At 43.6% G+C, this 57,671-nt stretch carries 53 protein-coding genes and 2 tRNA genes (1 of these 55 running past the window's edge); 37 read left to right on the forward strand and 18 right to left on the reverse strand.

Annotated elements, in window-relative coordinates; translation table 11 throughout:
* From PY092_RS17820 to PY092_RS17850, 7 genes are all read left to right on the forward strand, one after another.
* Positions 1 to 662 (forward strand): Mu transposase domain-containing protein (locus tag PY092_RS17820; protein WP_417958404.1); only part of this gene is annotated, 662 nt, incomplete at its 5' end.
* Positions 663 to 684: 22 nt separating this feature from the next.
* Positions 685 to 1,422: an IS21-like element helper ATPase IstB gene (istB, locus tag PY092_RS17825; protein WP_220113713.1), complete on the forward strand. Its 738-nt coding sequence runs from the start codon at positions 685 to 687 to the stop codon at positions 1,420 to 1,422.
* A 37-nt stretch (positions 1,423 to 1,459) separates the two neighbouring features.
* Positions 1,460 to 1,963, forward strand: coding sequence for a restriction endonuclease subunit S (locus tag PY092_RS17830; RefSeq protein WP_275617153.1), 504 nt, complete (start codon positions 1,460 to 1,462; stop codon positions 1,961 to 1,963).
* Between the two features lie 4 nt (positions 1,964 to 1,967).
* Positions 1,968 to 3,014, forward strand: coding sequence for a type I restriction endonuclease subunit R, EcoR124 family (locus PY092_RS17835; RefSeq protein ID WP_275617154.1), 1,047 nt, complete (start codon positions 1,968 to 1,970; stop codon positions 3,012 to 3,014).
* The gene (locus PY092_RS17840; protein ID WP_275617155.1) at positions 3,011 to 5,860 is read left to right on the forward strand and encodes a type I restriction endonuclease subunit R; all 2,850 of its coding nucleotides are present in this window, start codon (positions 3,011 to 3,013) and stop codon (positions 5,858 to 5,860) included. Before PY092_RS17835 ends, PY092_RS17840 begins: the two co-directional genes overlap by 4 nt.
* 14 nt (positions 5,861 to 5,874) lie before the next feature.
* The gene (locus tag PY092_RS17845) at positions 5,875 to 9,003 is read left to right on the forward strand and encodes an SIR2 family protein (protein WP_275617156.1); all 3,129 of its coding nucleotides are present in this window, start codon (positions 5,875 to 5,877) and stop codon (positions 9,001 to 9,003) included.
* A 139-nt stretch (positions 9,004 to 9,142) separates the two neighbouring features.
* Entirely contained in the window at positions 9,143 to 9,361 is a 219-nt protein-coding gene (locus PY092_RS17850) for an AAA family ATPase (protein ID WP_275617157.1), read from the forward strand.
* A gap of 11 nt (positions 9,362 to 9,372) precedes the next feature.
* Here the strand turns inward: PY092_RS17850 and PY092_RS17855 are convergent, their stop codons facing one another.
* The 3 genes from PY092_RS17855 to PY092_RS17865 are packed head-to-tail and all read right to left on the reverse strand — an operon-like array spanning position 9,373 to position 12,593.
* A complete protein-coding gene (locus PY092_RS17855; protein ID WP_275617158.1) occupies positions 9,373 to 10,974 on the reverse strand; it encodes a type IV secretory system conjugative DNA transfer family protein in 1,602 nt (533 codons plus the stop codon).
* Between the two features lie 12 nt (positions 10,975 to 10,986).
* The gene (mobB, locus tag PY092_RS17860; protein ID WP_163627725.1) at positions 10,987 to 12,006 is read right to left on the reverse strand and encodes a MobB family relaxase; all 1,020 of its coding nucleotides are present in this window, start codon (positions 12,004 to 12,006) and stop codon (positions 10,987 to 10,989) included.
* A gap of 2 nt (positions 12,007 to 12,008) precedes the next feature.
* Positions 12,009 to 12,593: a BfmA/BtgA family mobilization protein gene (locus tag PY092_RS17865; protein ID WP_163627726.1), complete on the reverse strand. Its 585-nt coding sequence runs from the start codon at positions 12,591 to 12,593 to the stop codon at positions 12,009 to 12,011.
* Positions 12,594 to 12,714: 121 nt separating this feature from the next.
* Between PY092_RS17865 and PY092_RS17870 the strand changes: the two genes are divergently transcribed.
* Positions 12,715 to 12,957 (forward strand): hypothetical protein, encoded by a 243-nt coding sequence (locus tag PY092_RS17870; protein WP_275617159.1) that lies wholly within the window; start codon positions 12,715 to 12,717, stop codon positions 12,955 to 12,957.
* 46 nt (positions 12,958 to 13,003) lie between these two features.
* Here the strand turns inward: PY092_RS17870 and PY092_RS17875 are convergent, their stop codons facing one another.
* From PY092_RS17875 to PY092_RS17885, 3 genes are all read right to left on the reverse strand, one after another.
* Positions 13,004 to 13,201, reverse strand: a complete 198-nt coding sequence (locus tag PY092_RS17875; protein ID WP_163627727.1) for a hypothetical protein — start codon at positions 13,199 to 13,201, stop codon at positions 13,004 to 13,006.
* A gap of 141 nt (positions 13,202 to 13,342) precedes the next feature.
* Complete coding sequence (locus PY092_RS17880; RefSeq protein WP_163627729.1) at positions 13,343 to 13,792, reverse strand: JAB domain-containing protein; 450 nt, start codon at positions 13,790 to 13,792, stop codon at positions 13,343 to 13,345.
* A 62-nt stretch (positions 13,793 to 13,854) separates the two neighbouring features.
* On the reverse strand, positions 13,855 to 14,196 hold the full coding sequence (locus PY092_RS17885; RefSeq protein WP_163627731.1) for a single-stranded DNA-binding protein: 342 nt from the start codon (positions 14,194 to 14,196) through the stop codon (positions 13,855 to 13,857).
* A gap of 215 nt (positions 14,197 to 14,411) precedes the next feature.
* Here PY092_RS17885 and PY092_RS17890 point away from each other — a divergent pair, with 215 nt between their 5' ends.
* Positions 14,412 to 14,567: a hypothetical protein gene (locus PY092_RS17890; protein ID WP_163627733.1), complete on the forward strand. Its 156-nt coding sequence runs from the start codon at positions 14,412 to 14,414 to the stop codon at positions 14,565 to 14,567.
* Positions 14,568 to 14,829: 262 nt separating this feature from the next.
* Here the strand turns inward: PY092_RS17890 and PY092_RS17895 are convergent, their stop codons facing one another.
* The 3 genes from PY092_RS17895 to dinB all read right to left on the reverse strand — a co-directional run bounded on the left by PY092_RS17895 (position 14,830) and on the right by dinB (position 19,767).
* Complete coding sequence (locus PY092_RS17895) at positions 14,830 to 15,390, reverse strand: hypothetical protein (protein ID WP_163627735.1); 561 nt, start codon at positions 15,388 to 15,390, stop codon at positions 14,830 to 14,832.
* 181 nt (positions 15,391 to 15,571) lie between these two features.
* Positions 15,572 to 18,553 (reverse strand): DNA polymerase III subunit alpha, encoded by a 2,982-nt coding sequence (locus PY092_RS17900; RefSeq protein ID WP_163627737.1) that lies wholly within the window; start codon positions 18,551 to 18,553, stop codon positions 15,572 to 15,574.
* Complete coding sequence (gene dinB / locus PY092_RS17905) at positions 18,553 to 19,767, reverse strand: DNA polymerase IV (protein ID WP_163627739.1); 1,215 nt, start codon at positions 19,765 to 19,767, stop codon at positions 18,553 to 18,555. Before dinB ends, PY092_RS17900 begins: the two co-directional genes overlap by 1 nt.
* Positions 19,768 to 19,886: 119 nt before the next feature.
* Between dinB and PY092_RS17910 the strand changes: the two genes are divergently transcribed.
* A complete protein-coding gene (locus PY092_RS17910; RefSeq protein WP_163627740.1) occupies positions 19,887 to 20,642 on the forward strand; it encodes an SOS response-associated peptidase in 756 nt (251 codons plus the stop codon).
* Between the two features lie 73 nt (positions 20,643 to 20,715).
* Here the strand turns inward: PY092_RS17910 and PY092_RS17915 are convergent, their stop codons facing one another.
* Positions 20,716 to 22,479, reverse strand: coding sequence for a ParB/RepB/Spo0J family partition protein (locus tag PY092_RS17915; protein WP_275617160.1), 1,764 nt, complete (start codon positions 22,477 to 22,479; stop codon positions 20,716 to 20,718).
* A 309-nt stretch (positions 22,480 to 22,788) separates the two neighbouring features.
* The gene (locus PY092_RS17920) at positions 22,789 to 23,184 is read right to left on the reverse strand and encodes a MerR family transcriptional regulator (protein WP_275617161.1); all 396 of its coding nucleotides are present in this window, start codon (positions 23,182 to 23,184) and stop codon (positions 22,789 to 22,791) included.
* An 87-nt stretch (positions 23,185 to 23,271) separates the two neighbouring features.
* Here PY092_RS17920 and PY092_RS17925 point away from each other — a divergent pair, with 87 nt between their 5' ends.
* The 23 genes from PY092_RS17925 to PY092_RS18035 all read left to right on the forward strand — a co-directional run bounded on the left by PY092_RS17925 (position 23,272) and on the right by PY092_RS18035 (position 43,967).
* Complete coding sequence (locus PY092_RS17925) at positions 23,272 to 23,721, forward strand: hypothetical protein (protein ID WP_163627746.1); 450 nt, start codon at positions 23,272 to 23,274, stop codon at positions 23,719 to 23,721.
* On the forward strand, positions 23,721 to 24,050 hold the full coding sequence (locus tag PY092_RS17930) for a YnfA family protein (protein ID WP_163627748.1): 330 nt from the start codon (positions 23,721 to 23,723) through the stop codon (positions 24,048 to 24,050). Before PY092_RS17925 ends, PY092_RS17930 begins: the two co-directional genes overlap by 1 nt.
* Before the next feature lie 256 nt (positions 24,051 to 24,306).
* Positions 24,307 to 24,978, forward strand: coding sequence for a metal-dependent transcriptional regulator (locus tag PY092_RS17935; RefSeq protein ID WP_163627750.1), 672 nt, complete (start codon positions 24,307 to 24,309; stop codon positions 24,976 to 24,978).
* A gap of 203 nt (positions 24,979 to 25,181) precedes the next feature.
* Complete coding sequence (locus PY092_RS17940; RefSeq protein ID WP_163627752.1) at positions 25,182 to 26,381, forward strand: di-heme oxidoredictase family protein; 1,200 nt, start codon at positions 25,182 to 25,184, stop codon at positions 26,379 to 26,381.
* A 1-nt stretch (position 26,382) separates the two neighbouring features.
* Entirely contained in the window at positions 26,383 to 26,817 is a 435-nt protein-coding gene (locus PY092_RS17945; protein ID WP_163627754.1) for a QcrA and Rieske domain-containing protein, read from the forward strand.
* Positions 26,814 to 28,037, forward strand: coding sequence for a hypothetical protein (locus tag PY092_RS17950; RefSeq protein WP_163627756.1), 1,224 nt, complete (start codon positions 26,814 to 26,816; stop codon positions 28,035 to 28,037). The genes PY092_RS17945 and PY092_RS17950 overlap by 4 nt, the downstream gene beginning before the upstream one ends.
* A 98-nt stretch (positions 28,038 to 28,135) precedes the next feature.
* Positions 28,136 to 28,444, forward strand: a complete 309-nt coding sequence (locus PY092_RS17955) for a DUF6660 family protein (protein WP_163627758.1) — start codon at positions 28,136 to 28,138, stop codon at positions 28,442 to 28,444.
* A 114-nt stretch (positions 28,445 to 28,558) separates the two neighbouring features.
* Positions 28,559 to 32,962, forward strand: a complete 4,404-nt coding sequence (locus tag PY092_RS17960) for a CusA/CzcA family heavy metal efflux RND transporter (RefSeq protein ID WP_163627760.1) — start codon at positions 28,559 to 28,561, stop codon at positions 32,960 to 32,962.
* A gap of 18 nt (positions 32,963 to 32,980) precedes the next feature.
* On the forward strand, positions 32,981 to 34,219 hold the full coding sequence (locus PY092_RS17965; RefSeq protein WP_163627762.1) for an efflux RND transporter periplasmic adaptor subunit: 1,239 nt from the start codon (positions 32,981 to 32,983) through the stop codon (positions 34,217 to 34,219).
* Positions 34,220 to 34,314: 95 nt separating this feature from the next.
* A complete protein-coding gene (locus tag PY092_RS17970) occupies positions 34,315 to 34,653 on the forward strand; it encodes a P-II family nitrogen regulator (protein ID WP_163627764.1) in 339 nt (112 codons plus the stop codon).
* A gap of 14 nt (positions 34,654 to 34,667) precedes the next feature.
* A complete protein-coding gene (locus PY092_RS17975; RefSeq protein WP_163627766.1) occupies positions 34,668 to 35,090 on the forward strand; it encodes a Fur family transcriptional regulator in 423 nt (140 codons plus the stop codon).
* Between the two features lie 23 nt (positions 35,091 to 35,113).
* Positions 35,114 to 35,473 (forward strand): SpoIIAA family protein, encoded by a 360-nt coding sequence (locus tag PY092_RS17980; RefSeq protein WP_163627768.1) that lies wholly within the window; start codon positions 35,114 to 35,116, stop codon positions 35,471 to 35,473.
* A 220-nt stretch (positions 35,474 to 35,693) separates the two neighbouring features.
* Positions 35,694 to 35,918 carry a hypothetical protein gene (locus PY092_RS17985; RefSeq protein WP_163627770.1) on the forward strand — a complete coding sequence of 75 codons (225 nt, stop codon included), beginning with the start codon at positions 35,694 to 35,696 and terminating at the stop codon, positions 35,916 to 35,918.
* Positions 35,919 to 36,149: 231 nt separating this feature from the next.
* A complete protein-coding gene (locus PY092_RS17990; protein WP_163627772.1) occupies positions 36,150 to 36,509 on the forward strand; it encodes a SpoIIAA family protein in 360 nt (119 codons plus the stop codon).
* A gap of 4 nt (positions 36,510 to 36,513) precedes the next feature.
* Positions 36,514 to 39,078, forward strand: coding sequence for a heavy metal translocating P-type ATPase (locus PY092_RS17995; RefSeq protein WP_163627775.1), 2,565 nt, complete (start codon positions 36,514 to 36,516; stop codon positions 39,076 to 39,078).
* A gap of 35 nt (positions 39,079 to 39,113) precedes the next feature.
* Positions 39,114 to 39,587, forward strand: coding sequence for a Fur family transcriptional regulator (locus PY092_RS18000; RefSeq protein WP_163627777.1), 474 nt, complete (start codon positions 39,114 to 39,116; stop codon positions 39,585 to 39,587).
* Between the two features lie 210 nt (positions 39,588 to 39,797).
* A complete protein-coding gene (locus PY092_RS18005; protein WP_203532481.1) occupies positions 39,798 to 40,589 on the forward strand; it encodes a cation efflux transmembrane domain-containing protein in 792 nt (263 codons plus the stop codon).
* A 182-nt stretch (positions 40,590 to 40,771) separates the two neighbouring features.
* Positions 40,772 to 40,954 (forward strand): hypothetical protein, encoded by a 183-nt coding sequence (locus PY092_RS18010; RefSeq protein WP_163627781.1) that lies wholly within the window; start codon positions 40,772 to 40,774, stop codon positions 40,952 to 40,954.
* A gap of 15 nt (positions 40,955 to 40,969) precedes the next feature.
* Positions 40,970 to 41,815, forward strand: coding sequence for a universal stress protein (locus PY092_RS18015; protein ID WP_163627783.1), 846 nt, complete (start codon positions 40,970 to 40,972; stop codon positions 41,813 to 41,815).
* Between the two features lie 419 nt (positions 41,816 to 42,234).
* Entirely contained in the window at positions 42,235 to 42,387 is a 153-nt protein-coding gene (locus PY092_RS18020; RefSeq protein WP_163627785.1) for a hypothetical protein, read from the forward strand.
* Between the two features lie 395 nt (positions 42,388 to 42,782).
* Positions 42,783 to 43,154 (forward strand): ArsR/SmtB family transcription factor, encoded by a 372-nt coding sequence (locus PY092_RS18025; RefSeq protein WP_163627786.1) that lies wholly within the window; start codon positions 42,783 to 42,785, stop codon positions 43,152 to 43,154.
* A gap of 1 nt (position 43,155) precedes the next feature.
* Positions 43,156 to 43,758, forward strand: coding sequence for a mercuric transport protein MerTP (gene merTP / locus PY092_RS18030; RefSeq protein WP_163627788.1), 603 nt, complete (start codon positions 43,156 to 43,158; stop codon positions 43,756 to 43,758).
* Entirely contained in the window at positions 43,758 to 43,967 is a 210-nt protein-coding gene (locus PY092_RS18035) for a GDCCVxC domain-containing (seleno)protein (RefSeq protein ID WP_163627790.1), read from the forward strand. Before merTP ends, PY092_RS18035 begins: the two co-directional genes overlap by 1 nt.
* 200 nt (positions 43,968 to 44,167) lie before the next feature.
* Here the strand turns inward: PY092_RS18035 and PY092_RS18040 are convergent, their stop codons facing one another.
* The 4 genes from PY092_RS18040 to PY092_RS18055 form a co-directional block, all read right to left on the reverse strand.
* Positions 44,168 to 45,424: a site-specific integrase gene (locus tag PY092_RS18040; RefSeq protein ID WP_163627792.1), complete on the reverse strand. Its 1,257-nt coding sequence runs from the start codon at positions 45,422 to 45,424 to the stop codon at positions 44,168 to 44,170.
* A 228-nt stretch (positions 45,425 to 45,652) separates the two neighbouring features.
* Positions 45,653 to 45,727 (reverse strand) — tRNA-Pro (locus PY092_RS18045).
* Between the two features lie 17 nt (positions 45,728 to 45,744).
* Positions 45,745 to 45,828 (reverse strand) — tRNA-Ser (locus tag PY092_RS18050).
* A 113-nt stretch (positions 45,829 to 45,941) separates the two neighbouring features.
* The gene (locus PY092_RS18055; RefSeq protein ID WP_275617162.1) at positions 45,942 to 47,978 is read right to left on the reverse strand and encodes an HD family phosphohydrolase; all 2,037 of its coding nucleotides are present in this window, start codon (positions 47,976 to 47,978) and stop codon (positions 45,942 to 45,944) included.
* 114 nt (positions 47,979 to 48,092) lie between these two features.
* Between PY092_RS18055 and PY092_RS18060 the strand changes: the two genes are divergently transcribed.
* Complete coding sequence (locus PY092_RS18060) at positions 48,093 to 49,268, forward strand: acetyl-CoA C-acyltransferase (RefSeq protein WP_275617163.1); 1,176 nt, start codon at positions 48,093 to 48,095, stop codon at positions 49,266 to 49,268.
* A gap of 20 nt (positions 49,269 to 49,288) precedes the next feature.
* Positions 49,289 to 50,041 carry a C40 family peptidase gene (locus PY092_RS18065; RefSeq protein WP_275617164.1) on the forward strand — a complete coding sequence of 251 codons (753 nt, stop codon included), beginning with the start codon at positions 49,289 to 49,291 and terminating at the stop codon, positions 50,039 to 50,041.
* 47 nt (positions 50,042 to 50,088) lie between these two features.
* Here the strand turns inward: PY092_RS18065 and PY092_RS18070 are convergent, their stop codons facing one another.
* Both PY092_RS18070 and gyrA read right to left on the reverse strand, forming a co-directional pair.
* Positions 50,089 to 51,351, reverse strand: a complete 1,263-nt coding sequence (locus PY092_RS18070) for a tetratricopeptide repeat protein (protein WP_275617165.1) — start codon at positions 51,349 to 51,351, stop codon at positions 50,089 to 50,091.
* 50 nt (positions 51,352 to 51,401) lie between these two features.
* On the reverse strand, positions 51,402 to 53,930 hold the full coding sequence (gene gyrA, locus PY092_RS18075) for a DNA gyrase subunit A (RefSeq protein ID WP_275617166.1): 2,529 nt from the start codon (positions 53,928 to 53,930) through the stop codon (positions 51,402 to 51,404).
* A 261-nt stretch (positions 53,931 to 54,191) separates the two neighbouring features.
* Between gyrA and PY092_RS18080 the strand changes: the two genes are divergently transcribed.
* Complete coding sequence (locus tag PY092_RS18080; RefSeq protein ID WP_275617167.1) at positions 54,192 to 56,750, forward strand: ATP-dependent Clp protease ATP-binding subunit; 2,559 nt, start codon at positions 54,192 to 54,194, stop codon at positions 56,748 to 56,750.
* A gap of 156 nt (positions 56,751 to 56,906) precedes the next feature.
* Positions 56,907 to 57,326, forward strand: a complete 420-nt coding sequence (locus tag PY092_RS18085; protein WP_275617180.1) for an STAS/SEC14 domain-containing protein — start codon at positions 56,907 to 56,909, stop codon at positions 57,324 to 57,326.
* Here the strand turns inward: PY092_RS18085 and PY092_RS18090 are convergent.
* Positions 57,323 to 57,671, reverse strand: the final stretch of a protein-coding gene (locus tag PY092_RS18090; protein WP_275617168.1) for an NAD(P)H-hydrate dehydratase. 1,193 nt of this gene lie beyond the right edge of the window; the window shows 349 of its 1,542 coding nt (coding positions 1,194-1,542); the start codon falls outside the window, past its right edge; it ends in the stop codon at positions 57,323 to 57,325. The genes PY092_RS18085 and PY092_RS18090 overlap by 4 nt on opposite strands.

The raw sequence follows: 57,671 nt of genomic DNA on the forward strand, positions 1-57,671 counted from the left end.
ACAACGCAATGTCGTTCAGGGGAAGGGAATATTCCAGGTGTTCGCTTTTTATGGAGATCGAGAAGGGCGAACTGATGCCGTTACCGGCGAAACGCTATGAGGTAAAACGCTATGCCCAGGCCACCGTGCACAAGAACAGCCATATCTATTTTGGGAAGGACAAGCATTATTACAGCGTGCCCTATAGACATATAGGCAAACAGGTCAAGCTGGTCTATACCGATAACATCGTCGAGATCTACCATAAGCACGAAAGGTTCGCCGTACATACAAGGGACAGGAAAAAATACGGCTATACCACCTTGGCCGACCATATGCCCTCGCACCACAGGTTCGTAAGCGAATGGAGCAGTGAGAGGTTCATCGATTGGGCAGGCAATATCGGCGGACACTGTAAAGGGTACATCATTGCCATCCTGGAGAAGAAGCAACACCCCGAACAATCCTATAAATCCTGTCTGGGCGTACTCCACCTTGCCAAAAAGTACGGAAGGGAACGTCTTGAGAATGCGTGCAAACGTGCCTCGGAATATGGTGCGTACAATTACAATATGGTCGAGCGCATCCTGAAAAAGGGATGGGACCAGATCGATGAACGTATGGACGGGGATATGGAAATGCCCGAGCACAACAACATAAGGGGAGGAAAATACTACGAATAGAACAATATTAAAAACAGGACATATGAACGAAAAAACAATGCAATTGATGAAAGAAATGAGGCTCTATGGAATGCACAGGGCCTTCACCACAACAATGGAGACCGGCGGTCCGTCGACCGGTTACACCAACGATGAACTGATCGCCTATCTCGTCCAGAACGAATGGGACGACCGCCATAACCGTAGGATAGAGCGATTGACCAAGTCCGCAAGGTTCAGGTATACGGCCGTCATGGAGGCCATCGACTACCGACCGTCGCGCCAACTGGACAAGAACCTGGTCCGGCGGCTAGGTTCCTGCGGGTTCATCCAAAAAAGGGAGAACATACTTATTACCGGCAGTACCGGCGTGGGCAAAAGTTACCTGGCCTCGGCCATCGGCCACCAGGCCTGTTCCATGGGGTCAAAAACGATGTACTTCAATACCGCAAAGCTCTTTACCCTGCTCAAGACATCAAAGGCCGACGGTTCCTATCCAAAACAAATAAACAAACTTGAAAAACAGGACTTGCTCATCTTGGATGACTTCGGCCTTAAGCCATTGGACAACATCAATAGGCATGCACTTATGGAGATCATCGAGGACAGGCACGGCAAGAAATCCACTATAATAGCATCACAATTGCCCGTATCAAAGTGGCACGACATTATCGGGGAGAGAACACTGGCCGATGCCATCCTCGACCGTTTGGTGCACACGGCACACAGAATAGATATAAAAGGCGAATCAATGAGAAGAAAATTGAAAAATAAAAACTAAGTTTAACCCAAGGATAGATCAAATCTGGGCAGTCCATTTGCCATGGTCAGTTTCATCCGGCGAAGGTGGGTCAGTTTACCCGGCTTATCCACCTTACATACAATACAAACAAATTTTTGACAAGAGTTATATAGATACGTCAAAATGTGAATTTGTTGAAATCCTAGAAGATGAGAATCAAAACAGAGTACAATATGGCGATATTTTCTTTACAACTTCTTCTGAAACAATATTAGAAGTTGGGTTTGCATCTGTACTATTAGCTGAGGTTGGTGAAATGTATCTAAATAGCTTTTGTTTTGGATACCGTCTAAATTCATTTGATATACTAGACCCAAACTTTGCTCAATATCTTTTTCGTAATGATGAACTAAGAAGGAAAATTGTGCGACTAGGCCAAGGTAGTACTAGGTACAATATATCTAAAGTACAATTGATGAAAATTGATACACTTCTACCCTCTATTCCTGAGCAGAATCAAATATCTTCTTTCCTTAATTCCATTGATAGAAAGATTGAATTGATAAGCAATGAATTTTAGTAAAATGCAGAAAGTTCGAGATATAATATCTGCCAATTTATTAAAGCACTCACAATTTGAAGAGTATTTTAAGATAATTGAGATAATCGAAGAGCATACATTTCTTAACCCAGATATCTGTATTGAAAGCTGTAAAGCCCTTGTAGAAGGCATTTCAAAAACAATCTTAATTAATCTTGATAATACAAAGACTACCGAAAACATTGATAAAGATGACTTGCCTAAGCTTTTTAAAGACGCAATGCGCAAGTTATCAGATGAATGTGAGGATTTAGAAGGTGATTTTGCCGCTCGTTTTTCTGCTATAATTCAAGTGATTGCCGAAATAAGAAATAAGCGTAGTGATATCTCACATGGTAGAATGGCACCAAAATTTATTTTCAGTTCTTCTAAACTAGCTTCTACAGTTGTCAATATGACTGATAGTATGTTGGAGTATATCCTAGAGCATTATTTCAGCATCGACCATGATAAAGACGGTATTTTAGATTACAATTCGGAGCCAATGGAAGCTTATAATGATTGGTTGGATGAAAGCGTTGATTTTCCCATTAAAAAGGCTAGGTATAGTAAGCTTCTTTATGAAAATGATTATGACGAATATGAAAGTAGATACTCAGATGAATATTTGAAATCTAAAGAAGAAGATGAAATTGAACATAAAGAAGCCGTTGCAGTAATTGAGGAAAAAGAAACTATTGAAACAATCGACCCTGCAGGCCAAGAACAACCAGTAGCTATTCCTGTTGAAGAGCAAGAAGAAAAGCAGGTAGAGAAACTAGTTTCTGACTTTGATGAAGAAACCTTTTGGTCTGAGGTTAGAAATCAAGCACTTCAAGAATTTGCAGAGGCAGAAAATTTAAAAAGTGAAGAATTAAAAGAAGTGGTTAATGAATATCTATTCAGTGAAAAACCACCATTACGTGACGATGTTGCTAAAACAATGAACGAAAGACCGAAATTGTCAGAGTTCAAAACGATAGTTCCAAGTTTGACGGATAGAATTATGGCTTTTGCCAATGACTTAAAAAATCCAGAAGCAGAAGCATGACATCACAACCCGAACAAATATTAGAAAACAATTTAGTTACCCAACTTGAAAGGCTTGGCTATAAAAGGGTTGTAATACGTGATGAAAATGAACTTTTAGCCAATCTCAAAAATCAATTAGAGAAACATAACAAGGTTCAGTTAAGCGATAACGATTTCAAGCAAATACTCAACTATATCAACAAGGGCAATGTATTTGAACGAGCTAAAATATTGCGAGATCGAGTATCCTACACCAACGCACAAGGCGACACAAAAACAGTAGAACTCATCAATCAAATTCATTGGTGTCAAAATGAGTTTCAGGTTACGCAGCAAATTGCCATGGAAGGCACACATAAAAACCGCTATGATGTAACTATTCTCATAAATGGTTTGCCATTGGTTCAAATTGAATTAAAACGAAGGGGCTTAGAACTCAAAGAAGCATTCAACCAAACCAACCGCTACGAAAGACATTCCTATTGGGCAGGTCATGGTTTGTTTCAATTTGTACAGGTTTTTGTCATCAGCAACGGAGTAAATACCAAGTATTACGCAAACGCACCGTTGAAGGCTCGTTCATTCAAACAGACATTTTATTGGGCTGATGAAAAAAACCGTTTGATTACGCAGTTGGCAGCATTTTCAGAAGTGTTTTTAGAGCCTTGTCACATTTCTAAAATGATTACCAAGTACACCGTATTGAACGAATCTCAAAAGATTCTGATGGTGTTACGGCCTTATCAATTTTATGCCGTTGAAAATATAGTTGAGCGGGTAAAGACCACAACTAAATACGGCTACATTTGGCATACAACAGGTTCGGGCAAAACCTTAACTTCTTTTAAAGCTGCCCAAATTCTGACCAACCTACCACAAGTACACAAGGTGGTTTTTGTTGTGGATAGAAAAGATTTAGATTACCAAACCACCAAAGAGTTCAACGCATTCAGCAAAGGGAGTATTGACGGAACAAACAATACAAATACCCTAGTCAAGCAACTTTCAGGAGATAACAAACTCATCGTTACAACCATTCAAAAACTCAATACGGCCATCAGCAAAACCCGTTACTTGGGTAAAATGGAAGCGTTGAGAAATGAACGAATCGTTTTCATTTTTGATGAGTGCCATAGAAGTCAGTTTGGTAAAACTCATGAAGAAATCAATAAATTCTTTGAAAATTGCCAGATGTTTGGGTTTACGGGCACCCCGATTTTTGAACCCAATGCAGGTAAAAATGAATATGGTAAACGAACCACCAAAATGCTTTTTGGTGATTGCCTACACAAGTATGTGATTACAGATGCCATTAGAGACGAAAACGTTTTAAAGTTTTCAGTGGAGTACATCAGAACTTTCAAAAAGAAAGACCATATTCTCGACATCAATGTAGAAGCCATTGATGAAGCAGAAGTAATGGATGCACCAGTTCGCTTAGATAATATTACGGAATACATCATTGCTAATCACAATCGAAAAACCCATAGCCGAGAGTTTACAGCCATTTTCTGTGTTTCGAGTGTTCCCATTTTGATTGAGTACTATAAATTGTTTTTGCAGAAAAAAGAAGAGGGAAAACATAATCTGAGATTGGCGACCATTTTTTCTTATTCCGCTAATGAGGAAGACAAAGATGCAGTTGGTTTTGTAGATGATGAAGAGTTTTTAATGGCAGCAGAACCACAAGCGGAATATAACACCCAGCATACTAGGGACGAATTAGAAGATTTCATCAAGCACTATAACAAGCAATTTGGAACAAACTACACCAGCAAAGACAATCAATCATATTACAACTATTACAACGACATAGCCAAACGAGTAAAACACCGTCAAATTGATGTTTTGGTTGTGGTAAATATGTTCTTGACAGGTTTTGACAGTAAGCATTTGAACACGCTTTATGTAGATAAAAACCTGAAATATCATGGTTTGATACAAGCCTATTCCAGAACAAACAGAATCCTGAATGAAGTAAAATCACAGGGAAATATCGTTTGCTTTAGAAATTTGAAAGAGGTAACTGATGAAGCCATTACCCTATTTTCAAACAAGAATGCTATTGAAGAAATCATCATGCAGCCTTATGAGGAGTATGTTGCGAAATTCAACCAGGCATTTATTACTTTATTACAAATTGCCCCTACGGTAAACAGTGTTAACGATTTACCAAGCGAAGAAGAAGAATTGGCTTTTATTCAAGCCTTTCGTGAATTGATGCGTTTGAAGAATGTGCTTTCCACATTCACTGAATTCAAGTTTGACGACTTGTCCATGACAGAGCAGTCTTTTGAAGATTTTAAAAGCAAATACCTTGACTTGTACGACAAAGCAAAAGGTCACAACCAAAAAGAAAAGGTTAGCATTTTAGGAGATATTGATTTTGAATTGGAGTTGATACACCGTGATGAAATCAATGTAGCTTACATTTTGAAGTTACTCGCCAAATTGAAAGATGCAGCACCTGAGGAACAAGAGAAACAGAAGAAAGCGTTGATTGAAATTGTGGCAGGTGATGCACAATTGAGAAGCAAGCGAGAACTTATTGAGAAGTTTATCCAAGAAAATCTACCTCATATTTCCGATTCAGACGACATTCCAGAGGAATTTGAAAACTATTGGAATGAAGAACGGAAAGAAGCTTTAGCCAAACTAAGTGAAGAAGAAAATTTGGACAAAAACAAACTACAGGACGTGATTGGAAAATATCTTTTCACTGAGAAAAAACCGTTAAGAGATGATGTAATCGGCCTTTTAAATAAGCGACCAACTTTAAAGGAAAGAGCGACTATTGCCAAAAGGGTAACGGATAAGATTTTAAGATTTGTAGAAACATTTATTAACGGAATAACAGGGAGTTAACACTTTATTTACAGATGAGGAAAATAGACAGAGATACTTTTTTAAGGAGTTTCAAGGTGCTTTCAAACCAATCGTTCGATTTGTTTTTAGGTTCAGGTGCCTCTGTCAATTCCGGTATCCCGTCAGGAGGTGACTTAGTTTGGCATTTTAAGAGAGAAATACTTAGCAGTAAGAAAATAATAAATGGTAAGAAGTTTACTGACCTTAAAATTGAAGCCAACAAACAAATTATTCAAAATTATTTTGACCAAAGAGGCGACAGCAATATAGCAAACCCGTACTCTCACTATTTCAAGGAATGCTACCCCGACTCGCTTGTCAGAAAAGAGTTTTTGAGTGATTTGGTTCGTGATAAAAAACCGTCCATTGGCTTTCTCTGTTTATCAGCCCTTGTAGAGCGACAAAAATTCAATGTGGTTTGGACTACCAATTTTGATGACTTAATTGAAAAGGCAATTACAGCCCTGAATTATAAAAGTTGCCAAATTGTTTCTCCGGATAACGCCAGCTCTGTTAAACAATTCAACTCGGATATTCCGACAGTTGTAAAACTTCATGGGGATTTCCGTTACGACCCGCTCCAAAATACTGATGAAGAACTACAGGAGTTAGAAGCAAGTTTACATACAAAATTCTTAGACGCTTCAACCCAAAAAGGGCTACTGGTTGTCGGGTATTCGGGAAGTGATAAATCTGTAATGACCACATTGGAAAAAGCATTAGAGAACCCCAATGCTTTTCCGAAAGGTTTAATCTGGTGTATACCAAACGGACTGCAACCGACAAACGAGTTGGAAGCATTGATAGAAAAAGCTCATCAACAAAACAATCGTTCAGGGTTTTTAGAGATTGATAGCTTCGACTATTTTCTACATGAGATTTATAAAACCTTTGAATTATCAAATACACAGATTGATGCCATTGCCTCTGAACGATTTGAACAAAGACAGGCATTTAGGTTAAGTCAAAATCCCTCTGCTACCTTACCAATTCTTTTAAATGCAATAAAGGCAAAGAGTTTTCCGAAAACCGCTTTTACTACAAAAACCACTTTAACTGGGGTAGGAAAATGGAAAAGATTGCGGGAAGCAATTGGCAGTTCCAACATAATTGCGTCATTTACCAAAAATGATACTCTGATGATTTTTGGTGTTGAGCAGGAAATTAAGGAAACACTAAAAAACCACATAACTGATGACTTAAAAATTGCTGACATACCAGAGCATATCTATTATCATTCTGATTCCTTTTATTTAGGGATGCTGTATGAGTTGGTTGAAAAAGCTTTGGTCAATGATTTTGGATTATCCGTTTATGCAAAAGGTAGGAATATCAGGAAATTCTATTCTTCCGAAACCCCATTAAGTGATAGTGAAATCACGGAAATTAAGAATCGAAACCGCAATTTCAACATTCATCAAAACATAGCTGTTTTTGAAGCATTTGAGTTTAAAATTGAATTCGTTAACAAAGAACTACAGCTACTACTTTGTCCTACTGTTCATATACAGACAACAGCAGGCGGTGAACCTCCCAGAAATGTTGTTCAATATCTTTCAAACACCATTATTTCAAATCGCTACAATAACAAGTATGGGCAAAAGATGCATTGGTGGTTTAATGAATTGAAGAAGAAAAATGAAGGCTTAAATTTTAAACTCGGTGATTTTGAAATAAAGCTTTCTGAATATTACTCAACAGCAGCCAAAAAAGTAAACGATAAGTTTTACTGCTTTAATGGCTTTACAAAGCTTAATGAGCCGTCAATTTATTTTCATTATCAGGATGAGGCAAAGCAATCAATTCATCCAATTAATGGCTTAAAAATTTTAGGCCCGTTAGAAGAAAGCTTTGGCCAAAGTAACAATGGCTCTGCAAATGTCAACTTAGCTATTATTTCCCCTGACTTTGGATTTGAAAAAATTAAAGCCCATTTAGATTCACTACTGAATTCAGTCAGTCCAATATGGGAAAAGGAGTATTTGAAGGATTTCCCGGGATTTGACAATGTTTTTAAAAAGCATCTCATCATTCCCAACACTGTTCAAAGTGAATTTGTAATTACAATACTCAATAATGACGTAAGCAGTTTTTCTGCCATTCAATTTTATGATTATCTGAAAAGCAAAATTGATAAGTTGGCATTGAAGAGCACTGACATAGATTGCGTTGTGATTTACATCCCCGACCAATGGAAGAAATTCAGGGAACTAAAGAATGAAAACACGTATTATGACTTGCACGATTCATTGAAATTGTACTGTGTAAAGAAGGGCTTGAGAATCCAGTTCATAGAAGACAAATCCATTAACTACAAAGACCAAGCAAAAATTCGGTGGTGGCTATCGTTAGGTTTATATGTTAAATCAAACGGAACTCCATGGAAGGTTAAGACAGACAATACGGAAACTGCCTTTGTTGGATTAGGTTATGCCCTAAGGCAAAATGCCCGTGATAAAGTTGTTCTTGGGAGTAGTCAAATATTTGATGGTCACGGAAACGGACTTAAATTCTTACTGCAGCCAATAGATAAGCCAGTATTTTATAACAAGAATCCTTTCATGAGTAAGGAAGATGCTTTTCGTTTAGTAAGCAACATTCGCAATACTTATCATAAAATTGACCCGGTTATTGGATTGAAAAAATTGGTGTTGCATAAAACCACACATTTTACCGGAGCGGAAATGGAAGGCATAAGCAACGCATTAGAAGGAATTGATAATATCGAACTCTTGCAGATTAAGCAATTCAGTAGTTGGAGAGCCATAAAACTTATAAAGAACAGCAAGGGCAAACACGAATTTAATGGCTACCCGATGGAAAGAGGTACAATAATTCAATTGGATGACTTCACTTTTTTATTGTGGACGCATGGTTTAATTGAAAGTCAGGAATTGAACGGAAAGTATTTCCAAGGGAAAAGAGGGATACCATCACCTTTGCTTATCAAGAGATTCAGAGGGACAGACCCAATAGAAACTATTGCTAATGATATTCTCAAACTGACAAAAATGAATTGGAACGGAGCGGAACTTTATAAAACGTTACCGGTAACCATTGATTTCTCCAAACGACTAACTGTAATGGGTAAACAATTAGAAGAATTAGGTACAAAAGCACATGATTTTAGATTCTTCATATAGCTAACCCATTTGGCGTAGTTAGCTTAATAAAATATGGTTGTTGACAAGTTGCTTGGAATTAAAAAAACAGAATGGACTTGCAACAAATCATCAATAATGAATTGAATTAATTACGGAATCGCAAGCCAAAAGGCTATTTATGAAAGCAAAGGTAGAAACAATTCCTGAAAAAACATCAAGTCCGAATAGTTGGTATCAGACCGATGCACAGCGGAAACAGGGTTGGAACGAGGCGGTGTTCACCTACAACAAAATGATTCAGACCTATCGTTGTTACCAATATAATCTTATTGAAGTCCCCAAGGCATCTGTGGAGGAAAGGGCGGATTTCATTCTTGACCATATCAAAAGGAAATGACCGATTAAGGTTTACTTTTCTCCTTGGTTATCAAATATCGACCTGACTTCCCTGTGCACCTTCAAATAATGGCGCTCCAAATCCCCTTCCTTGATTTCAAGGGGCTTGGGCAATCCCTTTGGTATCTCAGGCTTGGGAAACCGCACCTTTCGGTCCTTCCCGTCCGCAAAGACCACAAACTCCCCTTGTTTTAACCGAAAGAACACCTCTGCCCTGCGCTTGGACACCTCCTTTTCCCCTTCCGTGATGCGTCGTTCCAGACTCAGCCCCGAGCTTTTGCTCACACTCCGGGTGGGCATTTTGACCAGTTCAAAGAAGCGCTCATAATACCTTGCCGTATCCGGGTCGTTCACCTTCCCAAAGAACTGATAGGACAGATTGGATAAAATAGCCTTGCTGGCCTTCTCCCCGTACATCATATCATTTTGCACCTTATCCTGCAACACATAAACGCTCACAATATCATAGCTCCGAAGTGTGGCCGGAATCCGGTGCATGTTCAACAACCGTAAGGTAGAGGCCTCTTCCAACAGCATGAAGGAAGGTTTGCGGTTTCTTCTTGACATCTGTTTGGAAATGGTATGCATAATGGTGGCGATCACCGGGGACAGGGAAGCATCTTTTTGCGGATTGTTCACCAGGGCAATGACCGAGGGATTCTCGGCATTATTGATGTCCAATGGAATCTCATCGGCGGACAGGACCATAAAAATCTTTCGGGTACTGATCTTTTTGATGGCATTCGCCAAGGTACTCATCACACCAGCGGTCTGCCGCTCCGACCCCACCCCACTGATAAAGGCATCGGCCATGGCACGTGAGGTAAGGTTCTCCCTTAAAAACCTGATCAGGCTTTTGGTGCCCAATTGTTGGTAGAGGGCCATCACATGGGGCAGCGTACAAAAATCGGGGTATTCGGTCTTGAGCCGCCAGATCAGTCCACTTATCAGTCCTTCCGCTGCATCCTTAAAAAAACGGGAGGTACTGTTTTCATCGGAGTCCCGGTGTTCCATCAAATTCTCCAAAAGTACCCGGGACACCTCATGGACACTCTCCTCATCGGGCAGGTAACGGGGTGCGATGGGATTCACCCGATGGTAGATCGGCCCAAAGGACACGATGTGAAAGGGTACCTTTTGATCTTTCCAGAGGGGGCAGGCCATTTCCGTGATCTCAAAATCCTTGTAATCGTGGATGACCCCAGAGAAACCCTCTCTTTTAAAATGCTCCAAAAAGCCATAGATGACGCTTTCGGTCTTCCCGCTCCCTGCGGAGGCCATCACGGACACGCCCCTGCGGATATTGCCCAGCACCAAAGGCCTTCCGCGGACTTTTAATTTGACCTCGAACACTTTGGAAGGTTTGTCCAAATTCTTATAATAATCCACCAGCCCATAAATGACGGTATGCACAAAAAACAAGGGGAGCCATAAGGTCATCGACTGCTCCAAAAGTACATCCCAACCCTTCATCCATCCTATGGACAAAACGAGTACCATAAGACCCGTTATAAAGTAAATAAATCCGTTTTTGAGATACCGAATAGCCGCGTAGGATAATCCTCCCCCAAACAACAAACAAAAAACAATTTCAATCCATCCTAAATTTTCCATAGCAATACTGTTTTAAATTCCGATCGACCCCGATTCCAAGGCCTTTCCAATCCCTTTTTTGAGCTGCATCATCGCCTTATAGGCCAATTGCGCCTTATTGGCGGGAATAGTGGGAACGTTGATGCCCGCCTTGAACAACAATTGTTTGGCCGCTTGCCGTTCATTCGTTGGCAGTCCCAATAATGCGGAAAAGAAGCGTTTGGGATCCTTGTCCAAGAGGTTGCGGGCATGATAGGTCTCCACAAAATTTCTTTTGTACCCGAACTGTTTGTCAAAAGTCTTTTCCGCTGCCCGATAGAACTTATCCCGATCAAAGCCCTGTTTGACGTTCTGTCCATGAAGGGTGGTCTCGGAAGTTCGGAACTTGGACCCTGGGGAAAGGCTATGGGTATTGGTCCTGTCCATTCGGCTCACGATGATATGGATATGGCTTTGGTGGCCCTCCTTGGCCATCCCCGGAACGATGCGCTTCCCGTTGAGTTGGTGTGGGGCCTCTCTTTCAAGGGCATTGATCTGTTCCCGGAGCTTGGTAATTTCCCCTTGCTCCTGTCCTTCTTGGATGGCCCTGACCCGGTGTTGCAGTTCCAAGATCTTGCTGGCATGGGCCTGGTTCTCCTTGACCTCGCGGTCCTTTTCGGAATAGGTGCGTTCCCGTTCCAATTTAGCAAAATAGAGGATTTCCTTGACGGTCACTTCGCGGTCCCGGTAAAAGGAGGCCGCATAGGCCTGCATGACCTGCCGAGCATATTGCCTCAGTTTCTCGGGGTCGTTTCCGATATGCTGGAGTTCCCTTTGGGAGGGACTCACCACCAGGGAATAGAACTTGGGCTCCCGTTTCTTGAGCTTTGCCGTATTGGCGTCGATCTCGGCAATGACCCGCTCCGCATCGATGTTGTTCTCTTCCTGGTTAAAATACCCCTCCTGCTGTTCCGGTTCCTTTCCTTCGTTCTCCTTTCCGAGATAATTGACAAAATCCCGGGCACTGCCCTTAAAATTGTCCCCCAGTTGTTGGCGTGTGATGGCGATGTACATACTTATTGCTTTTTAAGTTTTATGCGGTATTTTTCGATGGCCTCGGGGTTCAAGTCCAATTTGAGGTGGTCCTTGCCAAAGCGGTTATGGAACACGCTCACATGGTCTAGCACGTATTTAAAATCCTCCTTGAGCTCCTCCATTTGTTCCTCCAGTCGGTCATAACGGATCTTGGGCACGGTGACCTCTCCATCAAAAGCTTCAGTCTCCTTGGGTGGCTTGGCCTCGGTCAATTGCTGTTCGATAAAATCAAAATCGCTGTCCCATTCCTCATCCTCGGATGCCAGCTCCTGCTCAAAGAGCGCCTGCATCATCCCAACGGTGGGCAGGGTCTGTTCCTTTTCGATGCTGCGCATGATGGCGATCATGGCATTGAAGCGCCGACTTATGTAGTGCTTCATACTGGCCATGGTCTCCCCCAGGTGTTGGTCCGGGGAGATTCCATGTCGTTCAAAAAAGTCCATCATGGCCAAAAGGGTTAGGGATTGGGATTTTCCAAAAAGCTTGGAAAACCGTCTAAATTTTACCACTACTGAGTTTTTAATGCCCAGAGTTGTAAACCCTTCCTTTTCGTATCCTTTATCCATTTTTTTGTAAAAAACGACCTGATTTTATTGGGCCAGAGGCCTTTTTTAGTAAAAAACTGCCGAACGCTTATTTTTCTTGATTCCGAAAACCCCCAAAAACAGGGGGCCTTGCGCAGCAACTATGATCGGTAGGACGCGCGAGCGTGCTACCCTCTTGCTTCTCCGATTTGTCCCTGCGGGACAAAATCGTATCGCACAACATGACCCAAGGGTCAGTTGCCTGTTCGTTGAAAGTCAAATCGATGGGTACGGACATAAGGAAAGTCAAACCATTCCGCCAAGGCAGATCAAAATACGTTCCGTACTTAAAATGCTGTTGAAAACCAACCCTTTAAAGATAGAAAAACCAACCATGAACCCATAAAAAAAGCCCATCATAATGGATGGGCTTCGATGGTGTGTTTTGTGGTTTACATATTGAATACAAAATCATAATTGTATAGATTTCGCATAGCTTCCTCTTCCAATAGGACATCATAGTCCTTGTCATGGGTTTTGGCAAATTGGAGCAATTCGGTCCCGGAACGACTTTCCACATCTTCTTTGGATACGGAAAGCAAGCGTTCCTGGGTTTCGCTATCGAGGTTTGTAAAATTCAAATAGACCATAATTCAATGTTAAAGAAATTTATTGCTCACAAATCATAAAGGATAGGGTCAAAACCATCGGGATAATCCCCAAGGTCATGTTTCAGTTCCGACCCTATTTCAAGATCGGTCATATCTGTATTCGCTTCCATGGTATTATTTCTATAAGATCCCATTATCCGCAAAACTGTAGTATCGTCCATCAGGGGCAAGGATGATATGATCCAAAATCTTGACATCAAAAAGCTGTGCCGCCGCTTTGATCTTTTGGGTCAATTGTTTGTCCTGATAACTGGCCTTGAGTTGTCCCGAGGGATGGTTATGGGCGAGTATAATCCCAACGGAAAGAGTCTTTAGCGTAATGGCAAAAAGGATGCGCACATCCACCAAGGTTCCCGTGATGCCCCCATGGGAAAGCGGATAGATGCCCTTGACCTTGTTGGACTGGTTGAGCAGCACGATTTTAAAGGTCTCGTTCAGGCCTATGGTCTGATTGTCCCAATTTTGGAACAACAGTTCCGCTACCTCATTGGAGTTGGTCACGGAAAGGGATTTCAGGGTACTGAGCTTTTCCCGATAACTGATCTGTATTTCATTGACACGGTGTTCCATTTCATGTGTTTTTAAGGATGGATAAAAAAGGGGTGCCCAAGAATTTGGACTCCCCTATTCCATCAATCATTGTTACCGCCCAACAATAGAATCTCACTGGCCACTACTTCGGTGACATACTTTTTATTGCCCTCTTTGTCCTCATAGGATCGGGTGGTCAATTTCCCTTCGATGGCAATTTCCTTGCCCTTGGTCACAAATCCTTCGATGATGTCGGCGAGTTTCCCCCATCCGATCACGGTGTGCCATTCGGTATTGGTCACCCGTTCCCCTTCGGAGTTCTTGTAATGTTCATTGGTGGCCATGGTGAACCTTGCCACACGTTTCCCTTTGTCAAGGTCTGTGATGGTGGGATCTTGTCCCACATTTCCGATCAACTGCACTTTGTTTCTCAATGTACTCATGATAAAAAGTTTTAAAGGTCTGCCGTCTTCCTTTATTGGATAGATCAGCAAACAGGGTTAATAAATCCCCTCTATTTTTTTGGATTTTGTTTCCCAAATTTTAAGGGGCGTTTGTTTGCTTCTTACGTGCGCAGCACCATAAAAGAAGGGGGTTCTGTCAAGGCTTTTGGGCGGAAATCGGGAGGCTCCGAGACGTAGCAAAACCCTGACCGCCGATGGCGGGCAAGGTTTTCAAGGAAGTGGAAACCCTATTTGTGGACAAAACAGGGCCTGGCCTTGACAGGTTCGATAAGGGCCCTTGGGAATTCCTTCAGACCCATTGGCAAGGGAGTGTACGGGAAGTTGAGCGAGTGCAGGCGATGGTGTCCTGATTGGAAGTCCCTGGGCCCTGCCCTGTTTTTCGACGACCCGAAAAACAACCAGGGCTTCTTTTATTATGGGACCCTTAAAATTTGATGGGTGGACAGACGGATTTGTGGCCTTGCACAGCAAAACCCCAAGAAGGGTTTGCAAAGGAAGGACACACCGAAAATCCGTATGGACGACTTCCATATTGGCCAAATGATAATACATCAACTATTGCGATAGTACTAAGTCAAAAATACTTGTACAATCCTATAACTTGGTTTCCTTTTAGTCTTTCTGGAACAGCTCCCTCTGATCGTTCGGGGAAGGTTTGGCATCTGGAAGCTTTGAAGTTTTCATTTTGTCCCTTAGGGCCTGTCGTCGTTTCTCATAGATCCAGAGCCTCAATTGTTTCAAAAGACCCATCTCATATTCGGACAGTTGTTGGGGAGCTACTTCTTCCATGGCCTCGATCTGTCCCGTTTTGTTGAAGGTCTTGGCATACTGGAGCCCACACCAGGTATAGATGTTCGCCCATTCATTGGGCATGGGTGCCTCATAGGTCCTGGGCATCATGTAGGCCACAACCTCTGTCAAGGAAGCCATGTGTTCACCTTGCATCTGGGTCAATAGACGGGCCATGGTAATGTTCCCCAAAAGATCTTTGGGAACGGTATCCTCCCATTGTGAAGAATATACAATGATGGGACTTTGCAGTAGGTCCATAAAGTCCATGACAAAATCGGATTTAGCCTTTTTAAGGGACTTGCGACAAGTGTTTTGAGTTGGTGTTTTTGTTGGCTCCAGTTCAAAGCGAAAATCCAGTTGCACTACGTTTTGTTTTTCCATGATCTGTGTTTTAAATTGAACAATAGTGGCAGACCAGCAAACGCAAGGGAACATTTTGGAGTGGGAAGGAAACGGAATAAAAAGTGACATCGGCAACGGCTTTATGCCGTCCCTTGTCCAAGAAATATTTTCCCGGGTTTATCTTTGGGCAGTATTGGTCGGAATACGTTCCAACATGCTTTTATTTGGCCATCAGTGCACCAGTTCCTACCTGCCTCGGGTCGGGTTTCAAGGGTTGCTTGATGGTGGCAACTACCTCCAGGCTATAATGCCCGAACTCTTCGGTAACCGTTCCGTGGCAGAGATAGATGCCCTTTCCATGAATGGGCGTGGATACCATCGTTTGGGGAAAGTGCACACAATCAAAAAAGTGACCTTCCAGATCGAGCATGGTGGTAAAGCGCATGGTATCCCCTTTGGATGTGGTATTCAATCGGGTATGGACCATGGACCCATAGATCCATATCTTTTGGTTGACATGGGCCTCAAAATCACCGGCGGTCAACCTACTCTTCACCTTGCCCTCCATGAGTTCATAATACCCACATAACGGAAAACCCAGAAGTTCCATTTGGTCATAGGCATCCTCAACAGGATGGGAAGGTAGATGCGGCAATGTAAAATGCCTGTGGTTGGGTTTGAACAGAAGTTTCTGGACCGTATCCTTTCGATGGGCCTTGGTCTTGAACACGGCCTGCCAAAGTATTTGTTTCTTGGGCACCCCAAAGACACGAAAGGCATCGATACGCACCAAGATGGTCAACTGTTCGATGGCAATGGGAACCCTATCAATAAAATCATCAAAATCCCTGAACTTCCCATAGAGCTGCCTTTCGTTCAAAATGCGTTGGATGACCAAACGTTCCAAACTCCGGAGCTGTCCCAGTCCCAAATAGATGTGCTTGCCATAGATTGCATTGACATGGTCACTACGGTTGATACAGGGCGGATGGATAATGCCTCCCCACATCTTGGTCTCGTGCACATAGAGTTCCGTATCATAGAACCCTCCCCCATTGTTGAGCACGGCCACCATAAACTCCAAGGGGAAATAACATTTCAGGTAAAGGCTCTGGTAGCTTTCCACGGCATAGGAAGCCGAATGCCCCTTGGCAAAGGCATAGCCCGCAAAACTCTCGATCTGTTCCCAGACCATTTGGGTCAGGGCGGCATCATGCCCCCTCTGCTTACAGTTTTCAAAAAACTTCAATTTCACTGCCTGGAATTCCTCCCGGGAGCGGAATTTTCCGCTCATCCCCCTTCGCAGGACATCGGCCTCCCCTAGGTCCAGTCCTGCAAAGAAGTGGGCCACTTTCAGCACATCCTCTTGGTAGACCATGATCCCATGGGTCTCTGGCATAATCTCCAACAGAATGGGATTGGCCTCCTTGCGGCGTTCCGGTTCCCTTTCCCTACGGATGTATTCATCCTTCATCCCTGAGGAGGACACCCCGGGACGGATCACGGAACTGGCCGCCACCAGTCCCAAATAGTCGTGGGTCCGCAGTTTCTTCATCAGCCCCCGCATGGCAGGGGATTCCACATAGTAGGCCCCTATCGCCCTCCCTTGGCTCAACAGCCCGTTGATGTTGGCATCCCGTTTCATCGCCTCCACGCTTTTGATGTCCCAAAGCACGGCATCGGGTTGGTTGCCCTTGATGACCTCCACCGCCTCCTTGATCTTGGCCAATCCCCGTTGTCCCAAAATATCGAACTTGAACAGGCCCACATCCTCGGCAATGATCATGTCGAACTGCACCGTAGGGAAGCCTTTCGGTGGCAAGGTCGTGGCCGAATAACAATGTTCGGAACGGTCCAGGATCAGTATCCCCGAGGAATGCACACTGATATAATTGGGCATCCCATGGATATAGGTAGCGTATTTCAGCACCAATCGGGACAGTTCATCCAAGGTTCCCTGTTCGTACCGTCCTGCACTGAGCTTATCGATCTCCTCGGTGGGCAGGCCGAACACCTTGCACAGCTCCCGAACGGCGGCCCGGTACTTAAAGGTGTTGTAGGTGCCCAAAAGGGCGACATGCTCGAAGCGTTCAAAAATATAGGCCGTGACATCGTCCCGGTCCCAGGTGGAAAAATCAATGTCAAAATCCGGGGGCGAGGCCCGAAAGGGGTTGATGAACCGTTCGAAATACAGGTCCAGTTCAATGGGATCCACATCGGTGATCCCGATCAGGTAGGCCACCAGACTGTTGGCCCCACTTCCCCTCCCCACGTATGGGTATCCCTTGGACCTCGCATAGGAGATGATATCGTGGTTGATCAAAAAGTAGGACACAAAATCCAGCTCCTCGATGGTCTTCAGTTCCCTGAACATACGTTCCCTGACCTTTTCCGTGGGATGGACATACCGTTTGGACAACCCTTCCATGGCCAGTTCCCGCAACCGCAGCACATCATCCTCCTTGGAGTCCAGATAACGGGACTGGTTCTGGGAGACCCGCTCACTTCCAAACCCAAAGGCAATGGAACAGGAATCCATCAACCGCTGGGTGTTTTCCCAGATATGGGGCACATCAACCAAAGCTTTTTTCAGTTCGTCCATGGGCCGCAGGGTATCGGTGGCCTTGCCCTCCTCGGATTGGGACAACTTGCTCAGCAGCGTGTTCAAGCCTATGGCCCGAAGCAATCGATGCGTATTGAAATCCTTTTTGCTGCGAAAGCTCACGGGCTGCAATAGCACCAATCTGTCGGTATAATCCCGATACCGGGAGAACCGTAGTTTCCGGAGCTCTTCAATCGAGACCCCAATATATTCATAGGCCTTAAAATCCGTCCGTTCCTCTTCCTGTACCTTCTCGAAGGGGTAGATGACATGGACATTCCCAAATACTGGGGCCACGGAGGGAATCGGCGTTCCCTTATGAAGATGCTCGGAAAGAAAGGCGTTGATCTCGCGAAACCCCTCATTGTTCTGGGCCAGGCCCACGAACTCCTGCACGTTCCCGTTCCGAAAATCGATCCCCAGAATGGGACGTATGCCCTGTTCCTTGGCCAAGCGCACAAAGTTCATCCCGGCCGAGCTGTTGTTGATATCGGTCAGGGCCAGCACTTCCACCCCATGGGAACGGGCCAGGTCCAAAAGCTCCGTTTCGGAGAGCACCCCGTAATTCAGGGAATAGTATGTATGGCAGTTCAGGTACATTATTGCTGTCTATGGGCCAATAAAATGGGTGGTTGTCCGTCAAAGGGATTGCCTCCCCTTCCTATGCTATGGGCACCCATGGCCGAGGCCCGCATCAAACTGGATTCCCCAAAGCGGTTCCGTACCCGGTCCATGGCCTGGTAGAGGTTGAGCAGTTTTTCATCATCGGCGAACAGGTCGATCTGATAATGCCCACCAACGATATGGCTGTAGTTGACCCCCACGAGTCGGATGAGCATCCTCCGGTCATAGAGGGAAGTAAATAGTTCCTTTACCAAGGGCACTAAAATGTGGTCCGCAGACGTATAGGGAATCCGTTTCTGCTTGGTATAGGTCTTGAAATCACTGTACCGGATCTTGACGCCCACACAGCCCGTCATCTTGTTGGCCCGGCGCAGTTGATAGGCCAGGTTCTCCGCCATGGCGAACAAAGTGGTCTCCAATTTGACCATATCGGTGGTATCCTTCCCATAGGTCCGTTCCGTGGATATGGACTTTCGTTCATGAAATGGGACCAAGGGGGAATTGTCCAGCCCCTGTGCCCGCATCCAGATGGTCCGCCCGTGCAACCCAAAAGCACTTTCCAATAGTTCCAAGGGCAGTTCCTGTACCGTCCGGATGGTGGTCACCCCCATATTGGACAGCAGCCCGTAGGTCTTCTCCCCCACCGAAGGCAGTTTACGGATGTGCAAAGGGGCCAGAAATTCCCTTTCCAGTCCAAGGTCGATTTTCATCTGGTTGTTGGGCTTGGCCTCCCCAGTGGCCACTTTGGAGACCACCTTGTTCCGGGACAGTCCAAAGGAAATGGGCAATCCGGTCTCTTTCAAGATCCGTTGCCGCATTTCCGAGGCGTACTTATAGCAGCCAAAAAAGCGGTCCATCCCCGATAGGTCGGCATAAAACTCATCCACACTGGCCTTTTCAAAGACCGGGACACTCTCCTTGATGACATCGGTCACAGTATCGGAAAACTTCATATAGGTCCCCGCATTGCCCTTGATGACCGTGGCCTCCGGACACAATCTTCGGGCTACCTTCATGGACATCCCCGAGTGCACCCCAAAGCGCCGGGTCTCATAACTACAGGCCGCGACCACCCCACGGTCCCCCAACCCACCGACCAAGAGGGGCCGCTTCATCAGACGGCTGTCCAGCAGCCGCTCACAAGAGACAAAAAAAGTGTCAAGATCGAGATGGAGAATGGTGGGCTTCATAATTACATTATGGATTTATTCCAATTTATGGGAAAAAATCCAAATGTATAAAAAGGGATGGTCCATTTCAAAACTTTAACAATTATGACTATCTTAATACGGCATAATTCAACCTCAAGATGTGCTACTCTACCAGACAGACCCGGGAACGGAAAGAACTGGAGAAATTGCTCTCCGTCAAGGCCATGTACGGTGACATTGACACCGACCTTGAACTCATTTATTTCCATGCCAACGGCTGGAGCCATCCCGTGATGTGGACCTTGGGCCAAGAAGAGCCCAACAACCTGCTCCCTGCGATGTGGGGTATCATGCCCTCAAAAGAAAAGCAGGAAAATTATACAGAGTATTTCAAGAACCCGAAGACCTTTGGTGGGCTTAATGCAAAATCCGAAAAGCTCTTTGACCATTTTGTATACCGGTACTGTTGGGAGAACCAACGCTGCATCATTCCCGTGGACGGGTTCTTTGAGCCCCACAACACCAAGGTGAAGGTCAAGGGCAAGGATTTTAAGGTCCCTTTCTATTTCAGACGTAAAAATGGTGATCCCATATATCTTGCCGGCATCTACACCAACACCGCCGATGGGCGAAGGACCTTTTCCGTCCTCACCAAGGACGCCACCCCTATGTTCGAGGAAATCCACAATGAAAAAAAAAGGCGACCCGTCATCATGGATGACGAAAACTTGGATGCTTGGTTACATAATGGCAACAATGAATCGGACGTTCAAGATCTCATTGATGATGATCTCTGGGAAGGGGAACTGGAGGCCCATCCGGTGACCAAGGACCTATACAGTAGGACTATCGATTCCAATTATCCCGAAATCATAAATAAGGTGGACTACCCTGAGGTATCCATTGACTATTGAATCCCGTTGGACAGCGATAAAAAAAGAAGGGTTCGGTTTCCCGAACCCTTTCATTATCCTATATCTTGGTCATCTAATCCTTGGTGGCCTCGACCTGTTGTTCCAAGGCCTTGACCCGTTCCTTTAACCGTTTCTCACGTTTTTTGCGTGCCATGTCATAGGATTTTTCTATTTGGACAATGTCGTCCTTATGGTATGTCTGCATGGCAATGTAAAAAGAACAGTTGGTCAGGTTGTTCACATGGTTACTTTCTCCAAGATGTACCTGTTGGGTCAACAGGAACCGTACCAGTTTGTTGAGGGTCTCCTTTTTGAAGGTCTTCCTGAACTGGGCAACGATATCTTCACGGGTCTTGTCGGGCGTATCCCCGAAGAATCCCGGAAAATGGTCCAACTGGTTGTAATAGCCCACATTGTTCTCATACAGGGAGATGGAAAAGGCCACCATTTCGTCCACGGACAGTTCCTCCTTGGTGTTGATGTAATCCGTACCGCGTACCATCTCCACCACTTCCTTGAACTGCCGGTTGTGTTCTATCTGTTTTTTGCGCTCTTCACGGGCATTGATCTTGATGATCTGTTCCTCGGGGGAACATTCAGACATCTTTCGTTTTTCCAAGGGTGTACTCCGCACATCGTCTTCCGACATATTGGTTTCCCTGACCTTTACGAAAATCTCTTCAGACCTGTAAGAGTCCGTATGGAACAATACGCCCTTTTGAAACCCATTATCAACCGCTCCATCGTATAGTTTCCTGTCTTCCTCGTAGGATTTTAGGGCTTCATCCAATTCTTCCTTGAGTTCTTCATCGCTATAATCGCAATGGCCGAACTCTTCCTTAATGGATTCCAATGTGGGTTTGATGGGCTTCTCGATGATATGCAGTTCGTCCGGCAATTGCACCTTAAGTCCCTGCTTTTCCATCTGGGCCATAATCAACTGGTTTCGCTCCTCGTCCATCCAGTAACGGGATATCTTGGGCACCAATAGCATCCCGGTCTTTTTACAGTTTTTGATAAGGTTCATCAGGGTCTTGGCCTTTTTGTTCACAAAACAGGCCGTTTTCGTACAGACCATCTTGCCGTTACCAAAAAGGTTACCCTGGTTCGCGGCATTGAACGGACAGACGGTACAGGCCCCTGCCTTGGGGAGCAATGTCCTGTCCGATAGGTCGAACGGGGCTTTGGTAAGGTCAAAGGTATGCCCGTCCACCATCCGTTTTACCCTGTGGGCACTGAATTCACCCTCCAGACTTTCCAATAGCATCTGCTGCTCTTCGGGTTCAAAAAGCGCCACGGCCGTTCCCAGACCGATGGTCATCTCCCCGCTCCTAACGTATGCCTTGAAGCCTTCGATCAATCCTGCCAATTTCAACCGTTGCCTTACGAAGTTCTCGGTGCGTCCCAGACGTTTTGCTATATCCTCTGGGCTGTACCTGTCCGTTAGATAGGCAATGGCCTCAGCCTCTTCCGTGGGTTCCACATCCCTTCGCTGTAGGTTCTCGATGATCTGTACCTCCAGCACATCGTTATTTACAAAGTCCCGAACGATGGCGGGAATGGTCTTTTGTTCCGCCAGTTTACTGGCACGGTACCGTCTTTCGCCCATGACGATGATGTAACCCTTGTTGGAGGTTCTGACCGTGATGGGCTGCAATACCCCGTGTTCGGCAATGCTATCGGCCAGTTGTTTCAAACTGCTATCGTCAAAGGTCTTTCGGGGCTGTAAGGGGTCGGGAATGATCGAATTGATGTCCAGGTACTGCACCTGTAGGACGGTTTCCTGTTTGGTTGCGGTGGCTTTCTTGGTCTGCTTTTGTTTTGTTTTTGTTTCCATGATCATTGGATTTATGTTAAACAATATTTGAGCATGGCACCAAGCGCAAGACAAATTTTTGGCGCGGCAAGGAAACGGAATAAAAAGTGACCGTGGGGAACGGCTTTATGCCGTCCCTTGTCCGGCAAACAGTTTGCGGGCTTACCTTTCGAAGAAGATTGATAGTGTTAAATAATTTTTAATGCAGGGCATCTTTAATCGGATTGATGGGCTAGAGGATCATTAAAACGTGTACCACCAAATGGAGAATATCAACCGAACAGGGTTCCGTTAGAAGTTATATGCAAGCTTGAAAAATTGAGCGTTCAACTAAAAATTCACTGAGACCAAGGGACAGCTTGTCGATTTGCTTTCTTCTGGCGCACAGGAATCCAGACTTCCAATGATCAGGCTCTTCATTTCATTCAGCTCTTTCATTTTTTTATCGATCAACCTGACTTTTTCAAGCATTTTTTGTGATACATTTTCACACGAAGCTGTATTGAATTCCATTAGCCCCAAAAAGTCGGAAATCTCATTTAAGGTAAACCCAAAGCCTTTCATTTTCTTGATGATGAGAAGTTTTTCCAAGGTTTCATGGGAATAATTCTTATAACTGTTGAATTCATTTTGTTTAAGGGCTGTCGGTATCAAGCCCTTCTTTTCATAAAAGCGTATGGTATCACGGGAAAGCCCTGTTTTCTTGGATAATTGGCCAATTTGCATAATTTTTAAAAATAAAATCCACATTTCCCTTGACCGTTGACTATACTCCACGGTCTATATTTGTAAAGATACCTTAAAAAAATAGGAATGAAACCAATACCCATGCTACTGCTTTCAGCAGCCCTGACTTTGACAGGTTGCAACAATCCAGAAAAAAAATCGTCCCCAAAACCACCGGCAATGGCCGACGGGGGAAATAAATCAATTGACATGAAAAAAATCAAAGCAAGGAACAGAACGAAAGAACTTTCCTGTAAACTGACCACACCCGAACTACTACAACGAAAGGAAACCGTACTGAAGGACTTGAAAGAACAAGTGCTCATGAAAAAAGAATTGGAAGATGGCTACGCTTACCAGTTTCCAGGAACCGACAAGGTACTTGACCAACTCTCCGAGTTCATTAAGACGGAAAGGGCGTGCTGTTCTTTTTTCATTTTTGGCCTTTCCATCAGTGGGGACAAAAGCGAAGCTTGGCTGGAACTGACGGGACCGGAAGGTGCGAAAGACTATGTTCATTCAGAACTCGGACTGTAATGGAAGTGGTAAGATCGATCCCTGTTTTCATTCTTGCAGGGCTTTGCGAAATAGGGGGCGGTTATCTCATTTGGCTATGGTTGCGGGAGGATAGACCTTGGTGGTTCGGCCTTTTGGGCGGACTTGCACTTGCTTTTTATGGTGTTGTGGCAACTTGGCAGACCTCCAATTTTGCACGGGTCTATGCAACTTACGGCGGAATATTCATTGTGATGTCGATCCTATGGTCAATGAAGTTTGACAATTACACCCCTGACAAGTATGATATTGTCGGTGCCTTGATCGCTTTATTGGGTGTTTGCATAATTTACTATGCGCCGAGAAATTGAAAGGAAATTAGGGACATGCATATAACACCCACCTGTTGTATAGCAAAATGGACTTGGTACAATGGCCCTATAGCATCCTTTACCCGTCGAACAGTTTGTATACTTGGCTTTCAAGAATGATTTGTTTGAGCAAAAATTGTTTGCAATATTACGGCAAAGGTTTTTACCTCATACCATTTTCAATATCCTCCCATCTCTGCTCCAGACACATTTAAAACTTTTGTTATGGGCATATATTGATTGTTATATTTGCCCTATGGACTCCTTGGTAAAAGAAAATTATCTGAAAGCACTGTTCTCCCTGTCAAATGATAAGGGAGAGGTCAATGTCAACGAACTTTCCAAACGGTTGGGCGTAAAAATGCCCTCAGCTACCAATATGATCAAGAAGCTAGCTGAAAAAAAATTGGTCCATTATGAAAAATATAAACCCGTTAGATTGACCGAAAAGGGGAGAAATGAAGCTATGCACATTATCCGTAAACATCGCCTCACGGAAATGTTTTTAGTGGAAATAATGGGGTTTGGCTGGGAGGAAGTCCATGACATTGCCGAACAAATAGAGCATGTAAAATCGCCCATATTCTTCAAAAAGATGGACGAAATTCTGAGGTATCCCTCCTTTGACCCCCATGGATCCCCTATTCCTGACATCAATGGGAATATACAAGGAAAACAGTATTATAAACTTAGTGAATGTGTAAAGGGACAGAAGGTGATATTTAAAGCTGTGGAGAGTTCTTCAGAGGAATTTTTAAAGTTCCTGAACAATAAGAGTCTGTCCTTGGAAACTAAAATCGAGGTCATTTCCGTCGAACCTTTCGATGGTAGCTTATCCATTTCCTATGGTCAAGGACAAAGAGAGACCCTGACCAAAATGGTCGGGGATAAAATATTGGTCACGGACAAGGACTTGTCCAGTAAGTGAAACCATTCCTTATAAACGTTTTTATCGACCTAAACGACACAACCCCTTACCATCGTCCTTGCAGCCATCAACGGTAAGAGAGTTCCTTGGAACTAGCTTAAATTAAGTCTTCCCTATTTCATATTTTATACATCTAAAAATAATTTGTTAGTCATAACTAACTTTATTACATTTACCCCTCTAAGTTTTTAATTGGACAAGGAATGTTACTTGAACTTAAATTATTTCCCAAAATCTTGGTCCTTGGACTGTTGTTGGGATCCTGTGATAAATATGAACCCGTTGCCCCTCTTGAAGAAGAACTTCTCGATGGCCCATTGGGGGGACTGACCTCCGCACAAAATGCACAATTTTTAGCGGGGGACATTGCGTTCAACGACGATGTATTCACTTCCCGATCGGGATTGGGACCTCTTTTTGTGGCCACAAACTGTGCCAGTTGCCATGCCGGGGACGGAAAGGGCACCCCGTTTACAACCCTTACACGTTTTGGACAGACGGATGCCACCGGAAACCAGTTTTTGCACTTGGGAGGCCCGCAGATACAGAACAGGGCGTTGCCGGGATATGAGCCGGAGACGGTTCCCAATGGGGCCACTTTTTCAAAGTTCACACCTCCGGCCGTTACCGGACTTGGCTTTTTGCAGTACGTGACCGATGCCGACATCATGGCCATGTCGGATCCCAATGACGATGACGGCGATGGGATATCCGGCGTTCCCAATTGGGGAACATTGAAAGAATATCTGGATCCTTTGGACAATGCGATAGCCCAGGACGGAAAGTATATCCACCGCTTCGGAAAAAAAGCGGCGGCATATGACCTGTTGCAACAGACCGTGGATGCCTATAACCAGGATATCGGTATTGCCTCTTCCTTCGACCCAAAGGATGTGTATTCCGGTCTGACGATTGACCCTGAGGTGTCGGATAAGACCATCCGGGACGTGGTCGCGTACTTGAACACCCTAAAGGCTCCCATACCCAGAAACCAGGAAGCATCACAGGTTCAGAACGGAAAGTCGCTTTTCTCCCGGATAAACTGTGCCTCATGCCATAGACCGGAACTGGTAACCGGGTATTCCCCCATCGAGGCGCTCTCCCGTAAGACATTCCAACCCTACACGGATCTTTTGTTGCATGATATGGGGCTTGGGTTGGATGATGGTTATACCGAGGGCAGTGCCCTAACCTCTGAATGGCGTACACCTCCGTTATGGGGGCTTGGGCTATCGCCCACAACCCAGGGCGGGCAATATTTCCTGTTGCATGATGGCAGGGCACATAGCATTGAAGAGGCCATCCTAATGCATGGTGGTGAGGCTGAAAATAGCAAAAACCAATACCAGAGCCTGACCCAATCCGAGAAAAACGACCTTATTAAATTTTTGGAATCCCTATAGAATGGATAGAAAAGAATTCATAAAGACCTGTGGATGTGCCTGTCTTGGGGTCTCTTCCATGGCGATACTGCTCCAAGGCTGTGTTACTACAAAAAGCATTACCGCCCCTATTGTCAGGGACCATCTTGTAATTCAAAGGACGGATTTCATGAAAGGCGAAAAAGCCGTTGAATACCTGATTGTGGACAACGGGCAATTGCAGTTTCCCATTTATATATTCCGGTTTTCGGAAACGGAGTATACGGCACTCTATCTGCGGTGCACCCATCAGGGGAACGAACTGAACGCCTATGGCGATAAATTGGTCTGCTCCGCACACGGCAGCGAATTTGATAACAAAGGAAATGTGATCCAAGGACCTGCCAAGGAAGCCTTGAGGTCCTTTCCGGTGCAGATAACCGACCAAAACATCCTTATCTCATTAAAAAAAGCATGAAACACCTCATTACCAAATTGTTATTGTTATTTGCAACAGCGTTACAGGCCCAGATAGACTCCACCCTTATCAAGAGAGCCCAGTTAGATACAACAAAACAAGGCCTCAATATGGATGCAGTCTACGACCGTCCTTTTTTGAGCTTTGGAAAGGTCCCTGTTTCCGTGGGCGGCTATGTGGAAGCAAATTGGCAGCACCTGGGAACGGACGGGGTTTCCGAGGGGCATCAGTTCCAAATGCGCAGGATGACCCTGTTCGTATCCTCGTCCATTGGCAAAAAACTCAAGTTCCTGAGCGAGTTGGAGTTTGAGGAAGGCGGTAAGGAAATAGCCATAGAGTTTGCCTCCTTGGATGTGGAGTTCCACCCTTTGCTGAACCTTCGGGGGGGGATCATCATGAATCCCATAGGGGCCTTTAACCAAAACCATGACGGCCCCAAATGGGAGTTTACCGACAGGCCCATCCCTGCCACACAGATGCTTCCCGCTACATGGAGCAATGCCGGGTTCGGCCTGTTTGGGAAGACCTATCGCAAGGACTGGATGTTCGGCTATGAACTGTATCTTTCGGGAGGGTTCGATAACTCGATCATTGACAATTCGGAAAACAAGACCTTTCTGCCCGCCGCCAAGGAAAACGGGGAACGGTTTGAGGAATCGGCAAGTGGCACACCGTTGACCACGGCCAAAATAGCGATAAGACATAATACCTTCGGTGAGATCGGGCTGTCCTATATGGGAGGCATCTACAACACTTTTGAAGATGATGGTATTGAACTGGACAAAAAAAGAAGGGTCAATGTCTATGCCATTGATTACAACAACACGCTGCCAAAGCTGAACACCTATCTTACAGGTGAATGGGCCTGGGTACAGGTGGATATCCCCAACACTTATACACAACAATACGGGAGCAAACAGCACGGCGGGTTTTTGGACATTGTCCAACCTGTCCTGGACCGGAAAATGTTGGGCTGGGACAACGCCACCCTGAACCTGGCGTGCCGGTTTGAATACGTCGATTGGAACGTGGGAACCTTTAACGAGACGGGGGACGAAATCGGCGATGAGATCTGGAGCATCATGCCGGCCATCAGTTTCAGGCCATCCCCACAGACGGTATTCCGCCTCAACTATCGCATCCAAAGACAAAAGGATATTTTGAACAATGAACCTGCAAGGACAGGAGGTTTTATTTTTGGGATTTCATCGTATTTTTAAAAGTCGCCGATAGACCACTTGGCTGTTTATCACCTAAGTTGACCCTCCCTTTATAACTTTGCACAAGCGTTGCATTAGTAATTTCATATATTTGCAATGTGAAAGTTTTAACCGTCATATTGTCCTTTTACTTCTTGGCACTCAATATAGTGCCCTGTGGCGACTCGGTGCAGGCCAATGGCGATTCCCAAGTCGTTTCAGTGGTGGATTTTGATGGTGATCACAGTCAGGATGGTGAGCTTTGTTCACCCTTTTGCCAGTGTCATTGCTGCCATGTGCATACCATTGATTTTGGCATTCTTGAATTTGAACCGATTCAAGTAGATATTTCAAATGAAAGCTTTGTACATTTTGATAAACATGGCAAAGATTTCACCCCTTCGCTTTACCAACCCCCAAAAGTTTAATTCAGTTTAAGGATAACCCTATCCTTTTTGAACCCCTACCAAAGGTTTCCATCACTTCGATGTACGCCATGGGTTTGGCATATATCAAAAGTTTAACTGAATTAATATATTTCCATGATTAACAAAATCATTTCATTTTCCATTAATAACAAGTTTATTATTGGCTTGTTTATAGTGGCACTGGTCGGTACGGGCATATGGTCCATGGCCACTATAAACTTGGGTTCCGTACCCGATATTACAAACAATCAAGTGCAGGTGATAACCACCGCGCCAAACCTCGGCACAGAGGATATCGAGCAATTTGTCACCTATCCCGTAGAACTGGCCATGGCCAATCTTCCTGATGTTGTTGAACTCCGTTCCGTCTCCAGGTTCGGCCTATCCGTGGTCACCATTGTCTTTAAGGACGAGGCAGGGACCTACCTGCCACGACAACTCGTACAGGAAAAGCTCGCAGAGGTCAGTGAGGAAATCCCTGAAGGGTTTGGGACCCCATTTATGGCTCCCATTACAACTGGTCTGGGAGAAATATTCCAATATACCCTAAAGGTGGAAGAGGGTTACGAAGAGCAATATGATGCAATGGAACTGCGTACCATCCAGGACTGGTTGGTAAAACGTCAGATGGCATTGGTTCCCGGTGTTGTTGAAGTCAATGCCTTTGGAGGTTATGTAAAACAATATGAAGTGGCACTCAATCCCGATAAACTTAAAAGTTTTGGGATTACAATGGGTCAAGTTTTTGAGGCCCTGAAAGTGAACAACGCCAATACAGGTGGTGCTTATATTGAAAAAAACCATCAAGCGAACTTTATACGCGGGGAAGGATTGGCCCGTAGTATCGAGGATTTGAAAAACACAGTTGTCGTTTCTCAAAATGGCACACCCGTATTGGTAAGGGATGTTGCGGAGCGGGTTGGCTACGGAAGCCAAGTAAGATATGGTGCATTCACCCAAGATGGGCACGAATCCGTAGGAGGGCAAATTTTAATGCTCAAAGGGGAAAGCCCCAGTAATGTCATTAAAAATGTAGAAAAGCGCATAACGGAAATTCAAAAATCGCTGCCAGATGGGGTTTATATCGAACCATTTTTAAGCAGGAGCGAACTTATTGCGAGGACCACGAGCACGGTCGAAAAAAATCTTATTGAAGGATCATTGATTGTAATATTCGTACTTGTTCTTTTATTGGGAAGCCTAAGGGGTGGATTGATTACCGCATCAGTTATACCCTTATCGTTGTTGTTCGCCTTTATTTTAATGAAACAATTTGGGGTATGGGCAAACCTAATGTCCCTCGGGGCCATAGACTTTGGTATCATCGTTGATGGCGCGGTGATCATTGTAGAAGGGATGGTGTTCCATATTCATCAACGGATGAAAAAGTCGACCAAGATCATTGAGCAACCGGAAATGGATGAAATCGCATATGAGTCTGCCAGCACTATGATGAACTCTGCATTTTTTGGACAATTGATCATCCTTATTGTATTTACACCGATTCTCTTTTTGACAGGGGTTGAGGGCAAAATGTTCCGTCCCATGGCATTTACTTTTGGTTTTGCGGTTTTAGGTGCAATTATTCTGTGCCTTACCTATGTCCCAATGATTTCATCCATGTTTCTAAAGCCGGCAAAGAACAAAAATAGTTGGTTTGCAAAATTCGAGAACCGTATAGACCGATTCAGTGATAAAATTATGTCCGGTCTCAATAAAGCATACAAACCCTTATTATCCTTTGCACTTCGTTTCAAAGCCGGCGTTGTTATGGGCGCGGTCGCATTGTTGTTGATCACCGGATTTATCTTTAGTAATATGGGTGGCGAATTTATCCCTAAACTTGACGAGGGCGATATAGCCATGCAGGCATTGATAAAACCCGGCAGTAGCCTTACCGAATCCATTGAAGCTTCCAAAAAACTACAAAATATCATTGGTCAATTCCCAGAGGTTAAAACAATGATATCGCGTATTGGGGTCGCAGAAATACCTACCGATCCCATGCCCATGGATATTGCCGATAGCTATATCATTCTTGAAAAGGATAAAAGCAAATGGACGAGTGCCGAAAGCAAAGAGGAACTTATCGAAAAAATCAAGGAAAAAATAGCCGTGATCCCAGGTGTGAACTTTGTGTTTACCCAACCCGTGGAACTGCGTTTTAATGAACTTTTGACCGGGGTCCGGGAAGACGTTGCCATTAAACTATATGGAGAAGACCTTGGTGTGCTGGCCGATAAGATACAGGAAATTGCAGCAGTGATAAGGACTGTTCCCGGTGCTGCTGACATAAATGTTGAAGCAACCAGCGGCTTGCCTCAAATGACCGTGGAATATAATCGTCCTAAAATGGCACAGTACGGAGTGACCATCGATAAAATGAACGATTATGTCAGTGCCGCTTTTGCCGGAGAAAAGGCGAGCGTAATTTTTGAAGGTGAAAAGCGATTTGACGTGGTCATTCGATTGGCCAAAGAATATAGACAGGATATCAACAATTTGAAAAATCTCTATATCGATTTGCCAAACGGCAATCAAGTACCCCTTAAAGAGGTTGCGAACATCAGCTATAAGCCCGGACCTATGCAAATTTCAAGGGACAATACCTATCGCCGTATATCTGTGGGGGTCAACGTCAGGGGGCGTGATGTTAAATCCATGGTTGAGGAAATTCAACAAAAATTGGATGCCGAGGTCAAGCTTCCACCTGGCTATTATGTGACCTATGGCGGTTCTTTTGAAAACCTGCAACGGGCGTCAGACCGTTTAATGATAGTAGTGCCGATTGCCCTTGCGCTCATCTTCATACTGCTCTATTTTGCGTTGAACTCGTTTTCACAATCGATAATGATATACATGGCGGTGCCATTGGCGGCCATTGGTGGAGTCTTTGCATTATTGGTACGAGGCATGCCTTTTAGTATCTCCGCAGGGGTCGGTTTTATCGTGCTCTTTGGGGTTGCAGTATTAAATGGGCTTGTCCTTATCAATAAATTCAATGAATTAAAAGAAAGCGGAATGACAAATTTAAAAGATAGAATATATGAGGCCACCCACGAGCGGTTACGTCCCATACTCCTAACGGCAACTGCCGCCATTATGGGTTTTATACCAATGGCCATATCCACCTCGGGTGGTGCCGAAGTGCAACGGCCTTTGGCAACGGTGGTTATTGGTGGCTTGATTTCGGCAACGTTCTTGACATTGGTGGTGATCCCGGTACTTTACAGTTGGCTGGAGGTGCGCAAAGAACGTAAAAACAATGGAGGCGACACAAGTTACATCAAGAAAAGTACAACGATTCTTCTGGTGTTATTCAGTTTGGGAGGTTTCATGACCCCAAATTCGGTAAGTGCCCAGGACGGCCGGATGAGCCAAGTCGTCACTTTGGAAGAAGCCATCGCCATGGCAAAGGAAAATTATCCTTCCCTTAAGGAAAGCCAAGCCTTTATTGCGCGTGAGCAGGCGCTGAAAGGTACTAGCTTCGATTTGGGAAATACACAGGTGTTTACCGGAAAGGAAGAGTTCGGCAATGACCTACCCGGTGTACAGACCACTATTGGCGTACAACAAGGGAATATAGATCTGCTTTCAGGTTTTTCAAAATCGAGGTTCTATAGGGAACGTGTCAAGTTGGGCGAAACATTCTATGCGGTCAATGAGCAGCAGTTGATCCGAAATGTAATGCAGGCCTATGACCGTATCAATTTCAACAAGGCACAATTGCGGTTTGCGGAACAGCTGGACAGTGTTTATGCCAACTTTAGGACGGCGGCACAATTGCGCTATGATACCGGGGAGACCGGCAAACTTGAATTTATTTCTGCTTCTTCGGAATATCAACAAATACAGGTATTGCGACAACAGGCCTACGACGATATTGAAATTGCGAAAAGGGCACTGAAGCAGTATCTGGGCATTGACCAGGAAATAGAAACCGTGGAAATGCCCTATGAACCCATGGATTTTATAGGCCGCTTGGATTCAACTTCCGTAACCAACAATCCCATGCTTCAATATACCATGCAAAATGCTGAAGTTAGCAAAGCAAACATCGGTGTGGAAAAAGCGCAGTTCCTGCCCAAGTTCAACTTAACGTATGGAAGGCAGGTTGTGGATGATGTATCAGGTTTTAACACCTATCAGGCCGGGATCAGTATACCACTTTGGTTCTTTCCGCAAAAATCAAGGGTAAAGGCGGCCAAAGCCGAAGCCATGATGGCAGAAAATCAATATTTGGAACAAAAAGCAGTGACCGAAAGTAGAGTCTCACAGCTCATAAAATCCTTGGAAAAAACGCAAAAAACACTTGATTACTATCAGGAAGGCGCATTGCTCTTGGCCGAGGAACAAATTACCACGGCAGAACTGGCCTCTATGGAAGGTGAGATTGATTATGTAAACTATATCACGATTCTCAACAGTGCCATCAGGATAAAACAAAATCATTTACAGTTTATATATCAGTACAACCAGCAGTTCATTGAACTACAATACCAATTGGGCAACCTATAATCCACAAAAGAAAAAGAAATGAAAAATATAGCGATAACAAGTATCATATTTATGGGCCTTTTGACAATGGGCTGCAACGACAAGCCCAATTCAGAATTGGGACATAATGAAGAAAGCACTGCCGCCGAAAATATGAAGGGTGAGGAAGGTGCACACAGTGAAGGCGGTGAAAATCATGAGGAAGAGGAAGGCGTGGTAGTGCTGACCAATGACCAAATCGAAACTATCGGACTTGAGACCAAAATATTGGAAAAACGTAATCTCGGCAATAATATCAAGGTTACCGGAAGGCTCGAACTTTTCCCCCAGGACAAGGCCAATATCAGTCCGTTCATGGGCGGTAACGTGAGGTCAATCAAGGTAATAGAAGGAGATAAAGTACGTAAGGGCGAGGTACTTGCCTATCTTGAACATCCGGATATTATAAGTATGCAGCAGGAATATCAGGAAAAAAATGACGAACTCGTGTTCCTGAAGCAGGATTTTGAGCGGAAAAAGACATTGTTCGACAAGGGTGTTTCCTCGGGAAAGGAATTCCAGATGGCTCAATCAAAATTTCGTTCCACCTCCTCTAGTGTTAACGGCTTAAAGGCAAAACTGCGATTATTGGGAATTAACACGTCCAAGGTAGAAGAAGGTGAAATCTACTCTGCCATCCCAATAACAACACCTATCTCGGGCTATGTGGATGAGGTAATGGTAAGCCTTGGCGATTATGTTGCGCCCCAGTCCAAGATGTTCGCTGTAAGCGATAATTCAAAAATCCATTTGGACCTTAAAGTTTATGAAAAAGATATTCCGAAGGTAAAGGTGGGACAAAAAATAATTTTTACAGTGGCCTCTAAACCTGATGAACTATTGACCGCAGAGGTCCATTCCGTCGGTAAGACTTTCGAGGAAGACCCTAAGGCATTGCACGTTCACGCCGATATAGACAATAAAAATGGCGACCTTCTTCCGGGAATGTATGTTGAGGGCAGGATTACTGAAGGGGAAAAATCTGGATATGCCGTTACAGAGGAAGCTATCGTTAAGGAAGCCGAACAGTCATACATTTTTATTTTAGAAGAGGATGGAGAAACTGAGGGGAATAGGACGAAATTTAAAAGAATTCCTGTAAGCACGGGCATAAATGACCTTGGTTTTGTTGAAATCAATATTCCTACAGAAATGGCCAAAAACATTAAGGTTGTCACCGTTGGGGCCTATACCCTTTCTTCTGAAATGGTCAAGGGCGAACTCGAACACGGACATTAATTCAATAACCATCAAAGGTTTTGATTCCGGGTCTGTTTTCCCCTTAGTTAGTTAAAAATAAACAGTCCCGGGTCAAAATCATAAAAGATAAAAAGATGAAAGAAATAAAAGCATTTATAAAACCGAACAGGATACAACGGGTCATTGAAGCCCTCAGCGATAATGGGTTTAAGAGCATGACCCTATCACAGGCCGAAGGGACCGGGGCATTCAAGGCAAAAGGTGCCAAACCCTCACTTGATTTTCATGTGACGGACAGTCCCGTGGTAAAAGTGGAACTGGTCTGCCAGAACGAGGAGGCCCAAACGGCAATAGACATCATTCTTAAAAATGGCAGGACGCCCGATCCTGGTGATGGTATAATCTATCTGTCCAACATTGAAGATGCTTTCCAGATAAAGACCGGGGAATCCTTAAAACGTTACGACCATTAAACTGTTTACAACCAATGGAAAAAATAGTGAAAAAGTTGGAGAGCAGGGGCATTCGCCCGACGGCAATGCGCCTGATAACCTATAAACGGTTGGCGCAGTTGAACGTTGCCGTTAGCTTGGGCGAACTTGAAAAACATTTTGAACGTTCGGAGCGGAGCACGCTTTTTCGTACCATGAAGACCTTTGAAGAAAATGCCATCGTGCATCAAATCGAAGATGGAACAGGCGTCATTAAATATGCACTATGCGAGGAAGATTGTGAATGTGAGGTCGGTAACGACCTCCATTTACACTTTCATTGCAATAGCTGTGGGGAAACGGTGTGCCTGACGGATCATAAAATCCCACAGATCAACCTGCCCGAAGGCTATGTGGCAGAAGATATCAATCTTGTGGCAAAGGGAGTCTGTGGGAAATGCAATGATGGCCTGGAGTAACATTTTAATTAAAAATTGGAACAATGGTGACGATCTATAAAAAGGAATGTAAAGTTTATATGGTAGCTCGAAATGGACTTGATGCTACGGATCATGAAAATTTGATCCTTCAACTAAAAGACCATATACAGGCACACAACAAAGTGTACTGGTATATTGAGATGGAAAATTTTAAGGCATGGACTGCAAGCTCATATTGGAATGATATTGTTCTTAAACTTCCGAATGAGGAACGTCTAAAACGGGTCGCATTGGTAGGAAATGAAAAATGGCACGAACAGTTTACGGAGGTTTTGACACCCTTTACAAGGGCTCACATGAAATTCTTCGGACCCAGTGAAAAAGATTTGGCCAAAGAATGGATAGAGAAAAAAAACAATTAAAAACAGTTCAATTAATTTTAATGTAAAAACTATAATATACAATCAGATTACCCATAAATACATAGGATATGTCGGGGGGTATCTGGATGTTTATCGTCCCAGGGAGAAACAAAAAAAATTACACAATAAAAATCCGGGGGTTGGCGTGAATCGAATTAAGAGAAAAAGAGTTTGAACAGCAAAAAAAAGTTGTTTTGGGAAAATTAAAAAATAATCGATAATGAAACTGCTTAGTGACAAAAGTGATTTCAAAAACGAAGTACTGGACAACCAAGGACTTCCCATTGCTATTGCGCTTGGATTTATAGCGGGCATATTTATGGCACAACCATTGGGCATTTCCCTGTTGCATTATGGCCTGGGTGGCGATGCGGCAACTGGTGGCATTTGTCCTAAGAAGGATTTCGACAAATCATGGGGTTTGGGGCTATGGACCAAACCTTGAAAAATGTCCTGTTCGGCACAAGGGGAAGCAGTATCGCACTGATGTTTTAAACAAAAAAGGAAATCTCTTGTGTTAGGTGCCTAAATCAGTAAAACCGTGTGTTCAAATCCGGGTGGCCGCCCATATTTTTTGACCAGCACTGGGAACGGTTCCCGGGAATAGGATTATCTGAAGCTCTGGATTATATGGAAATGCACCTAAGTTGATATAAATCCGATAAAAAAGTGAAAAATGACACAGCTATTGAACATAGAAAAAGAAAACGTAATTGCCGCCAAAATCAAGGGCAAAATCACAAAGAGGGATATAGAAAAAATCCATCCGCTGATCCACACCATCACCAAAAAAGGCCATAAGGTACATTTTTACTTTGAACTGGAAGAATTTCACGGTAATGGCCCAAAAGGTTTATGGGCAGATTTAAAAGTAGATACCGCACATATATCGGAATACGGTAAAATGGCATTTGTAGGCGAAAAAAAATGGCAGGAATGGGCCGTCAAAGCCATGGATTTCTTTACTGGTTCAGAAGTCAAATATTTTGGTTTTCAAGATAAGGCAAAAGCAAAAAACTGGATACAAAACAACTAAGGACATGAAAAAACTAAAAATAAAGATTCCCGTAATCCTTCCCCAGGTGCCGGACGAAAAAGATGCCTGTGTCAATAGGCTCATTGATAAACTGAAAGGACGAGAGGGCATTGATAATGTGCACGTATCCGATGAAAAAGCGAACGGTGTTCCTCAACTCTGTTTCCATTACGACCCCGATGTCATTTCCCTTGATAGGGTACAGTCCCTGGCAGAAACAACCGGTGCCCAAATCTCAAATAAATTTGGGCATAGGTTGATAGCCGTGGATGGCATACGCCACACCCGCCATGCCCGAACCATCGAGAAAGCCCTCAAGGAGGTCGATGGGGTACTCGAAGTTTCCGTTTCCGCTTCTGGAATGATACATGTGGAATTTGATAAGGGCATTACAGGATTTGGGGCCATTCAAAAGAAAATAGAAAAACAAGGGTTGTCCATTATTGATCCGTCCATTGGCACAGAATTGTATTTACAACAAATGGAAGTATCCAACGGCGAAGAAAAATCGAGGGTTATTCAGAATAAAAAGGAAAAACAACACCTTGAAGCAAATGGCAAAGGCCACGTTCACAAAAAGGGTGAGGACCATGTTGATGAACAGGGCGAAGACCATGTGCATGCACACGGCGGTATTTTTGGAAAGAACACCGAACTTATTTTTGCCCTAATTTGCGGAGTCATTCTTGGAATAGGTTTTGGGTTGTCCTACCTAGCGGCAGTTCCGGATTGGGTAAGCTTATCCCTGTATATAGGAGCCTATTTTTTTGGCGGTTATTTTACTGCAAAAGAGGCCGTCCAGACTGTTGCCAAAGGTGGTTTTGAAATCGATTTTTTGATGCTGGTGGCCGCCATTGGTGCAGCTATTCTGGGTGAATGGGAAGAAGGTGCACTCCTATTGTTCCTGTTCAGTTTGGGGCATGCCCTAGAGCATTATGCAATGGAGAAGGCACGAAAATCCATCGCGGCACTGGCAGATTTGGCCCCAAAAACCGCCTTGCTGAAAAAAGATGGCAGGACCGAAGAGGTCGGAATCGAAAAGTTGGGTATTGGCGATATCATTGTGGTCAAGCCAAACAGTAAAATATCCGCTGACGGTGTTGTGGTCGATGGAGAAAGCAGTGTCAACCAAGCTCCCATAACCGGGGAAAGTGTACCGGTAGATAAAGTTCCCGTTCAAGATATTGACAGGGACTATTCAGAGGAAGATGATATAAAGGACGAAAACCGTGTTTTTGCGGGAACCATTAACGGTAACAACACCCTTGATATAAAGGTGATCAAGGAGGCAAAGGACTCAACGCTATCCCGATTGGTAAAGTTGGTAAATGAAGCGCAGACCCAAAAATCGCCCACACAGTTGCTTACCGATAAATTTGAAAGGTACTTTGTGCCTTCCGTACTGGTACTGGTCGTACTATTGCTTTTTGCTTTTTTGGTCATAGACGAGCCGTTCAGCGCCAGTTTTTATAGAGCAATGGCAGTACTGGTAGCCGCTAGCCCCTGCGCATTGGCGATTTCGACACCGAGTGCGGTTTTGAGCGGGGTGGCTAGGGCCGCCCGTGGCGGAGTGTTGATCAAAGGGGGGCGACCTTTGGAAGACTTGGGGACACTCACCGCCCTGGCATTTGACAAGACAGGCACCCTGACAGAAGGAAAGCCTAAACTCACAGAAGTGGTCCCCCTTGGGAAACTATCGGAAAATGAACTATTAAAAATAGCCGTAGCGGTAGAAAACCTTAGTGACCACCCTTTGGCAAAAGCCGTGGTCCGAGATGGCAAGGAGCGCCTGAAAGGTGGCGAAATACCCGATGCTTCCGATTTGGAAGCCGTACTGGGCAAGGGTATTAAGGCTTCCTTGGGCGATGATAAAATCTATATAGGGAACCTTGACCTCTATGAAGGGCTTGATGAGAGTTCGCCTTCCGAAGAGATAACAATAAAAGTCCGTGGTCTTGAAGGGGGGGGCAATACGACTATGCTCGTTAGGAAGAATGAAGAATACGTAGGCATCATCGCCCTAATGGACACCCCTCGTGAAGCCGCCAAGGCAACCCTTAAAAAATTAAAGGAAATCGGTATCAAACGAATGATTATGCTTACGGGCGATAACCAAAAAGTGGCCGATGCCGTTGCCAAAGAAATAGGGTTGACCGATGCCTGGGGCAGTCTATTGCCCGAAGAAAAGGTGGATGCCATTAAAAAACTAAAGAAAAAGGAGTCCAAGGTGGCGATGGTAGGTGATGGCGTTAATGATGCACCTGCGATGGCAAACAGTACCGTAGGTATTGCGATGGGTGCCGCAGGAAGCGATGTGGCCTTGGAAACCGCCGATGTTGCCCTTATGGGCGATAAGTTGGAGACATTACCCTTTGCCATTGGCCTGAGCCGAAAGGCAAAAGCAATCATAAAGCAGAACTTATGGGTTAGCCTTGGCATTGTGGCATTGCTTATTCCCTCTACCATATTCGGGTTCGCCAATATCGGAATCGCGGTGGTAATACATGAAGGCTCAACCTTATTGGTCGTTTTCAATGCCTTGCGCTTATTGGCTTACAATGGAAAATAAGAATATGGATGGCACGGTTTTAATCCCCATGTAAAATGACGCTTACTGAGAAAACACTTTTACGGCTCGGCATCAGACCCACTGTGATGAGGGTCAAGATGTATCAATATCTTAAGCGGAGACAAAGTGCGGTATCCTTGGTCGAGATGGAAAAAACTTTTGCCCAAAAAGGCGTGAACAAGAAAACAGTCCATAAAACAACATTTTATAGGACTATCAACCTCTTTATGGAACAAGGTCTGGTCCATCAGATTGATGATGGAACATACATTGCAAAATATGCACTTTCTGATAGAAGTCACATAGACAAACACGATAAAGACTTACATATGCATTTTCATTGCACCGTATGTGGAAAAACACTATGTCTGCCGGATAGAATATCAGAAAAAAGCTTGCCTGATGATTATGAAGTGAGCAATGCTAACCTGGTATTAAAAGGGGTATGTAAAAGTTGTAGAAAAAATAACAAGGATGAAGAAGCTTCAGCAGTTGACCAAGGAAATTAACGAATTTACATTGAGAATTGAGCAGGACTATCCTGAACTATACCAATATCTTGATGAAAATCCCATTACAATCCGTGATTGTGAAACACCTTAGATTTCCGTCAACCCGTTCGTGGAATATTTGGATAGCCTAAAGTCATTCTTGGAAAGATATATAGGGTCGCATAAAAAAATGAAGCCCTGAAATATAATTGATTCAGTAGTATATTAATGAACAAAAGCACTTTTAAAATCAGTAAAATGGACTGCCCTTCAGAAGAGCAGATGATTCGGATGAAGTTGGAGTCCCATACACAAGTAAAACACTTGGATTTTGATATTCCCAACAGAAAATTGGAAGTATATCACTTGGACGGCACCAAGGAGATACAAACGTCCATAGCCAGCTTACAACTTGGGGATTCCCTAGAGGGAACCATAGAAGCCGAACCGCCCGTAATGGAAGAACAATCCAAACAAAAAAGAATGCTTTGGTGGGTCTTGGGCATCAACTTTGGCTTTTTCGTTATCGAAATGACCACTGGTTGGATTTCCTCTTCAATGGGACTTGTGGCGGATTCGTTGGATATGCTGGCAGATTCCATCGTTTACAGCCTGAGCTTGTTTGCTGTAGGCGCAGCCATGTCACGCAAGAAAAATATAGCCAAAATCAGCGGCTATTTTCAAATGGGATTGGCCCTCTTGGGCTTTTCAGAAGTACTGCGTAGGTTTTTCAGCGATACTGGAACGCCCTTGTTCCAATGGATGATCATAGTTTCAATTTTCGCATTGGCAGGTAATTTGATTTCCCTCTGGCTCATCAACAAAACCAAGAGCCAAGAGGCCCACATGCAGGCGAGCGCCATTTTTACGTCCAATGATATCATTGTGAACGGCGGTGTTATAGTTGCAGGTGTGCTGGTCTATTTTCTGAACAGCAAATGGCCCGATTTGATAATTGGTGGCATCGTCTTCATGTTTGTGATGCGGGGCGCCTTAAGAATATTGAAACTGTCGAAGTAGCTTCAGAAAGCCTAGGATTAGAAATATGATGACCAAAAAACAATGAATATCCAGATTTGGGCAATAGTATTGGGATCGACGACCTGGGGACGCGTTCGGGTTCGAACAGATTGTTAAGGTCATTGAAGATGCTCCAAAGCTGGGGCTGAATAAATGGTGGACAGCCATCAAAATTATTGAATATGTCCAAGAACAGAAGGGAGAGAAGGCTTGCGAAAAAAGATAGAAAACCCATGAATGGAGGAATAACGAAGAAAGACAAAGTCTCATGTATGTTGATATTTACCGCAATGTTCATAGTACTTCTCCTCCTTTACTTTTTAGAGGCCATTCTATATTTCTTTTACCTTCTTATTGAAACGTAACAAAAACAAAGCGATATGAAAACAACAACAATCTTGGTTCCAGTAGATTTTACATCCGTAGCAAAAAATACGGTGAACTATGTTATCGGCCTATCGAAGCAACTAACGACAAAAATGATTTTTGTTCACGCCTACACCGTGGCATATCCATCGAGCACTCCCATGGGAATGGGAACCATGGCAGCTCCGATTTCGGGAGCCCGTGAATCCCAGGAAAAATCAAACAAACAAAAACTCAAGGATTATCTCGAAAGCTTTCCGGAACTCGCATCCAAGGATTACAAAGGTTTCGTTGATTTTGGCGCGACCGTAGATGTTATTTGTCAAACTGCCAAAGATGAAAATGTTGACGCCATCATTATGGGGACCGAAGGAGCAGACTCCCCGATGGAAGAATTTTTTGTGGGCACCGTGACTGAAAAAGTAAGTCGTAATGCACCTTGCCCGGTATGGGTTGTTCCAGAAAGCACAAAGTATGATGCTATTGAACATTTGGGCTTGGCACTGGACGGGGACAGTTTGGGCAATGAGGCTGATAAAGACCTATTGATCAAGTTGCTGGAAACATTTACTGCCAATTTACATCTCGTACAAATTACGAATGACAAGGAGGATATTCCCTTAAAAGAAAATGAAGTGCTTTCATATTATAAAAACCTTTTGGGCCAAAGGGAATTCACCTTCAACATTTTCCAAAATAAAGATACTGAAGAAGGCATCAACAAGTTTCTAAGGGAAAACCCAATAGATTTGCTGGTGCTACTCTTCAGGGAACACGGATTTTTTGAGCGGGTATTGGAGAAAGGACTAAGAAAAAGATTGGTTTTTGGTTCCGATAAACCCTTACTTATACTCAAATAAGATAATCTCCAGCAATATCAATACATATTTTTCGGCTTTAGATAAATGGTTGCTAAAACGGATGGATTTGATTGTGATGCGGCGATGGAAACCGAAAAAGCGATCATTCAAACCCATCAACCATCCAAAGTTGTTTGATCCACTAAAAAAAGTCGATCAACCCGAAAACTTGGTTTGCAGAACAATATATTCAAGTAATTGTCCTGATTTTGGGAGCAGTTAGGATGGCTAAAAAGTGGAGCGTTTTGCCAATATAGGTTTGGCATTATGGACTATTTTAAATGCTATTGGATTGCAAAAAATGAAATGGTGCTGACTCATATTCATACAAGTAATCTTTAGGACCAACTTTGCTGGTATAAATTAGGCTTACATAAAAAAATAGCCCATCCGAATATTCGGATGGGCCATTAAATGATTTGGATCACTTAGAGCTCAAAGATCAGGATATCCTTTTCGATCTCCGACTTCCGCTGTTCCAAAGTCTTCTGCAACTGGGTGGTCACCAAATTGATGAGATTGCTGTTGGTGGTCTTGAACTCCAATCCATGGGAATCCCAGATGTAAAATGAACTGGAACCGTCTTGGTTGTAGTTGAACTTGGTGAGTTCTCCAAGGGTCTGGTTCAGGCGTTCCCTATGGTCGCCAAGCCTCTCAACTTTTCAAACTTCTGGATCCGGCTGTCGATGCTGCCGTGGCACACAATAGGGAGTACAGTCTGTATGCACAACGTAAAAAACTTGAGGGAAAACCTTATTTCTTGATAATGAACAATGTCTCCAATAAAATTTTAACAACTGTTTACGGAGTGGTCCAAAGTAGGAGACCATACGATATCAACCATATTTGCGTTGATCCTAGAAATATAACTAGGACAAACTTGCCATTAAAGGTAAATTAAAAGAATCAATTTAAACGTATTTAAGTATTTGCTTAATTTATTATACCTTTGTACTAAATTCATCCCATGAAACTTGAAACTAGCTGCATTAGGGCAGAGGCCGATTACGTTCAAATACTACGCTGTAAAGAAGAATTGAACGCTGTATCAGCTTCCATCGAGGTAATAAGTAAGGTTATGGCACTGGCCGGTAATAAGGTTCGTTTTAAAATGTTGTATCTGCTGCAACGGGAAAACGAATTATGCCCTTGTGACTTTGCGGATATTCTGGAAATGAGCGTTCCCGCTATTTCCCAGCATTTACGTAAGATGAAGGATGTCAATGTCATTTCTACCCGTAGAGATGGTCAAACCATCTTTTATCGAATTTCAGAGGAGAATAAAGCTTTTTTGACTACTATTTTAAGTAATGTAGCACCTGAAAGAAAAACTGCATAAAATGAAAAAAACAATGACATCAAATCGAACTGCTTTTGCTGGGTTGTTTTCGGCTATCGTAGCTTCTCTATGTTGCATAACTCCTGTTTTGGCGTTGCTTTCCGGAACTACGGGTGTTGCCTCTACCTTTTCTTGGGTAGAACCCTATAGGCCTATTTTGGTAGGTTTGACCGTTTTGATTCTTGGTTTTGCCTGGTATAAAAAATTAAAGCCACGTCCACAGGATATTGATTGCGCCTGTGATGATGACAAACCTAAATTCATCCAATCAAAAACATTCTTGTTTTTGGTGACCATTTTTGCTGGTATTATGTTGGCGTTTCCTTATTACTCGCATTTGCTCTTTCCCAACTCAAGCGTTAAGAAAAAGGTCCTTTACGTATCCGAAAACAATGTAGGTGAATTGAACTATTCCATTCAGGGGATGACCTGTACAGGTTGCGAAGCCCATATTGAAAACAAAGTCAATCAATTGCAAGGTATTTTGGAAGTAGATGCAAACTACGAAAAATCTAGTGCTTTGGTGAAGTATGACAAGGGTAAGGTAACACCTGATGAAATAGCTACCGCCATTAGAAAAACCGGTTACAAAATCATTGAATAATGGAGGTTATCTTAAAATCCACTCTTACTTGCCCGAACTGTGGGCATCAAAAAGAAGAAGAAATGCCGACAACGGCCTGTAAATTCTTCTACGACTGTGAGAATTGTAATAAAGTACTAAAACCCAAAGAGGGAGATTGTTGTGTTTTTTGTTCTTATGGTTCAGTGGCCTGTCCTCCCATACAATCTGGCACTGGTTGCTGTAATTAATGATTTTGACTGACTCAATAATCTAAAGTTCTATGGTGCTATGGACACTTTTACGATAACAATTTTGCTTAATTCTTTAAAGAAATTTGGTTTTTAATAGAGTATATAAATAGGGACAAAGGAGCGGCTTTATGCCGTCCCTTGTCCGGCAAATTTTTGCGGGCTTAGCTTTCGATGATATTGGTTAAGGCGATATTCTTTTACAGATTAATAATGCCCCTTTCCCTTGTATTGTTGGAAAAGCTCAATGCCCTTCTCAGTCCGCTCATATCCGAACTGATTTTTTCTTCCAAGACCCTTGCATAGACCTGAGTGGTCGAAATCTTGGTGTGGCCCAGCATTTTTGAAACGGTTTCTATGGGAACACCATTCGATAGTGTTACCGTGGTGGCAAATGTATGCCGGGCCGAATGAAAGGTAAGGTTCTTGGAAATCCCCAATAAGGCTGTTATTTCCTTTAAATAGGCATTTGTTTTTTGGTTTGAATATACCGGAAGTAATTTACCTTGGTTCAAATGGGGATGGTCCTCATATTTTTCCAGAATCTGCTTTGCGACTTCAAGTAGTGGGATTTTTACGGGTTGTTCATTTTTTTCACGTTGGGTAAAAATCCAACGTTCTCCATCAATACCAACCACGATATTGCTTTTGTCCAACAACCTGACATCCGTATATGACAATCCGGTATAACATGAAAACACGAAAATGTCCCGTACTATACCATATCCCTTGTCCTCAATATCGGCCTCTTGGAAAAGCTTCAGCTCCTCTTGGGACAGAAATTCCTTTTTATATCTCTTGAATTTAAGTTTATACCTGGTAAATGGATTTTTTTCCAGCCATTCAAGATCCATGGCCAGATTCATCAATTTACGCAGCCTTTCCAAATGTTTCATAACACCGTTATTGTTCAAAGGGTTTGAATTTTGGAGGGATGGCCCTTTTCTCAGATACTGTTCAAAGTCAATGATGAAACTGTACTTCAGATGCTTTAGGTATATATCATTGGTCTTCTTTTCCCTAACAAGAAACCTTCGAATATAATTTTCGGTGGTATAGTAATTCTTCAGCGTCCCCGGTTTGAGTACGCCTTTCATATTTTGGTTGTGGTACGCCACTAATTCCAATAAAGTTTTATGTCTTTCGTCATGCCCGACGAACCTAGCCTTTATGGATTTTGCCGTAACCAACTCAAATTCAGCGGATAACTGTTTGTGGCATTGTAGTAATTTGGCATATACCTGGTCCAGATAGGTGTTCAATGCCTTGCCCTCAGGTGTCCTGGAGGTGGTTTTCTTCGCTTTGGTGTCCCAATAGGTAACCGATGTTTGTCGTTGTAAACTGATTTCTGCACGTTTTCCATCAACCGTTACACGTGCATAAATTGGGGCCGAATCCCCGTTTCTCTTGGCTATATTAAGCCAAAAATGGATGCTAAAAGTTCTTGTAGTGCCCATAGACTCTCACTTTAAGTTAATACTCGATTTGATATCGAAAGTCAAATCGAAGCGAAAGTCAAATGCTAAGGAGTTACCAATGTAGTGAAAAAATCCGGTCGAAAAAAGGTAACCGAATAGGTAACTTTTGTTTTGATTTTAAAGCTAACTGTATGATATCAAAAAAAATGAAATCAATTGAAAATCATACAGTTAACTTTTTATTGGTGTCTATTGACACCCTCTTTGTCGGGGTGGCAGGATTCGAACCTGCGACCTCCTGCTCCCAAAGCAGGCGCGATAACCGGGCTACGCTACACCCCGAAGTATGTTGGAAAAAGCGGAGAGACCGGGACTCGAACCCGGGCAGCACTTACGCGCTGACAGATTAGCAATCTGCTCCGTTACCACTCCGGCACCTCTCCAATCAATTTATTATGAACGTGCATTCTGAAAATGCGGATGCAAATGTACCTTTTCAGATGTAAGATCGCAACTATTTTTACACTTTTTTATTGGAACTTTTAGCACACCCCTGCTATTCAGGATATTCCACCCGCAAATGATAGATATTTGTGAGCTTTAGCTTGAGCACTTTCTTTACCATTTCTATTTCCTTGAGCGTAATGTTGGCATTTAAATACTGATTCGCCTGCATTTGGCCCTTTACAATCTTTTCCACAAACTCATCAATTATGGCATAGGTTGGGTTCTTTAAGCTTTTGGAAGCTGCTTCCACAGCATCGGACATCATTAAAATAGCTGTTTCCTTGGAAAAAGGAATCGGTCCTGGATATTTAAAATCTTCCATATCCACATCTTGATCTAACTCTTGTTGCTTTTTGTAGAAATAGTATACCAAGGTGGTCCCATGGTGGGTCCTGATAAAATCAATGACCCGATCTGGAAGATTGTTTTTTCTAGCTATCTCTATCCCGTTTATGACGTGATCAATAATGATCTTCGCGCTTTCCTTCGGTGGAAGGTCATCGTGGGGGTTGACACTGGTTATCTGATTTTCCGTAAAATATGTTGGACGCTCCATTTTACCTATGTCGTGGTACAGTGCCCCTACTCTTACCAACATTGCATTGGCCCTAATTTCATTGGCCGCGGCTTCAGCCAGGTTTGCAACTTGCAATGAGTGGTGGAAGGTCCCTGGTGCCTTGTCCGAAAGCTCCTTGAGCAATTTAGAGTTGGTATCCGAAAGTTCCAACAAGGATACATCAGAAACAAGCCCGAATATTTTCTCGAACATATAGATCAGTGGTTGTGCAAATAATGTCAACAATCCGTTCAAAATGAAAACCCCGAACAATATCCACTCAATGTTTTCCAGATTACCTTCATGAATGGCATGAAAGGCAAAATACCCGACGATATAAATCAACGTAATCTGTCCGACCGAAATAAATAGATTGGCCCTCTTGTACAGCTCAGAAGCTGTTAGAATGGTAACGATACCCGCAATGATCTGTAGAAAAATGTATTCAAAACTGTTGGGCACCACAAAACCAAGAATCAATACCGTGAGCACATGGACAAACAGCCCCAGCCTCGCATCAAAAAAGTTTTTCAAGATCAATGGCAAAATGCACAGTGGAACCATATAGATATAGTTCTCGTAATGCTTGACCATCAAGGTGGTGGCGATCACCATCAACAAGATATTGAAGAAAATGAAGGTTATCTTGTTATTGTTCTGGAAGATTTCGTTCCTATAGCGTTTTAGAAACAAAAACAGCATAATGAGCACCAATGCCACCAATATGATATAGCCCAATAAAATGAAGTAGTAATTGCTGCCCATCCAAAGTTCGGATTCATATTCATCTTTAAGGGAGCTCAATATTTTAAAGTCCTCATTCTCCACTATTTCTCCCTTGGCAATGATCAATTGGCCTTGATCCACCTCTCCACGGGTATAGGAAATCTTGGAAAGCTCATCATTGAGAGCGCTTTCCGTAAGAACCTCATCATAAAAAAGGTTGGCCTTAAGGCTATTCTTGATTATGGATTGCAAACGATTTCCGCCATCAACATTCACTTCGGCAAAAAGCTCGGCTACCTTCTTTTTGGCCTGTTCCAAACTTAAATAATCACTTGGCGAAATAGGTTGTGCCTGATTGCTCTTTACCACCACGGTGGATGCCGATTGTGGCAGATTTTGAAAAACCCCGTGCACATATACCTCGTCGATGATTTCTTCAGAGGCAGTTCTCAAGGACTGTCGCTGTGATGATGAAAAATTTTCCGATTGAAAAACTGAATTGAGCTCTTGCTGCACTTCACTTTCCATCTCGGAAACCAGTGATGCGTTATAGGTGTAATAATCCGTTTTGTTGCTTCGAATGGAAGATTGTTCCTCCTGTATCTCTTCCTGGGTCTTTTGTATGGAAAAATCCATGGGAGCATACAGGTTCTCGTACTGCCATGGCTTACCCTTTTGAAATTCGTATTTGAACTTCCCTCCTTTTGGAAAAAAAAACACGATCAGTGCCACTGACACCACATACAGGAAGTACTTGTAGACCAGTGATTGGTGTTTGTATACGTTATCCAAAGTTTTTCCCATTCCGTAAAACTGTTAGCATCAAAAATAGAAAATATAAATTAAGAAGTCAGTTGGTCGAGCTCCTTATCGGTTTGCATTTAAATTTAGTATTTTCGCAGGAGTAAAAATGCACATATGAAAAAAGTAGTGATCGTTTCTGCCGCAAGAACCCCTATTGGAAGTTTTATGGGAGCTTTATCCAGCGTTCCAGCTCCAAAATTGGGTGCTGTGGCAATCAAGGGAGCATTGGACAAGATAAGTCTCAAGCCCGAACTTGTGGAAGAAGTATTAATGGGCAATGTAGTCCAAGCGGGCACTGGGCAGGCACCAGCTAGACAAGCTGCGATTTTTGCAGGAATTCCCAATACCGTACCTTGTACGACCGTGAACAAGGTGTGTTCCTCCGGAATGAAAACGATTATGCAAGGAGCGCAGTCCATTGCATTGGGGGAAAACTCCATTGTAGTTGCCGGAGGGATGGAAAACATGAGTTTGATTCCGCATTACGCCTATATGAGAACCAGTACCAAGTTTGGTCCGGCAACTTTGATAGATGGCATGCAGAAAGATGGATTGGTTGATGCCTATGACCAAAATGCCATGGGGGTATGTGCCGATGCATGTGCAACCAAATATAAATTCAGCAGGGAAGATCAAGATGCCTATGCCATTCAATCCTATATGCGTTCTGCTGAAGCATGGAAAAGTGGCAAGTTCGATAAGGAAGTGGTTCCCGTTGAAGTGCCTCAACGCAGAGGCGAACCTGTTATCGTCAGCGAAGATGAGGAATATAAAAACGTGAAATTGGAAAAAGTCCCCGCCTTAAGACCGGCCTTCTCCAAAGATGGCACCGTTACAGCTGCCAACGCCTCTACCATTAACGACGGGGCAGCCGCAGTGGTTTTGATGAGCGAGGACAAAGCTAAAGAACTTGGTCTGACCCCATTGGCCACCATCAAAGGTTATGCGGATGCTGCCCAAGAACCTGAATGGTTTACCACGGCTCCAGCGAAAGCACTCCCCAAAGCCCTGAATCGGGCTGGTGTATCCATTGAGGATATTGACTTTTTCGAGTTCAACGAAGCATTTTCAGTAGTGGGTCTGGCCAATATGAAAATTCTTGGTCTTAACGATACCAATGTAAATGTAAACGGTGGGGCGGTTTCCCTTGGACACCCGCTAGGTTGTTCAGGAGCGCGAATTACCATCACATTGTTGAATATATTGGAACAGAACAATGCCAAATTGGGAGCTGCGGCCATTTGTAATGGTGGAGGAGGTGCTTCATCCATTGTTTTGGAAAGAAATTAGTGATTCAATCTGTACAGTAAATGCAATATGGTATTTGTCCTCTAAGTATTGTTCCCATTAGAGCAACCCCGGACGATTGTGCCGAAATGTCATCCCAATTATTATATGGGGAGCATTTCAAGGTTTTGGAGAGCAGGAAAAAATGGAGCAGGATCAGGACGGCTTATGACAAATTTGAAGGTTGGATTCCCAACAATCAACTTCAATTCATTACTGAGGACATCTACAACGAAATCAAGTCCCAAGAGCCACATGGAATATGCTCCGATATCATTTCACATATATGTACATCGGACGGTATGTTATTGCCTATCCTTATGGGCTCCATGATAGATTCATCTTCCTTGCTCGACCATGCTTTTGAAGGAAACGCCTGTACGGGCAAAAACCCAAAGGACAGTTTGGTGGATACAGCCATTATGTACTTAAAAGCACCCTATATCGCCGGAGGGAAAACTCCTTTTGGAATTGATTGTTCCGGCTTTACCCAAATGGTATACAAAATCAACGGATATTCGCTGGAGCGCACTGCGGAGGGACAATCCAAGCAAGGAGAGGCCTTGAGCTTCATTGAAGAAAGCGAGCCTGGTGATTTGGCTTTTTTCGATGACAATGAAGGTATTATAGACCATGTTGGCATTATTTTAAAGGACAATTACATTATCCATGTCAACGGCCATGTACGTATTGACCGAATCGATCACACGGGCATCTTCAATTCCGAAGAAAAACTGTATACCCATCAATTACGGGTCATAAAAAAAGTGATATAAAAAAGCCCCGATGTATCGGGGCTCTTTTTTTGTGGGAAGAATTTTGATTACTCTCCCAAAAGCTTTTTGATTCTCATGAAGTTTTCATTGTCACCCAATGCTCCATAGATATTTTTCAACTGGGTCAAGATACTTTCATTATCAGGATTGGACTGAAGTGCATCTTCCAAGACTGCAGCTCCCTCTCTGAATAGGCTATCTTTTTTATCCTTCAACTCGTCGTACTTCTCAATATCTGCTTTTGAAGTTCCCAATTGATTCATCTCGTCAATAAGACCGTTACCTTCGTTCACATAGGTTGTGGAAAGGTTCAACAAGGCGTTGATATAACCTGGGTCGATGGCCAATGCTTTTTTGTAAGCATCCCTTGCATCTTCCAAGTTCCCCTGCTCCATGTTGATCACACCGATATTATACAATAAATCAGGGTTGTCAGGAGCCATTGTCGAGGCTTGTCCCATCAACTCCTTGAACTTGTCCTTATCCCCCATAGCGTAATATAGGTTGGCTTCGCCCAACACCAAGTTCACATCTTCAGGATTTTCAGCTCTTGCATCAGCATAGGCTTCAATGGCCTTTTCATTTTCCCCCATCTGTTGGTAGATCAAAGCAATGTTCTTAACGATCTCTGGCTTTTTGGATGGGCTTACTTCTTCTTTAGGGTCTTTGTGTGTTCCTGCTTTCACATAAAGATCACGGGTGGCCTTATCCATGGTTTCCGTCTCTCCGGATTGTGCATTAACAGCTGTATAGGTCACGGATTCTCCGTTGTAATCCAAATCCTTGAGTTCTTTGTAGTATTTCAAAGCGTTTTCAAGATCCTGTCCATTTACAGCACTATTGGCTGCATAATAAAGATATACTGTATCTTTTGGACTAAGGGTATAGCTCATGTACAATTTTTGAGCAGCCTCGCTGAATTTTTTGTTTTGGTTGTCCTCTACTGCAGCATTAACCAAGTCCGCAGTCATTTGAGACATTTTCTCTTGGGCAACGGAAGTGTATTTGGATCTTCCATCAGCCTCTTCAATCTCGATTACTTTGTTGTAAGCATCAACAGCCTCTTGAAATGCGGATACCTCTCCTTTTTGGGCCAAATCATAATTGACATTCCCTAGAAGTGCATAATACTCGGCCTGGTCTTTTTCCTTGGCCGAACCAATAGTGGAAGCTGCACTTACCAAAGCAGCTTTTGCCGCCGCGGCATCACCTTCCTTCAAAGCCCTTTCCGCCGTCTTCATTTCATCCTTCTGGGCAATGCCCATCGCGGAAACTCCTACGGCTAGTAGTATGAATATTTTTGTTCTCATGTTTAAAATTGAAATTATTTAGTGTTTATGATTATTACTTAATATACAAATTATTCTTTTTCGTCCGTAGCATCATCAATAGCCGTGCCATCTTCTCCTTCGACCTCTATATCCCTGATATCAACTTCATCCACGGGATCATCCTCTTTCATCACTTTGGCAACTGCCGCAATGGCATCGTTATCCTTTAGGTTGATAAGACGAACTCCTTGTGTAGCCCTTCCCATTACCCTTAGGTCTTCAACACCCATTCGGATGGCTATTCCCGATTTATTGATGATCATCAAATCATCGGTATCGGTTACGTTTTTGATGGCCACTAGACCTCCTGTTTTTTCGGTAATGGATATGGTTTTCACCCCTTTTCCCCCCCTATTGGTAATTCTGTAGTCCTCGATATTGGAACGTTTACCGTAACCCCTTTCGGACACCACAAGAATATCGTCCTCAAAGTTATGGACAGAAACCATGCCCACAACCTCATCGTTGTCATCGGCCAATCTGATACCGCGTACACCTGAAGCATTTCTACCCATAGGTCTAGTCTTGGATTCTTCAAAGCGTATGGCTTTTCCAGATTTAAGACCTAGGAATATTTGACTGGTACCTGTTGTCAACTTGGCTTCCAATAGTTCATCGCCCTCTCTAACCGTGATGGCATTAATACCATTTTGACGTGGTCTGGAATACTGTTCCAAAGATGTCTTTTTAACAGTGCCCTTTTTAGTGGCCATGATCACAAAATGGCTGTTCACATAATCCTCATCCTTGAGGTCTTGTGTACAGATAAAGGCTTTTACCTTATCATCCTGCTCTATGTTGATCAAATTCTGGATGGCTCTACCCTTGGATGTTCTGCTTCCTTCGGGAATTTCAAAAACACGCATCCAGAAACATTTTCCTTTTTGGGTAAAGAACAACATATATTGATGGTTGGTACCAACGAATAAATGCTCCAAGAAATCCTCATTTCGGGTTGAGGATGCTTTTTGACCCACTCCTCCCCTATGTTGGGTCTTATACTCTGACAGGGATGTTCTTTTGATATAACCAGCATGGGAAATGGTAATGACCACCTGTTCATCAGGAATCATATCCTCAATGCTCAAATCACCTCCAGCATAGTTGATTTCGGACCTTCTATCATCGCCGTACTTCTCCTTAACTTCGAGAAGTTCATCTTTGATGATCTGCATTCTACGTTCCTTTTTGTCCAGGATATCCTTCAAATCCTCGATGGTCTTCAACAATTCGGCATGCTCCTCACGCAGTTTGTCCTGCTCCAGACCTGTAAGTTGGCGCAAACGCATTTCCACGATGGCCTTGGCCTGAACCTCTGTCAGTTTAAAACGTTCAATCAAATTGTTACGGGCTTCCTCCACATTGGAAGAGCCTCTGATTATTGCGATTACTTCATCTATATTATCGGAAGCAATGATAAGTCCTTCAAGAATATGTGCACGGTCTTCAGCTTTTTTAAGCTCGAACTTGGTTCTTCGTACCACAACTTCGTGCCTATGCTCCACAAAATAGTGAATGATATCTTTCAGGTTTAAAAGTTCCGGTCTACCATTGACAAGCGCAATATTGTTGACACTGAAAGAGGATTGAAGCGCCGTATATTTGTACAACATGTTGAGCACAATGTTCGGGATGGCGTCGCGCTTCAAAATATAAACGATACGCATTCCGTTTCTATCGGACTCGTCTCTAATGGTGGAAATCCCTTCTATTTTCTTTTCATTGACCAAGTCTGCTGTCTTCTTGATCATGTCCGCCTTATTGACCTGATATGGAATCTCTGTAACAACGATGCTTTCCTTGCCCTGAACCTCTTCAATGGTGGCCTTGGCACGCATAACCACACGACCACGACCGGTATGAAAGGCCTCTTTAACGCCATCATAACCATAAATAAGACCTCCCGTTGGGAAATCCGGTGCCTTGATGTGCGTGATCAGTTCATCTATCTCTATATCATGGTTGTCTATATACGCTATAGTGCCATCCACTACCTCGGAAAGGTTGTGCGGAGGCATATTGGTAGCCATACCTACAGCAATACCCGAAGCTCCGTTTACCAATAAATTGGGTATACGGGTCGGCAATACGGTAGGTTCTTCAATGGTATCATCAAAATTAAGTTGATGATCTACAGTATCCTTATCGATATCGGCCAACATCTCCTCTGCGATCTTGCGCATTTTGGCCTCGGTATAACGCATTGCCGCAGGGCTGTCCCCATCCACGGAACCAAAGTTACCCTGACCATCCACGAGCATGTACCTAAGGCTCCATTCCTGGGCCATACGCACCATGGTATCATAAACCGAAGAATCACCGTGTGGGTGATACTTACCTAATACCTCCCCAACGATACGGGCAGATTTTTTATGCGAACTATTGGACCTGACCCCCAAATCATGCATTCCATAGAGCACCCTTCGGTGAACAGGCTTTAAACCATCACGAACATCTGGCAGGGCACGTGACACAATGACCGACATTGAATAATCAATGTAGGCAGATTTCATCTCATCCTCAATATTAATGGGAATTAACTTTTCTCCTTCCGCCATGCTTATTTATTATTGATTTTTTGTGGTTAAATTATCATGGCAATATACAGAAAATAGCAGCCTTTATAACGCTTTGCGAATACTTTATTAAAAAAATTATCAACATTGGGGATATTGTCAACAATGTGATAATAAAGCTTTGTTAAATAGCTGAAAAAGCTGAATTATTCCGACATTTACCACTACTTTATCGAATAAGGGTACGGTATTTGACCACCATAACAATACTTTTATTAATTTTAATTGCTGAAAAAGAAACGTATGGACGATAATTTTTCCCCCCGCGTAAAGGACGTTATAGCATACAGCAAGGAAGAAGCCCTGAGACTGGGCCATGATTTTATTGGCACGGAGCACCTTATGCTAGGTCTTTTAAGAGACGGAAATGGCAAAGCCATAAATATATTGGATGCACTCGATGTGGATTTGGACCACCTGCGTAGAAAGGTGGAAATTCTGAGTCCAGCGAACCCTAATACAGGAACGGTTCAGAAGGACAAGAAAAACCTTCACCTGACCCGCCAAGCTGAACGGGCCCTGAAGACCACTTTCTTGGAAGCAAAGCTTTTCCAGAGTTCTTCCATCAATACAGCGCACCTATTGCTGTGCATCCTAAGGAACGAGAATGATCCGACAACCAAGTTATTACACAAACTGAAAGTGGACTATGACAATGTCAAGGAACAGTTCAAGTCCATGATCACCAGTGACGATGACTATATAGACACCCCCCAAGCGGAATCTTTCCCCGGGGATACAGACGATATGGGAGATAGTAAAGAAAGCTCCTTCGGCTCCGGAAGCGCTTCCCAAAAAGGAAGCAAAAAGTCCAAGACCCCAGTGTTGGACAACTTTGGACGCGACCTTACCCGTTTGGCCGAGGATAACAAATTGGACCCCGTTGTGGGCAGGGAAAAGGAAATTGAGCGGGTTTCCCAAATATTGAGCAGAAGGAAAAAGAACAATCCACTGCTTATTGGTGAACCCGGTGTGGGTAAAAGTGCCATTGCCGAAGGGCTGGCATTGCGCATCATCAACAAAAAGGTATCCCGAATACTTTACAACAAAAGGGTGGTAACCTTGGACCTTGCCTCTTTGGTCGCAGGTACAAAGTACCGTGGCCAGTTCGAAGAACGTATGAAGGCCGTGATGAACGAGTTGGAAAAGAATGACGACATCATCTTGTTCATTGATGAGATTCACACCATTGTAGGTGCAGGTGGTGCAACCGGAAGCTTGGACGCTTCCAACATGTTCAAACCCGCCTTGGCAAGAGGCGAAATACAATGTATCGGAGCCACTACCCTTGATGAATACAGACAATACATAGAAAAGGATGGTGCCTTGGAACGTCGATTCCAAAAGGTAATGGTAGAACCTACCTCTGTGGAAGAGACCATCGAAATTTTGATGAACATCAAAGGCAAGTACGAAGAGCACCACAACGTAAATTATACGGACGAAGCTATTTTGGCCTGTGTCAAATTGACCAACCGTTACATGACGGATCGCTTCTTACCAGATAAAGCAATCGACGCTTTGGATGAAGCAGGATCAAGAGTACATATCGTCAACATGGACGTGCCAAAACAAATTCTGGAACTGGAAAACCAGCTCGAAGACGTCCGCGAACTGAAAAACAGCGTCGTTAAAAAACAGAAATACGAGGAAGCTGCCAAGCTCAGGGATGATGAAAAACGTCTCGAAAAAGAGTTGGCATCCGCTCAAGAACGCTGGGAAGAAGAAAGCAAACTACACAGGGAAACCGTTACAGAAGACAATGTTGCCGACGTGGTTTCCATGATGAGCGGTATTCCCGTGAACAGAATAGCACAAACGGAAAGCAACAAATTGGCCGAACTGCCCAACCTTATCAAAGGATTCGTTATCGGTCAAGATGAAGCAGTTTCCAAAGTGGCCAGGGCCATCCAACGTAACCGAGCTGGGCTCAAGGATCCAAACAAACCTATAGGTTCGTTCATTTTCTTGGGACAAACAGGTGTCGGTAAAACCCAGTTGGCCAAGATATTGGCAAAAGAACTATTTGATTCCGAAGACGCACTGATTCGAATCGATATGAGCGAATACATGGAAAAATTCGCCATATCCCGGTTGGTAGGTGCACCTCCGGGATACGTAGGTTACGAAGAAGGTGGGCAATTGACGGAAAAAGTACGTCGTAAACCCTATTCAGTAGTCTTATTGGACGAGGTTGAAAAAGCACACCCTGACGTATTCAATATGTTGTTGCAAGTATTGGACGACGGATTCCTTACCGATAGCCTTGGACGCAAAATCGATTTCAGGAACACCATCATCATCATGACTTCCAATATTGGAGCAAGACAATTGAAGGATTTTGGACAAGGTGTTGGTTTTGGTACCGCAGCCAAAAAGGCACAAGCGGACAGCCATCAGAAAAGTGTGATCGAAAATGCATTGAAAAAAGCATTTGCACCTGAATTCTTGAACAGGATCGACGATGTAGTGGTCTTCAATCCACTGGAAAGAGAGGATATCCACAAGATCATCGATATCGAATTGGATAAATTGTACAAGAGAATCAAGGAAATTGGTTATGATTTGAGTCTTTCCGACAAGGCCAAAGACTATATTGCCGACAAAGGCTTCGACAAGCAATATGGTGCACGCCCCTTGAAGAGAGCCATCCAAAAGTATATAGAGGATTCACTCGCTGAGGAAATCGTAAACTCCAAACTGGAAGAGGGAGATAGCATTTTTATGGACTTGGATGAGAAGAAAGAAGAGCTTACCATCAAAATAAAAAAGGCTGAAAAGTCACCCGAAGCCGAAAAGTAATTTCAAATAAAGTTTTAAAAAAAGCTGACAGTCGTCAGCTTTTTTTATGCCCTGGATTTACCATACATAAGATATTTTATCGTTTAATCTATTATTTTTCCGTTGACTGGCCTTCGCCCATAATTTCGTATGCGAGACACTATAATTACATTGGGGATGAAAATAACTTCTAAAAAGAAGACCGTGGTGGTACGCGAATACCAACTGGAAGTTGGGACCGTACAGGTTTTCGACAACTACATGGTTGCTTCTTTTGATGAAGGTGCTACTATAACATTAGAGAGGACCTATCAAATCATTGGAATTTCGGAAATACACTTTAGAGACAAAGACTTTGGCTATATCAGCCTTAGAAAGAATTCCTATGCGGTAGACCCCACCGTTTACAATTACCTCAGGGGCATGGACAATCTAAAGGCATTTGCCATTGTTTCCAAAAAGGAAATAGACATGCACAACTTCAATATTGAAAGGATGTTCTATAAAAAGCCGATGGAATTCTTCATAGAGTTTGACAATGCTCTGGCTTGGGTACAAAAAAGACTTGCATCAAAAAAAGGGAGAAACAGTGCTTAATTTTGACCACTTTCCTTCTGTTCCATTTCAGGTTGACGAAAGACATCCGAAAAGGCATTACCTATGTGTTCCACAATATTGGATGCCTTGAGTGCCTCATAGCCTTTGGACGACACTCCTAAATCCCCTGCCAAGCCGTGCAGGTACACTCCGAATATTGCAGCTTCGACCGAGGAATATCCTTGTGCCACAAGGCCAGTGATCATACCCGTCAACACATCTCCACTGCCCGCAGTTGCCATGCCCGGGTTTCCAGTTGTGTTCACATAACCTTTACCATTATAAATCGTAATCGTATGCGCACCCTTGATCACTAACACCAAATTATAATGGGCAGCAAATGCT

Source organism: Flagellimonas yonaguniensis, from assembly GCF_029193885.1.
In the GTDB taxonomy this organism is placed as follows: domain Bacteria; phylum Bacteroidota; class Bacteroidia; order Flavobacteriales; family Flavobacteriaceae; genus Flagellimonas; species Flagellimonas yonaguniensis.

Bases quoted from the DNA above. Each gene is read 5' to 3' on its own strand.
- PY092_RS18025 (WP_163627786.1), top strand. From the start codon at position 42,783: ATGAAACTTGAAACTAGCTGCATTAGGGCAGAGGCCGATTACGTTCAA.
- PY092_RS17890 (WP_163627733.1), top strand. From the start codon at position 14,412: ATGGCGGGCAAGGTTTTCAAGGAAGTGGAAACCCTATTTGTGGACAAA.
- PY092_RS17840 (WP_275617155.1), top strand. From the start codon at position 3,011: ATGACATCACAACCCGAACAAATATTAGAAAACAATTTAGTTACCCAA.
- PY092_RS17980 (WP_163627768.1), top strand. From the start codon at position 35,114: ATGGTGACGATCTATAAAAAGGAATGTAAAGTTTATATGGTAGCTCGA.
- PY092_RS17880 (WP_163627729.1), bottom strand. From the start codon at position 13,792: ATGGAACACCGTGTCAATGAAATACAGATCAGTTATCGGGAAAAGCTC.
- PY092_RS17975 (WP_163627766.1), top strand. From the start codon at position 34,668: ATGGAAAAAATAGTGAAAAAGTTGGAGAGCAGGGGCATTCGCCCGACG.
- PY092_RS17970 (WP_163627764.1), top strand. From the start codon at position 34,315: ATGAAAGAAATAAAAGCATTTATAAAACCGAACAGGATACAACGGGTC.
- PY092_RS17870 (WP_275617159.1), top strand. From the start codon at position 12,715: ATGATCGGTAGGACGCGCGAGCGTGCTACCCTCTTGCTTCTCCGATTT.
- PY092_RS17960 (WP_163627760.1), top strand. From the start codon at position 28,559: ATGATTAACAAAATCATTTCATTTTCCATTAATAACAAGTTTATTATT.
- PY092_RS17875 (WP_163627727.1), bottom strand. From the start codon at position 13,201: ATGGTCTATTTGAATTTTACAAACCTCGATAGCGAAACCCAGGAACGC.
- mobB (WP_163627725.1), bottom strand. From the start codon at position 12,006: ATGTACATCGCCATCACACGCCAACAACTGGGGGACAATTTTAAGGGC.
- PY092_RS18040 (WP_163627792.1), bottom strand. From the start codon at position 45,424: ATGGGCACTACAAGAACTTTTAGCATCCATTTTTGGCTTAATATAGCC.
- PY092_RS17985 (WP_163627770.1), top strand. From the start codon at position 35,694: ATGAAACTGCTTAGTGACAAAAGTGATTTCAAAAACGAAGTACTGGAC.
- merTP (WP_163627788.1), top strand. From the start codon at position 43,156: ATGAAAAAAACAATGACATCAAATCGAACTGCTTTTGCTGGGTTGTTT.
- PY092_RS17910 (WP_163627740.1), top strand. From the start codon at position 19,887: ATGTGCTACTCTACCAGACAGACCCGGGAACGGAAAGAACTGGAGAAA.
- PY092_RS17995 (WP_163627775.1), top strand. From the start codon at position 36,514: ATGAAAAAACTAAAAATAAAGATTCCCGTAATCCTTCCCCAGGTGCCG.
- PY092_RS17940 (WP_163627752.1), top strand. From the start codon at position 25,182: ATGTTACTTGAACTTAAATTATTTCCCAAAATCTTGGTCCTTGGACTG.
- gyrA (WP_275617166.1), bottom strand. From the start codon at position 53,930: ATGGCGGAAGGAGAAAAGTTAATTCCCATTAATATTGAGGATGAGATG.
- istB (WP_220113713.1), top strand. From the start codon at position 685: ATGAACGAAAAAACAATGCAATTGATGAAAGAAATGAGGCTCTATGGA.
- PY092_RS17930 (WP_163627748.1), top strand. From the start codon at position 23,721: ATGGAAGTGGTAAGATCGATCCCTGTTTTCATTCTTGCAGGGCTTTGC.
- PY092_RS18005 (WP_203532481.1), top strand. From the start codon at position 39,798: ATGAACAAAAGCACTTTTAAAATCAGTAAAATGGACTGCCCTTCAGAA.
- PY092_RS18000 (WP_163627777.1), top strand. From the start codon at position 39,114: ATGACGCTTACTGAGAAAACACTTTTACGGCTCGGCATCAGACCCACT.
- PY092_RS17855 (WP_275617158.1), bottom strand. From the start codon at position 10,974: ATGGAAAATTTAGGATGGATTGAAATTGTTTTTTGTTTGTTGTTTGGG.
- PY092_RS17990 (WP_163627772.1), top strand. From the start codon at position 36,150: ATGACACAGCTATTGAACATAGAAAAAGAAAACGTAATTGCCGCCAAA.
- PY092_RS17925 (WP_163627746.1), top strand. From the start codon at position 23,272: ATGAAACCAATACCCATGCTACTGCTTTCAGCAGCCCTGACTTTGACA.
- PY092_RS17945 (WP_163627754.1), top strand. From the start codon at position 26,383: ATGGATAGAAAAGAATTCATAAAGACCTGTGGATGTGCCTGTCTTGGG.
- PY092_RS18060 (WP_275617163.1), top strand. From the start codon at position 48,093: ATGAAAAAAGTAGTGATCGTTTCTGCCGCAAGAACCCCTATTGGAAGT.
- PY092_RS18055 (WP_275617162.1), bottom strand. From the start codon at position 47,978: ATGGGAAAAACTTTGGATAACGTATACAAACACCAATCACTGGTCTAC.
- PY092_RS18070 (WP_275617165.1), bottom strand. From the start codon at position 51,351: ATGAGAACAAAAATATTCATACTACTAGCCGTAGGAGTTTCCGCGATG.
- dinB (WP_163627739.1), bottom strand. From the start codon at position 19,767: ATGAAGCCCACCATTCTCCATCTCGATCTTGACACTTTTTTTGTCTCT.
- PY092_RS18080 (WP_275617167.1), top strand. From the start codon at position 54,192: ATGGACGATAATTTTTCCCCCCGCGTAAAGGACGTTATAGCATACAGC.
- PY092_RS17935 (WP_163627750.1), top strand. From the start codon at position 24,307: ATGGACTCCTTGGTAAAAGAAAATTATCTGAAAGCACTGTTCTCCCTG.
- PY092_RS17965 (WP_163627762.1), top strand. From the start codon at position 32,981: ATGAAAAATATAGCGATAACAAGTATCATATTTATGGGCCTTTTGACA.
- PY092_RS17845 (WP_275617156.1), top strand. From the start codon at position 5,875: ATGAGGAAAATAGACAGAGATACTTTTTTAAGGAGTTTCAAGGTGCTT.
- PY092_RS17850 (WP_275617157.1), top strand. From the start codon at position 9,143: ATGAAAGCAAAGGTAGAAACAATTCCTGAAAAAACATCAAGTCCGAAT.
- PY092_RS18085 (WP_275617180.1), top strand. From the start codon at position 56,907: ATGAAAATAACTTCTAAAAAGAAGACCGTGGTGGTACGCGAATACCAA.
- PY092_RS17920 (WP_275617161.1), bottom strand. From the start codon at position 23,184: ATGCAAATTGGCCAATTATCCAAGAAAACAGGGCTTTCCCGTGATACC.
- PY092_RS17950 (WP_163627756.1), top strand. From the start codon at position 26,814: ATGAAACACCTCATTACCAAATTGTTATTGTTATTTGCAACAGCGTTA.
- PY092_RS18010 (WP_163627781.1), top strand. From the start codon at position 40,772: ATGTCCAAGAACAGAAGGGAGAGAAGGCTTGCGAAAAAAGATAGAAAA.
- PY092_RS17900 (WP_163627737.1), bottom strand. From the start codon at position 18,553: ATGTACCTGAACTGCCATACATACTATTCCCTGAATTACGGGGTGCTC.
- PY092_RS17895 (WP_163627735.1), bottom strand. From the start codon at position 15,390: ATGGAAAAACAAAACGTAGTGCAACTGGATTTTCGCTTTGAACTGGAG.
- PY092_RS17835 (WP_275617154.1), top strand. From the start codon at position 1,968: ATGCAGAAAGTTCGAGATATAATATCTGCCAATTTATTAAAGCACTCA.
- PY092_RS17915 (WP_275617160.1), bottom strand. From the start codon at position 22,479: ATGGAAACAAAAACAAAACAAAAGCAGACCAAGAAAGCCACCGCAACC.
- PY092_RS18035 (WP_163627790.1), top strand. From the start codon at position 43,758: ATGGAGGTTATCTTAAAATCCACTCTTACTTGCCCGAACTGTGGGCAT.
- PY092_RS17865 (WP_163627726.1), bottom strand. From the start codon at position 12,593: ATGGATAAAGGATACGAAAAGGAAGGGTTTACAACTCTGGGCATTAAA.
- PY092_RS17885 (WP_163627731.1), bottom strand. From the start codon at position 14,196: ATGAGTACATTGAGAAACAAAGTGCAGTTGATCGGAAATGTGGGACAA.
- PY092_RS18065 (WP_275617164.1), top strand. From the start codon at position 49,289: ATGCAATATGGTATTTGTCCTCTAAGTATTGTTCCCATTAGAGCAACC.
- PY092_RS18015 (WP_163627783.1), top strand. From the start codon at position 40,970: ATGAAAACAACAACAATCTTGGTTCCAGTAGATTTTACATCCGTAGCA.